The sequence below is a fragment of the uncultured Alcanivorax sp. genome, from assembly GCF_947258575.1.
Classification (GTDB): domain Bacteria; phylum Pseudomonadota; class Gammaproteobacteria; order Pseudomonadales; family Alcanivoracaceae; genus Alcanivorax.
This window is the reverse complement of sequence record NZ_CAMYIV010000009.1, coordinates 57,672-114,036: the sequence shown is the minus strand read 5'-3', so window position 1 is coordinate 114,036 and position 56,365 is coordinate 57,672. Positions and strand designations below refer to the sequence as shown.

At 59.0% G+C, this 56,365-nt stretch carries 54 protein-coding genes and 1 other RNA gene (2 of these 55 only partly in view); 37 read left to right on the top strand and 18 right to left on the bottom strand.

The genetic code is table 11. The features are described 5' to 3' along the window. Positions 1-750 carry the 5' portion of a trypsin-like peptidase domain-containing protein gene (locus tag Q0Y02_RS09350; RefSeq protein WP_297767190.1) on the bottom strand. 348 nt of this gene lie to the left of the window's left edge, so 750 of the gene's 1,098 nt are visible here — the first part of the coding sequence; its start codon is at positions 748-750; its stop codon lies off the left edge, out of view. 138 nt (positions 751-888) lie between these two features. Between Q0Y02_RS09350 and Q0Y02_RS09345 the strand changes: the two genes are divergently transcribed. Together Q0Y02_RS09345 and Q0Y02_RS09340 are read left to right on the top strand one after the other, a co-directional pair. After that, a complete protein-coding gene (locus tag Q0Y02_RS09345; RefSeq protein ID WP_297767189.1) occupies positions 889-1,644 on the top strand; it encodes a Nif3-like dinuclear metal center hexameric protein in 756 nt (251 codons plus the stop codon). Between the two features lie 28 nt (positions 1,645-1,672). Beyond that, positions 1,673-2,545 (top strand): diacylglycerol kinase family protein, encoded by an 873-nt coding sequence (locus Q0Y02_RS09340; RefSeq protein ID WP_297767187.1) that lies wholly within the window; start codon positions 1,673-1,675, stop codon positions 2,543-2,545. A 172-nt stretch (positions 2,546-2,717) separates the two neighbouring features. Here the strand turns inward: Q0Y02_RS09340 and Q0Y02_RS09335 are convergent, their stop codons facing one another. Continuing rightward, positions 2,718-3,248 carry a YhcB family protein gene (locus tag Q0Y02_RS09335; protein ID WP_297767185.1) on the bottom strand — a complete coding sequence of 177 codons (531 nt, stop codon included), beginning with the start codon at positions 3,246-3,248 and terminating at the stop codon, positions 2,718-2,720. 170 nt (positions 3,249-3,418) lie between these two features. On the opposite strand from Q0Y02_RS09335, the gene Q0Y02_RS09330 reads away from it, so the two are divergent. The 4 genes from Q0Y02_RS09330 to Q0Y02_RS09315 all read left to right on the top strand — a co-directional run bounded on the left by Q0Y02_RS09330 (position 3,419) and on the right by Q0Y02_RS09315 (position 7,936). Continuing rightward, a complete protein-coding gene (locus Q0Y02_RS09330) occupies positions 3,419-4,054 on the top strand; it encodes an alpha/beta hydrolase (protein ID WP_297767183.1) in 636 nt (211 codons plus the stop codon). A gap of 64 nt (positions 4,055-4,118) precedes the next feature. Further along, positions 4,119-5,201 carry a cell division protein ZapE gene (zapE, locus tag Q0Y02_RS09325; RefSeq protein ID WP_297767181.1) on the top strand — a complete coding sequence of 361 codons (1,083 nt, stop codon included), beginning with the start codon at positions 4,119-4,121 and terminating at the stop codon, positions 5,199-5,201. 158 nt (positions 5,202-5,359) lie between these two features. After that, positions 5,360-6,505: an acyl-CoA dehydrogenase family protein gene (locus Q0Y02_RS09320; RefSeq protein WP_297767179.1), complete on the top strand. Its 1,146-nt coding sequence runs from the start codon at positions 5,360-5,362 to the stop codon at positions 6,503-6,505. Between the two features lie 186 nt (positions 6,506-6,691). Further along, entirely contained in the window at positions 6,692-7,936 is a 1,245-nt protein-coding gene (locus Q0Y02_RS09315; protein ID WP_297767178.1) for an outer membrane protein transport protein, read from the top strand. Positions 7,937-8,132: 196 nt separating this feature from the next. Here Q0Y02_RS09315 and Q0Y02_RS09310 read toward each other — a convergent pair whose 3' ends face one another. From Q0Y02_RS09310 to Q0Y02_RS09295, 4 genes are all read right to left on the bottom strand, one after another. Then, positions 8,133-8,855, bottom strand: coding sequence for an SGNH/GDSL hydrolase family protein (locus tag Q0Y02_RS09310; protein ID WP_297767176.1), 723 nt, complete (start codon positions 8,853-8,855; stop codon positions 8,133-8,135). 3 nt (positions 8,856-8,858) lie between these two features. Further along, complete coding sequence (locus Q0Y02_RS09305) at positions 8,859-10,484, bottom strand: NAD(P)/FAD-dependent oxidoreductase (protein ID WP_297767174.1); 1,626 nt, start codon at positions 10,482-10,484, stop codon at positions 8,859-8,861. Beyond that, complete coding sequence (locus Q0Y02_RS09300) at positions 10,481-11,092, bottom strand: TetR/AcrR family transcriptional regulator (protein WP_297767172.1); 612 nt, start codon at positions 11,090-11,092, stop codon at positions 10,481-10,483. The genes Q0Y02_RS09305 and Q0Y02_RS09300 overlap by 4 nt, the downstream gene beginning before the upstream one ends. Positions 11,093-11,479: 387 nt before the next feature. Further along, the gene (locus Q0Y02_RS09295) at positions 11,480-12,517 is read right to left on the bottom strand and encodes an aldo/keto reductase (protein WP_297767169.1); all 1,038 of its coding nucleotides are present in this window, start codon (positions 12,515-12,517) and stop codon (positions 11,480-11,482) included. A gap of 246 nt (positions 12,518-12,763) precedes the next feature. On the opposite strand from Q0Y02_RS09295, the gene rplM reads away from it, so the two are divergent. The 7 genes from rplM to Q0Y02_RS09260 all read left to right on the top strand — a co-directional run bounded on the left by rplM (position 12,764) and on the right by Q0Y02_RS09260 (position 17,467). Continuing rightward, a complete protein-coding gene (rplM, locus tag Q0Y02_RS09290; protein ID WP_297767167.1) occupies positions 12,764-13,192 on the top strand; it encodes a 50S ribosomal protein L13 in 429 nt (142 codons plus the stop codon). Between the two features lie 11 nt (positions 13,193-13,203). After that, positions 13,204-13,599, top strand: a complete 396-nt coding sequence (gene rpsI, locus Q0Y02_RS09285; RefSeq protein ID WP_062816707.1) for a 30S ribosomal protein S9 — start codon at positions 13,204-13,206, stop codon at positions 13,597-13,599. Positions 13,600-13,811: 212 nt separating this feature from the next. Then, positions 13,812-14,399: a ubiquinol-cytochrome c reductase iron-sulfur subunit gene (petA, locus tag Q0Y02_RS09280; RefSeq protein WP_035248047.1), complete on the top strand. Its 588-nt coding sequence runs from the start codon at positions 13,812-13,814 to the stop codon at positions 14,397-14,399. A gap of 5 nt (positions 14,400-14,404) precedes the next feature. Further along, positions 14,405-15,679 carry a cytochrome bc complex cytochrome b subunit gene (locus Q0Y02_RS09275; RefSeq protein WP_297767336.1) on the top strand — a complete coding sequence of 425 codons (1,275 nt, stop codon included), beginning with the start codon at positions 14,405-14,407 and terminating at the stop codon, positions 15,677-15,679. After that, positions 15,679-16,335 carry a cytochrome c1 gene (locus tag Q0Y02_RS09270; protein WP_297767163.1) on the top strand — a complete coding sequence of 219 codons (657 nt, stop codon included), beginning with the start codon at positions 15,679-15,681 and terminating at the stop codon, positions 16,333-16,335. The genes Q0Y02_RS09275 and Q0Y02_RS09270 overlap by 1 nt, the downstream gene beginning before the upstream one ends. Before the next feature lie 92 nt (positions 16,336-16,427). Then, positions 16,428-17,066, top strand: a complete 639-nt coding sequence (gene sspA / locus Q0Y02_RS09265; protein WP_035248043.1) for a stringent starvation protein SspA — start codon at positions 16,428-16,430, stop codon at positions 17,064-17,066. Positions 17,067-17,068: 2 nt separating this feature from the next. Further along, entirely contained in the window at positions 17,069-17,467 is a 399-nt protein-coding gene (locus Q0Y02_RS09260; RefSeq protein WP_297767160.1) for a ClpXP protease specificity-enhancing factor, read from the top strand. 168 nt (positions 17,468-17,635) lie between these two features. Here the strand turns inward: Q0Y02_RS09260 and Q0Y02_RS09255 are convergent, their stop codons facing one another. The 4 genes from Q0Y02_RS09255 to Q0Y02_RS09240 are packed head-to-tail and all read right to left on the bottom strand — an operon-like array spanning position 17,636 to position 21,077. Further along, entirely contained in the window at positions 17,636-18,223 is a 588-nt protein-coding gene (locus Q0Y02_RS09255) for a BON domain-containing protein (RefSeq protein WP_297767158.1), read from the bottom strand. Continuing rightward, positions 18,224-18,811 (bottom strand): phosphoheptose isomerase, encoded by a 588-nt coding sequence (locus Q0Y02_RS09250; RefSeq protein ID WP_007150375.1) that lies wholly within the window; start codon positions 18,809-18,811, stop codon positions 18,224-18,226. Between the two features lie 36 nt (positions 18,812-18,847). Continuing rightward, complete coding sequence (locus Q0Y02_RS09245) at positions 18,848-19,225, bottom strand: YraN family protein (protein ID WP_297767156.1); 378 nt, start codon at positions 19,223-19,225, stop codon at positions 18,848-18,850. Further along, the gene (locus tag Q0Y02_RS09240) at positions 19,206-21,077 is read right to left on the bottom strand and encodes a penicillin-binding protein activator (RefSeq protein WP_297767154.1); all 1,872 of its coding nucleotides are present in this window, start codon (positions 21,075-21,077) and stop codon (positions 19,206-19,208) included. The genes Q0Y02_RS09245 and Q0Y02_RS09240 overlap by 20 nt, the downstream gene beginning before the upstream one ends. Positions 21,078-21,158: 81 nt before the next feature. On the opposite strand from Q0Y02_RS09240, the gene rsmI reads away from it, so the two are divergent. The 19 genes from rsmI (at position 21,159) to lpxC (ending at position 41,315) form a co-directional block, all read left to right on the top strand. After that, positions 21,159-21,983 carry a 16S rRNA (cytidine(1402)-2'-O)-methyltransferase gene (rsmI, locus tag Q0Y02_RS09235; protein WP_297767152.1) on the top strand — a complete coding sequence of 275 codons (825 nt, stop codon included), beginning with the start codon at positions 21,159-21,161 and terminating at the stop codon, positions 21,981-21,983. Between the two features lie 154 nt (positions 21,984-22,137). Beyond that, positions 22,138-22,503: RNase P RNA component class A (rnpB, locus tag Q0Y02_RS09230), an RNA gene on the top strand. Positions 22,504-22,668: 165 nt separating this feature from the next. Beyond that, positions 22,669-23,481 carry an MBL fold metallo-hydrolase gene (locus tag Q0Y02_RS09225; protein WP_297767150.1) on the top strand — a complete coding sequence of 271 codons (813 nt, stop codon included), beginning with the start codon at positions 22,669-22,671 and terminating at the stop codon, positions 23,479-23,481. Positions 23,482-23,801: 320 nt separating this feature from the next. After that, positions 23,802-24,242: a division/cell wall cluster transcriptional repressor MraZ gene (gene mraZ / locus Q0Y02_RS09220; protein WP_035248027.1), complete on the top strand. Its 441-nt coding sequence runs from the start codon at positions 23,802-23,804 to the stop codon at positions 24,240-24,242. Then, a complete protein-coding gene (rsmH, locus tag Q0Y02_RS09215) occupies positions 24,242-25,180 on the top strand; it encodes a 16S rRNA (cytosine(1402)-N(4))-methyltransferase RsmH (protein WP_297767147.1) in 939 nt (312 codons plus the stop codon). Before mraZ ends, rsmH begins: the two co-directional genes overlap by 1 nt. Further along, the gene (gene ftsL, locus Q0Y02_RS09210) at positions 25,180-25,446 is read left to right on the top strand and encodes a cell division protein FtsL (protein WP_297767145.1); all 267 of its coding nucleotides are present in this window, start codon (positions 25,180-25,182) and stop codon (positions 25,444-25,446) included. The genes rsmH and ftsL overlap by 1 nt, the downstream gene beginning before the upstream one ends. Then, a complete protein-coding gene (locus tag Q0Y02_RS09205) occupies positions 25,443-27,164 on the top strand; it encodes a penicillin-binding transpeptidase domain-containing protein (RefSeq protein WP_297767143.1) in 1,722 nt (573 codons plus the stop codon). Before ftsL ends, Q0Y02_RS09205 begins: the two co-directional genes overlap by 4 nt. After that, positions 27,161-28,633 carry a UDP-N-acetylmuramoyl-L-alanyl-D-glutamate--2,6-diaminopimelate ligase gene (locus Q0Y02_RS09200; protein ID WP_297767141.1) on the top strand — a complete coding sequence of 491 codons (1,473 nt, stop codon included), beginning with the start codon at positions 27,161-27,163 and terminating at the stop codon, positions 28,631-28,633. Before Q0Y02_RS09205 ends, Q0Y02_RS09200 begins: the two co-directional genes overlap by 4 nt. Then, positions 28,630-29,988 carry a UDP-N-acetylmuramoyl-tripeptide--D-alanyl-D-alanine ligase gene (gene murF, locus Q0Y02_RS09195; RefSeq protein WP_297767139.1) on the top strand — a complete coding sequence of 453 codons (1,359 nt, stop codon included), beginning with the start codon at positions 28,630-28,632 and terminating at the stop codon, positions 29,986-29,988. The genes Q0Y02_RS09200 and murF overlap by 4 nt, the downstream gene beginning before the upstream one ends. Next, positions 29,988-31,070 (top strand): phospho-N-acetylmuramoyl-pentapeptide-transferase, encoded by a 1,083-nt coding sequence (mraY, locus tag Q0Y02_RS09190; protein WP_035248018.1) that lies wholly within the window; start codon positions 29,988-29,990, stop codon positions 31,068-31,070. The genes murF and mraY overlap by 1 nt, the downstream gene beginning before the upstream one ends. 17 nt (positions 31,071-31,087) lie before the next feature. Beyond that, positions 31,088-32,413 (top strand): UDP-N-acetylmuramoyl-L-alanine--D-glutamate ligase, encoded by a 1,326-nt coding sequence (gene murD / locus Q0Y02_RS09185; RefSeq protein WP_297767137.1) that lies wholly within the window; start codon positions 31,088-31,090, stop codon positions 32,411-32,413. Next, on the top strand, positions 32,406-33,563 hold the full coding sequence (gene ftsW, locus Q0Y02_RS09180; protein WP_297767135.1) for a putative lipid II flippase FtsW: 1,158 nt from the start codon (positions 32,406-32,408) through the stop codon (positions 33,561-33,563). The genes murD and ftsW overlap by 8 nt, the downstream gene beginning before the upstream one ends. Beyond that, positions 33,560-34,633, top strand: coding sequence for an undecaprenyldiphospho-muramoylpentapeptide beta-N-acetylglucosaminyltransferase (gene murG, locus Q0Y02_RS09175; RefSeq protein WP_297767133.1), 1,074 nt, complete (start codon positions 33,560-33,562; stop codon positions 34,631-34,633). The genes ftsW and murG overlap by 4 nt, the downstream gene beginning before the upstream one ends. Continuing rightward, a complete protein-coding gene (gene murC, locus Q0Y02_RS09170; RefSeq protein ID WP_297767131.1) occupies positions 34,623-36,053 on the top strand; it encodes a UDP-N-acetylmuramate--L-alanine ligase in 1,431 nt (476 codons plus the stop codon). Before murG ends, murC begins: the two co-directional genes overlap by 11 nt. Further along, positions 36,046-36,972, top strand: coding sequence for a D-alanine--D-alanine ligase (locus tag Q0Y02_RS09165; RefSeq protein ID WP_297767129.1), 927 nt, complete (start codon positions 36,046-36,048; stop codon positions 36,970-36,972). Before murC ends, Q0Y02_RS09165 begins: the two co-directional genes overlap by 8 nt. After that, complete coding sequence (locus Q0Y02_RS09160) at positions 36,965-37,738, top strand: cell division protein FtsQ/DivIB (protein WP_297767127.1); 774 nt, start codon at positions 36,965-36,967, stop codon at positions 37,736-37,738. Before Q0Y02_RS09165 ends, Q0Y02_RS09160 begins: the two co-directional genes overlap by 8 nt. Before the next feature lie 19 nt (positions 37,739-37,757). Further along, positions 37,758-38,993, top strand: coding sequence for a cell division protein FtsA (ftsA, locus tag Q0Y02_RS09155; protein WP_035248224.1), 1,236 nt, complete (start codon positions 37,758-37,760; stop codon positions 38,991-38,993). Positions 38,994-39,117: 124 nt separating this feature from the next. After that, a complete protein-coding gene (gene ftsZ / locus Q0Y02_RS09150; RefSeq protein WP_297767124.1) occupies positions 39,118-40,287 on the top strand; it encodes a cell division protein FtsZ in 1,170 nt (389 codons plus the stop codon). A 110-nt stretch (positions 40,288-40,397) separates the two neighbouring features. After that, entirely contained in the window at positions 40,398-41,315 is a 918-nt protein-coding gene (gene lpxC, locus Q0Y02_RS09145) for a UDP-3-O-acyl-N-acetylglucosamine deacetylase (protein WP_035248002.1), read from the top strand. 231 nt (positions 41,316-41,546) lie between these two features. Here the strand turns inward: lpxC and Q0Y02_RS09140 are convergent, their stop codons facing one another. Then, entirely contained in the window at positions 41,547-42,005 is a 459-nt protein-coding gene (locus Q0Y02_RS09140) for a hypothetical protein (RefSeq protein WP_297767121.1), read from the bottom strand. Between the two features lie 101 nt (positions 42,006-42,106). Between Q0Y02_RS09140 and Q0Y02_RS09135 the strand changes: the two genes are divergently transcribed. The 4 genes from Q0Y02_RS09135 (at position 42,107) to Q0Y02_RS09120 (ending at position 48,323) form a co-directional block, all read left to right on the top strand. Continuing rightward, entirely contained in the window at positions 42,107-43,039 is a 933-nt protein-coding gene (locus tag Q0Y02_RS09135) for a M23 family metallopeptidase (protein WP_297767119.1), read from the top strand. A 173-nt stretch (positions 43,040-43,212) separates the two neighbouring features. Further along, positions 43,213-45,927: a preprotein translocase subunit SecA gene (gene secA, locus Q0Y02_RS09130; protein ID WP_297767117.1), complete on the top strand. Its 2,715-nt coding sequence runs from the start codon at positions 43,213-43,215 to the stop codon at positions 45,925-45,927. A gap of 112 nt (positions 45,928-46,039) precedes the next feature. Continuing rightward, complete coding sequence (gene argJ, locus Q0Y02_RS09125; protein WP_297767115.1) at positions 46,040-47,242, top strand: bifunctional glutamate N-acetyltransferase/amino-acid acetyltransferase ArgJ; 1,203 nt, start codon at positions 46,040-46,042, stop codon at positions 47,240-47,242. A gap of 124 nt (positions 47,243-47,366) precedes the next feature. Further along, positions 47,367-48,323: a Nudix family hydrolase gene (locus Q0Y02_RS09120; protein WP_297767113.1), complete on the top strand. Its 957-nt coding sequence runs from the start codon at positions 47,367-47,369 to the stop codon at positions 48,321-48,323. 129 nt (positions 48,324-48,452) lie between these two features. On the opposite strand, the gene Q0Y02_RS09115 is transcribed toward Q0Y02_RS09120, so the two are convergent. From Q0Y02_RS09115 to pilB, 5 genes are all read right to left on the bottom strand, one after another. Beyond that, on the bottom strand, positions 48,453-48,644 hold the full coding sequence (locus Q0Y02_RS09115) for a DNA gyrase inhibitor YacG (protein WP_035249304.1): 192 nt from the start codon (positions 48,642-48,644) through the stop codon (positions 48,453-48,455). A 2-nt stretch (positions 48,645-48,646) separates the two neighbouring features. Further along, positions 48,647-49,246 (bottom strand): dephospho-CoA kinase, encoded by a 600-nt coding sequence (gene coaE / locus Q0Y02_RS09110; RefSeq protein WP_297767110.1) that lies wholly within the window; start codon positions 49,244-49,246, stop codon positions 48,647-48,649. Positions 49,247-49,364: 118 nt separating this feature from the next. Next, the gene (locus Q0Y02_RS09105) at positions 49,365-50,243 is read right to left on the bottom strand and encodes an A24 family peptidase (protein ID WP_297767108.1); all 879 of its coding nucleotides are present in this window, start codon (positions 50,241-50,243) and stop codon (positions 49,365-49,367) included. Positions 50,244-50,246: 3 nt separating this feature from the next. After that, the gene (locus tag Q0Y02_RS09100; RefSeq protein ID WP_297767106.1) at positions 50,247-51,473 is read right to left on the bottom strand and encodes a type II secretion system F family protein; all 1,227 of its coding nucleotides are present in this window, start codon (positions 51,471-51,473) and stop codon (positions 50,247-50,249) included. Between the two features lie 2 nt (positions 51,474-51,475). Continuing rightward, positions 51,476-53,185: a type IV-A pilus assembly ATPase PilB gene (gene pilB / locus Q0Y02_RS09095; RefSeq protein WP_297767104.1), complete on the bottom strand. Its 1,710-nt coding sequence runs from the start codon at positions 53,183-53,185 to the stop codon at positions 51,476-51,478. Between the two features lie 453 nt (positions 53,186-53,638). Between pilB and Q0Y02_RS09090 the strand changes: the two genes are divergently transcribed. Next, positions 53,639-54,115 (top strand): pilin, encoded by a 477-nt coding sequence (locus Q0Y02_RS09090; RefSeq protein ID WP_297767103.1) that lies wholly within the window; start codon positions 53,639-53,641, stop codon positions 54,113-54,115. 268 nt (positions 54,116-54,383) lie between these two features. On the opposite strand, the gene nadC is transcribed toward Q0Y02_RS09090, so the two are convergent. Beyond that, a complete protein-coding gene (nadC, locus tag Q0Y02_RS09085) occupies positions 54,384-55,226 on the bottom strand; it encodes a carboxylating nicotinate-nucleotide diphosphorylase (protein ID WP_297767101.1) in 843 nt (280 codons plus the stop codon). A 70-nt stretch (positions 55,227-55,296) separates the two neighbouring features. Then, positions 55,297-56,365: the 3' portion of a sodium:alanine symporter family protein gene (locus Q0Y02_RS09080; RefSeq protein WP_297767100.1), read on the bottom strand. Its footprint extends 269 nt past the window's final position; only the last 1,069 of its 1,338 coding nucleotides appear in the window; its start codon lies beyond the right edge, outside the window; it ends in the stop codon at positions 55,297-55,299.

Here is a 56,365-nt window from a genome sequence, read left to right as displayed (position 1 = left end):
CCGGGCAATGGAGGCCGGGGTGGCGAAGCCGATGCCCTGCCAGCTGCCATCCGCAGAGAGAATGGCGGTATTGATGCCGATCAGGTGGCCGCGGGTGTCGATCAGGGCGCCGCCGGAGTTGCCCCGGTTGATGGCCGCGTCGGTCTGGATGAAGTTCTCGAAGGTGGCAATGCCCAGATGGCTGCGCCCGGTGGCGCTGACAATGCCCATGGAGACGGTCTGGCCCACGCCCAAGGGGTTGCCGATGGCCAGTACCACATCGCCCACCTGTACCGGGCCGTTACCATTGAGTTCCACTTCCGGCAGGTCTTCCAGCGCCACATGGAGCAGCGCCAGATCGGTTTCCGGGTCAGTGCCGACCACCCGTGCCGGGGCGTCGCGGCCATCGCGCAGGGCCACCAGGATTTCGTCCGCATCGCGGATCACGTGATAACTGGTGAGGATATAACCCTCGTCGTCCACAATCACCCCGGAGCCCAGGCTGTTCAGCGCCCGTTCGCGGCGGGGTTCTTCCATGAAGCGGTTGAACAGCGGATCTTCAGGCACATCCTCACTGGCGAGAATCTGGGTGGTGTAGATATTGACCACCGCCGGGGCGGAGTGATTGACCGCGCCGGCATAGCTGGCGGTACCGCTGTCATAACGGCCGGGGCGGGAATTGGGGCCCCACTCGTACCACCACAGCACGGCCAGGCCCACGGCCAGGCCCGCCAGGATCGGTCCGGCAAAAAAACGAAAGGCTCTGATCACCGACAATGCCCCCATGCGCTTGCTTTGGCCCGTGCTATTGCCTGGTGCAGCCGACGAGACGGGGTGCGAACGAGACAAGCGCGGGTCTGGATAGGTAAACTGCGCGCAATATTATCAGATCATTGCCCGGTAGGTGTCATGCTCAAGCGCGATTACATGCTGACCTTGCTCGACCAGGAGCTGGCTGCGGATCACTTTCAGGATTACTGTCCCAATGGATTGCAGGTGGAAGGCCGCGAGCAGATCCGGCGGGTGGTCAGCGGGGTTACCGCCTGCCAGGCCTTGATTGATGCCGCAATCGTGGAAGAGGCGGACGCCATTCTGGTCCACCATGGCTACTTCTGGAAGGGCGAGAATCAGCGGGTGCGAGGCATGAAAAAACAACGCCTGCAGACGCTGTTGCGTCACGATATCAACCTGTTTGCCTATCATCTTCCCCTGGATGCGCACCCGACCCTGGGCAATAACGCCCAGCTCGCCCGGCGTCTGGGTTTCAGTGTGGAAGGGGGGCTGGACGATTCCCCGCGCCCCATCGGCAATGTGGGGCGGCTGGACAGCCCCATGTCAGCGGCGGAATTTGCCGCCCACGCGGAAGCGGTGCTCGGTCGCACCCCGCTGCACGTGGGGGACCCGGGCGATGAAATAGAAACCATCGGCTGGTGTACCGGCGGTGCCCAGGGCTTTATCGACAAGGCCCAGACCCGTGGTGTGGACGCCTACCTGAGTGGCGAGATTTCCGAACCCACCACACACTTTGCCCGGGAAACCGGCATGCATTATTTCGCCTGTGGTCATCATGCCACCGAACGCTACGGGGTCCAGGCCCTGGGGCAATGGCTCAATGAGCAGTTTGGTGTGGAACATATCTTTATCGATATCGATAATCCGGCCTGAAACAGGTTCTGAGGAACACCCTGATCCCATGAAGATTACTGTTGTATATAACCCGGCCGCCGGTGGTGGTCGGGAGAAACTGCTTTGCCGTTTTGTGGCCGAACTGGAAAAACAGGGTGCCCGCGTGCGTCTTTACCACACCCGTGGGCCTGGCGATGCCATTGAGTACCTGCAGGGCCTGGACGAGCAGGGCGACTGTGTGGTGGCGGTGGGCGGCGACGGCACCACCAACGAGGTGCTCAATGGTCTGGCTCCCGGTGTGGCCCTGGGCGTCTTTGCCACTGGCACTGCCAATGTGCTGGCAAAAGAGCTGCAGCTGCCCAGAACGCCGGAGCTGGCGGCTCAGATCGTCGTCAATGGCAAGAATGTGCCGGTGACGCCGGCCCGGCTCAACGGCCGGCGCTTCATCATGATGTGCGGCATCGGCTATGACGCCTGGGTGGTGAACGGGGTGAATCTGGCAGTGAAAGAGCGCTTCGGCAAGCTGGCCTATGTGCAGTCCATGCTCGCGCAGATCCGCCGTTACGGTCAGCGTCATTACCGGGTCATGGTGGATGGTCGTCCGCTGGACTGTTTTTCTGCCATTGTCACCAATGGTCGCCATTACGGCGGCAGCTTTGTGCTCAGCCGGGAAGCCAACATCCTGCGCCCTCAGGTACAGGTGTTGTTGTTTCAGAAGCCGGGCGTCAGCTTTCTGCTGCGTTGCCTGGCCGCGCTGTTGCTGGGGCGTATGGAGCGGGTGGATGGCGTTGCCAGTTTGCGGGCCCAGCGGGTGGAGATTCGCTGCGAGGGCGCGGACGAACCGATCCAGGCCGATGGTGACCCGGCTGGCCAACTGCCGGCGGAGATAGTGATGGAAGATGAGCCGGTACCCATGCGGGTGGCGGACACGTTTCAGTAGTTCATTGTGAGGAGCCGCTGGGTAACCTGCCCGGTGAAACCCCGGCCAAGGTAATCAAAAAAGCCCGCGCAAGCGGGCTTTTTGATTCAGCGACAAGCGAAAACCGTAACCGAGTGATGCGGTAAGGTGCGTTCGGCGTGCCGCAGGAAGTCTGTTGTCTGTCAGTTTCCTCTCATTTCTTTTCTTCTGGCGGGCAACCCTGTTCGTCGCAGCCTTCCGCATAGTCACGAGGCGGCTCCACGATGTTGTCAGGTGCAGGGCTGTCTGCCACATCGACCGGTGTGAAAGGCCCGGTGGCTTTCTGTTGCAGGCCGAAATCCTCGGCGAGGGTGCCGCCTTTGGCGCTGGGGGCATAGTCCAGCGGCGGAGCCACCGCTTCATCGCTGCCTTTTTGCGGTGCGGAATCCAGTGATTTCGCCACCGCCCGTTTGCGACCGACTTCGGAGCACAGTGCCTGAGCGCCTTTGGAAAGGTGTTCGTGGACGGAGCGATAGGCCTGCGTCATATCGTTGACCAGCTCTGCGGTGTGCAGGAAATGGTCATCCACCTGATCACGATAATGATTGAGGGCCTGGCGGGCCTCGTCGCGATCACGAATCAACTGGCCGGCCTGACGCCGTGCCGGTAACAACCAGAACAGTAATCCTGCGCCCACTACCACGCCGGCGGCGAAGCACAGCACCCCAGTTGTCAGCATATCCATGGCATACTCCTTCTGAATTCCAGCTATTCCAGCACAGTGCCGGGCAGTCGCCAAGGGTATAAGGTGTAAGAGACTGTTGATACTCTTGAAGTCCTTGATGCGGCGTAAGGTTTTGCGTCCGGGTGCAGCAGCTGGTCGGCAGGGCAAGAAAAGCGAGAGAGAGGTGAAATATGGCAGCACAACAGCGGCAAAGTCTCTCCGGGCCGGCGGGCAATCTTGAGGCCGTGGTGGAACAGGGTAGTGACACGCCTTCTTTTGTCGCCATTGTCTGCCATCCGCATCCCCTGTTTGGTGGCACCATGGATAACAAGGTGGTGACCAGCCTGAGTCGTTTGGCCCGGGACCAGGGCGCAGTGGTGGTGCGTTTCAACTTCCGCGGCGTTGGTGAGAGCCAGGGTGCTTATAGTGACGGTATCGGTGAAACCGAGGACTTGCTGGCGATACACAGCTGGCTGACGCATGCTTGGCCGGATCTGCCTCTGTGGCTTGCCGGTTTTTCCTTTGGCAGTTTTGTGGCCGCCCGTGGGGCGGAAATACTCAAGGCCAATGGCATGCCTGCCCGGGAGCTCTTGCTGGTGGCGCCGCCAGTGCACCACTACCCCTTTGATGCTATCGAGCAGAGTGGCTGCCCGGTGACTGTGGTCCAGGGGGACGATGATGAAGTGGTTCCGGCGGAGCAGGTGTTTCGCTGGGCGGAAACGACGCCCTTGGCGCCGGATTTGATTCGGTTCCCGGATTGCGGACACTTCTTTCATGGCAAGCTGGTGGAGCTGAAAGAGGCCGCCGCCAGCCATTTGCCTGGCTGACAACCTTGTCAGTCCCCTTTGGCGACGCTACATTGCCCCGTCCGAGCAGCAGGCCCCGAGACCCATGACGCCTCTTGAGCAGTATAAAGCCGACCTTCAGCGCGAAGATTTCTTCCAGGACCCCGCCCAGGAAAGGGCGGTGGCAGAGCTGGATGAACTCTATCACCGGTTGCTGGCAGAGCCCGTCGGTGGTGGTTTTCTTTCCCGTTTCCGCAAGCCCCGTACCCTCACGGGGCTGTACATGTGGGGTGGCGTCGGCCGCGGCAAGACCTACCTGATGGATGTGTTCTTCCAGGCGTTGCCGTTCAAGGAAAAGCGCCGCATGCACTTTCACCGTTTCATGCAGAAGGTGCACCGGGAAATGCGTGAGCGCCAGGGGGAGAAGAACCCGCTGGTGAGCATTGCCCGTAAATTTGCCAGTCAGGCCCGGGTGCTGTGCTTTGATGAGTTCTTCGTCACTGACATTACTGATGCCATGATCCTGGCCGGGCTGATGGGCGAGTTGTTTGCCAATGGCGTCACTCTGGTGGCGACGTCCAACATCGAGCCCGATGGCCTCTACAAGGATGGCCTGCAACGGGCGCGCTTCCTGCCGGCCATTGATCTGCTCAAGGAATACACCAAGGTGCTCAACGTGGACGGCGGCAATGACTACCGTCTGCGGCTACTGGAGCAGGCTGAGTTGTATCATTGTCCGCTGGGCAAGGCCGCTGATGCCTTTCTCCGCGAACGGTTTCATACCCTGGAACCGGATCATTCCCGTCACCGTGATCACGGCAATGTGCTGATCGAGGGCCGCAAGATCCCCTCGGTAATGTGCGCTGATGATGTGGTGTGGTTTGAATTCAAGGCTCTGTGTGATGGGCCGCGCAGCCAGACTGATTACATTGAAGTCGCACGGGAGTTTCATACCGTGCTGGTGTCCAATGTGGAGCAGATGGGCGCCGGCAAGGATGACATGGCCCGGCGTTTCATCAATCTGGTGGATGAGTTCTACGATCGGGCTGTGAAGCTGGTGATTACCGCGGAAGTGCCCATCGAAGATATCTATGCCGGCGGCCGCCTGGACTTCGAGTTCGAGCGAACCCGTTCCCGCCTTCAGGAAATGCAGTCCTCCGAGTATCTCGGTCGCGAGCACCGGGCCTGAGACCGCTATCGTCATTGGCCGGAATTGTCATCGCTGTCCGGCGGTGAACATTTCGGTCATTGCCCGATAGCAGGGAAAGTGAACAGAATGGGGCATTCTTTGCCCCGGCCGAGCCCGGTATCGGGGCCACCCCTGATAACCTGATACCGGAGAGCTTGATGATTCCCCGTACGCTGTTCAGTTCTGACCATGAAACCTTCCGCGATACCGTTCGCAAATTTCTCGAAAACGAGGCGGTGCCTCACCATGAGGAATGGGAACACACCGGTGTTGTGCCGAAAGACGTCTGGCTGAAGGCGGGTGAGCAGGGTTTCCTGTGCCCCATGGTCGAAGAAGAGTACGGCGGCATCGGTGCCGACTTTCTCTACAGTGTGGTGATTGGTGAGGAAGTGTCCCGCCTGGGCCTGACCGGTATCGGTTGGGGCCTGCATACGGAAATCGTGGCCCCCTACATCGAGCACAACGGCTCCGAAGCCCTGAAGCAGAAATACTTGCCGAAAATGGTGACGGGTGAGGTGATTGGTGCCATCGCCATGACCGAACCGGGTGCCGGCTCTGATCTGCAGGGCGTGAAGACGTCCGCCGTGAAAGAGGGCGATCACTACATCCTCAACGGTTCCAAAACCTTTATTACCAACGGCCAGAACGCGGATATCGTCATCGTTGTGGCGAAGACCGATCCGTCCAAAGGTGCCAAGGGTATCAGCCTGTTCGTGGTGGAAACCGACTCTGAAGGCTTTGAGAAGGGCACTAACCTGAAGAAAGTGGGCATGAAGGCCCAGGACACCTCCGAGCTGTTCTTCCAGGACGTGAAAGTACCGGCGGAGAATCTTCTGGGTGAGGAAGGCATGGGCTTTGTCTACCTGATGCAGGAGCTGCCGCAGGAGCGTCTGGGGATTGCCATCGGTGGTCTGGCCATGGCGGAATCCGCGCTGGCTCACACCATTGATTATGTGAAAGAGCGCAAGGCGTTTGGCAAGCCGGTCGCCGCGTTCCAGAACACCCAGTTCAAGATTGCCGAGATGCACACTAAGCTGGAAGTGGCCCGCGCCTACGTGGATCGCTGTCTGGAGCTGCACCTGAAAAAGGAACTGGACATTCCCACCGCTGCGGCGGCCAAGTATTACATCACTGATTTGCAGTGCGAAGTAATCGACGAGTGCGTGCAGTTGCATGGTGGTTATGGCTACATGTGGGAATACCCGGTAGCGCGCATGTTTGCAGATTCACGCGTACAGCGGATCTATGGCGGCACCAATGAGATCATGAAAACGATTATTGCCAAGGCAGTTCTGGCTGACTGAAGCCGGTGGCATGATCGCTAATAAAAAAGGCAGCATTCGCTGCCTTTTTTTTATTTTCTCTTTCTAATACGAAAGGCTGAGTGAACGGGATTCCTTGCGTGTATCGCGGCCTATTGTGTATAAGTGGATTGCTGTTCTTTTAATCATTTCGACAGCACTACTTTGCGAGGAAGAGGGAGAGAAATCATGAAAAAAACAGGTGCCGTTCTTGTCGGTTCCGCATTGAGCCTGGTTGCCGGGCACGCGGCGGCAAGTGGCTTTTCCGTGTCTTATCAATCCGTGTCCGCTCTGGGTACCGCCTATGCCGGTGCCGGTGTGCTGAGCGAGAACGCCTCTAACCAATGGTACAACCCGGCTACCCTGGCAGGGCTGAAACAGGCAGAGCTTTCTGCTGCGGTTCATCAGGTGTGGGTCGATACCACTTTCAAAGGTGATGCCTCCACAACGCCTTTCGGTAATGCACCGGGAGATTTTGATGATGTGGAACCGTTTGTGGGCAGCGCATTCCTCGCTGTACCAGTGAGCGACATGATGACATTTGGTCTGGCGGTGAATGCCCCCTTTGGTACCAAGATCGAGTACGAAGATAACTGGGGTAATGCCATCAGTCCCCTGGGTACTGGCAGTGGTGATTTTTACGCAACCGAGTCGGATCTGAAGACCTACAACGTGAACCCGTCACTGGGTTTTCAGTTGACCGATAATCTGAATGTGGGTGTAGGTGTTAGCTATCAGCGTCTGGATGCGGACATTCGCAATGCTGGCACGCGTCTGGAAGGTGACGATGATGGTTATGGCTGGAACTTGGGGCTGACTTACAGTCCGGATGACAATAACCATTTTGGCGTGGCTTATCGCTCCAAGATCGAGTACGACGTGGAAGGCGATATTACCTTCAACCCGGTAGTTGCTGGCCCGCTTGCAGGAACCTATGAAGGTGAAACTTCCGTAGACCTGCCAGCTTCCCTGCAGCTTTCCTATGCAGGTGATCTGTCTGATCGCACCCAAATCCTGATGGGTGTTGAATGGATGGAATGGAGCAGCCTGGACAAGCTGGAAATTGACCACGCCGGGCCTGCACCTCTACCGAATCCGGCAGTAGAAAGCTTCGATTGGGAAAATACCGTGCGTTACTCCCTTGGTGTTCGTCACGCCATGAATGAGACCACGGTGTTGCGTGCCGGTGTTGCACAAGAAGAGGCTACGCAGAGTACCGATAACCGTTCGGCGATCTCTCCGGATTCAGACCGCGTTTGGGTGACTCTTGGTGCTGGCTTCACTCCGGTGGAGAATATGACCATCGACGTGGGTTATGCGCATATCTTTGTGGAAGATGCGGATATCAACCGTGTGGACAAAGGTGTACCGCTGAAAGGTACCTACGAACTGGATGCGGATGTAATTGGCGCGCAGCTCAGCTACCGCTTCTGATCCCTTGCCGCGTTCCAACAAAAAAGGCCCTGCTAGCAGGGCCTTTTTTTATGTTCGCTATGCGCCCGCAAGCGCCAGCCAAACCTTTCCGGCAATGTAGGGTGGATTAGCCTAAGCGTAATCCACCATGTTTGAATTCCGTGCCGTCGCTGCCGAAAGGTGGATTACGCCTTAGGCTAATTCACCCTACGCCACCCTACGTTTCTTTCCATGTCAGCAGTTTTGCGGCAATGGCCGGTGCCAGCGCGGTAGCCATGGCCTGATACCCCTTGATGCCGGGGTGGTAGCCGTCTTCGGCCAGCAGGGCCGGGTCGTTCATTGGCGGATAGCTCAGATAGATAAAGTCATCGGGACGATCCCGGGCCAGTTGCTGCTGGATGGCATCCAGTTGTCTGGCCCGCCAGCCCAGCAGCTGGCGCAGGGGGGAGGGCAGGGCGGTAAAGCGGTGCATGGGGGGCACGCTGAGCAGGTAGAGCGGCTTTGGCAGTCCACCAGCGAGTATCAGCAGTTGCTCGCGGTAACGTCGTCTGGATGTCAGGCCGGTGGTGTCATTGACGCCCATGCTGAGCAGAGCGGCATCCACCGCCGGCAGCTCGGCGGTTTTCAGGTGATCAAGCAGACCGCTCAAACGGATGCCGTTAATGCCATGGCTGTGCCAGCCAATGGTGTGCCGGCTTTGCTGCTGTAACTGCCGGGCCAGTTGGCTGGCCAGGCCATCTTGATGATGCGCCACGCCTACCCCGGCCGCGGTGGATTCGCCAATCACCAGCAACCGTAGTGCCGGCTCGCCGTCACCGTACTGGCCGTGCGGCTCACCGCCGGCCTCTGGCAGGCGCGGGGTGGTGCGGCGGGTCTGTTTTCCCTGCCACACCAGTAGCGGTGCGAGCAGGGTGACACTGAGCCAGAAGGGCAGGTGCATGCATTACCCCACAAACATTTTCTTGGCCAGCGGCAGGCCTTTCAGGCCGCTCACGGCAACGGTGGTGAGCAGGCCGCCGATCATGGCGCCGACCACGCCGCAGGTCATGATGTCCTGGCCGGTCAGGTACAGGCCGGGCAGGCGGGTCTTCGGTTTCAGCCAGTCCTGCTCGAACCGTTGTGGCGTGTGATCCAGCCCGTAGATCTCGCCGCTGCTGTAGCGGCAGAAATAGTCCGTGGATAACGGCGTGGACAGTTCGTAGTAATCCACCTTGCCGCGCAGATGGGGCATTTTTTCATAGAGCTTTTCCAGCAGACGCTGGGCATAGGCTTCCTTCTTTACCTCGTACTCCTCCCCGCGTTTGCCCCAAGGCTTGTCTGCCCAGTCCTGATACCACTCGAACGGCCCCGGTGCCACGATCTCGATGGTGGCCCGGCCCGGGTAGCGCGCCGCGAAGCTGGGGTCCTTGGCGGAGGGAAAGGAAATATAGGTGAGCGGAATATCGTGGCTGTCCGGGGCGGCGAGAAAATTCTCAACCTGACCGCGGTAATCCGCGCCCGGGTAAATCCAGAAGTTGGTTTTCGGTAGCGCCAGGTTCTCCGCCGTGTCCTGCAGGCCGATATACAGACAGACGCTGGCCATGGAGCGTTGCACCTGGCCCAGTTTGTTCTGGTAGAACGCCTTGTGGGGCGCGTGATCCGGCAGTAGTGGGCCGAAGGTATTGAAGACCCCGGCGTTGCTGATTACGTCGGGGGCGTGGATGGCGTGGCCGTCGGCCATGCGCACGCCCACTGCCTTGCCGTTTTCGACCAGGATCTCTTTCACGTCCGCATAGGTGAAGACTTCGCCACCGCCTTGCTGGATCACCGGAATAATGGTCTTGGCCATTTCCGAGGCGCCGCCCACCGGGTAATAGCCGCCGTAGAGGTAGTGCCGGGCAATCAGGGCGTGGATGATAAAGCTGGAATCATCGGGCACCAGGCCGTTGTCGCCCCACTGGCCGGTGAGGGCGGCGATCAGTTCCTGGTTGCCGGTCAGGGTTTCCAGGACGTCCCGGGTGGTGCGGTTGAGAAAGTCGGGGGCCTTGCGGCGGGCCAGATACCGGAACGGGCCGGCCAGCAGGTTTGGCAGTACCTTGGCCAGGGTGACCCCGGGCATGGCCTTGGCCACCTGGGAGAGATAATCCAGATAGCTGTCGATGGCCTGCTCTTCGCCGGGAAACTGGCTTTTCAGTTCCTTGGCAAAGGCCTCGGGCCCGGCGACCAGATCGATCTGGCGATCGCCGATGAACAGGCGGTCGTAGTGATCGTCCATGGCCGCCCATTGCAGTTTGCTGTCGGTGACGTAATCGAACAGGCGGCGGGCCAGGGTGTGTTTGGCGCCCATGTCGCCGATGTAATGCACGCCCACATCCCATTCGTAGCCGTTGCGGTCATAGCTGTGGGTAAAGCCGCCGGCGGTATAGTGCTGTTCCAGCACGACAACTTTCTTGCCCAGTTTGCTCAGGCAGGCGGCGGTGGTCAGGCCGCCGATACCGGAGCCGATGACGATGGCGTCATAGGGGCCGTCCAGCCGGTTGGCCCGGTAACGTCGGCCAACGCGGATTGTGCTCGGTGTGGGGTTGCTCATGGGGTGGGCTCCTTGCTGGAACGTTCAATGCTGCCATCCAGCAGCAGGGCGGTGATGCCTGCTGCCAATTGCGGTTCGGTGTCAGGGCCGGGCAGGTGGCCGTCGATGGTCAGTTGCGACAGCCCGTGCACCAGGGACCAGGCGGCGGCGGTAAGCAGGGCCAGGGGGGCGGCTTTCAGGTAACCGCGTTGCTGACCGTTTGCCACGGTGTCTTCCAGTACCTGGAATGCCGCTAGCCCGGCCTGATCCAGTCGCGGGTGAGCGCCGCGCGGCAACACTCGCCCGCCGAACATGAGTCGGTAGAGGTTAGGTTCCTCCCGGGCGAAGGCCACGTAGGCCAGGCCGATGCCGATCAGGGCGCTGCGGCTGTCTTGCTGGTCCACGGCCAGCAAATGCTGACGCAGGGTCTGGAAACCGCTGATCGCCAGTTCGGCCAGCAGGCTTTCCCGGTCGGCATAGTGGCGATACAGCGCCGGCGTGCTGACGCCGATCTGCCTGGCCAGGGCGCGCAGGCTGATAGCGCTGTCGCCCTGCTCACGAACAATGGCCAGGGCTTGCTCGTGGGCTTGCTGGTAAAGGTCGCCGTGGTGGTAAGCCGTGCGTGCCATGGTTTCTCATTTGCCAAAGTTAACGCCGTTAACATTGCATGAGACAGACTGTATCGTCAACGGTTCTATGCGGGTCGCTTGGTAGCTCCGGAGCTGCTGTAGGAACGGAGCGTAGCGGAGTAACGCACGTATTTCCGTGCGGCCCGAAGGGTGAGCGAAGCGAATAACACTTTTTGAGGCGCGAACCACGCGCTAGCGTGGAAATCGCCCGCAGGACGATCAGGGATGTCAGCGCTCGACAGGTTTCAGGAAGAACAGGGTTTTTGAAAGCGCTGTCGCCTCGCTGCGCTTGGTTCGTCCCCAGGATGGGAACTCCTACAGTCGAGGGTAAGGCCTTCAGGTGTGACGCACCGCGCCCGGGCATTGGGCGCGGCGGCTTGCCTGATATCAGGGGGCCGGGTAGGGGAAGCGGGCGTGGATAGCCTCCAGGGCTTTTTCCAGGTCCCGGTCCCAGGGCAGGTCCACGCTCTTCAGGTTTTCCTCCAGCTGAGACAGGCTGGTGGCGCCGATGATATTGCTGGCAACGAAGGGGCGGGTTGTTACGAACTGCAATGCCAGCTGGGTCGGGCTCAGGCCGCGTTCCTCTGCCAGCTGACAATAGGCCTCGGTGGCAGCGCTGGCCTGGTCGTTGGTGTAGCGGCTGAATTGTTTGACCTCTGTCAGCCGGGCACCTTTGGGCCATTGGTTGTTGCGGTATTTGCCGGTCAGCATGCCGAAGGCCAGGGGCGAGTAGGCGAGCAGGCTGACGGCTTCTCGATGCGCGATTTCTGCCAGACCCACTTCGAAACTGCGGTTGAGCAGGGAGTAGGGGTTCTGGATGCTGGCCGGCGGGGCCAGGCCAATCTTTTCGGCTTCACGCAGAAAGGTCATGGTGCCCCAGGGGGTTTCGTTGGAAAGACCCCAGTGGCGGATCTTGCCCGCCTCTACCAGTTCCTTGAGGGCGGCCACCGTTTCGCTGATGGCGATGCCGTCCTCGCCGTCACGATGCTTGTAGCCCAGCCGACCAAAGTAGTTGGTAGTGCGTTCCGGCCAGTGCAGCTGATAAAGGTCGATCACATCGGTCTGCAGGCGCTTGAGGCTGCCTTCTACGGCACTTTGCAGGCTGGGGCGGTCGAAACGCGGGCCGCCGCGTATATGCTTTACATAGTCGCCGGGGCCGGCGGCCTTGGTGGCCAGGACCACCTTGTTGCGGTTGCCGGTGCGGGCGAACCACTCGCCAATGATGGTTTCTGTGCGGAATGAGGTGTCCGGGCTGGCCGGCACCGCGTACATCTCCGCGGTATCAAAAAAATTGATGCCGTGATCCAGCGCCATGTCCATCTGGGCATGGCCTTCATCTGCAGTGTTCTGGCTTCCCCAGGTCATGGTACCCAGGCACAGGCTGCTGATGTTGAGGTCAGTGCGTCCAAGACGGCGGTATTCCATGGTGTACTCCTTGCAAAGGGGCCGGTAGGCACGGGTAGAATAGGCGCCAATCTCATCATGCTGCCCGTTGCGGCACAATGGTGGGAACTGACCTGCAGTCAGGCAGTAAACGACATGACAACAAAAGCCCCTGAACCGCTTGTGTTCTGTGGGGGGCTTGGGTAGAATTCGCGCTCTCTTGCCCGGCGGAACTGTCGCCGGCGGGTGTTTGCTACCCGTAACATATTGAATTTAGGGCAGAATTCCATGAAGACCTACAGCGCAAAACCGGAAAGCGTAAAGCGCGACTGGTATGTGGTAGACGCCTCCGGCAAAACGCTGGGTCGGTTGGCGACCGAAGTCGCCAGCCGTCTGCGCGGTAAACACAAGCCGGAGTTTACTCCACACGTCGATACCGGTGATTACATCGTCGTAGTCAATGCCGATAAAGTGGCCGTTACCGGTAACAAGGCAAATGACAAGATGTACTACCGTCACACCGGTTACCCGGGTGGCCTGAAACAAGCCAACTTCTCCACTCTGCAGGCTGAAAAGCCTGAAATGATCATTGAGAAGGCGGTGAAGGGCATGTTGCCGCGTAACCCTCTGGGTCGCGCCATGTTCCGCAAACTGAAAGTTTACGCCGGTACTGAGCATCCTCACACCGCTCAGCAGCCGCAGCAGCTGGAAATTTAAGGGGTTTATTGATGGCAACTGTAGAAACCAACTACGGAACCGGTCGCCGCAAGACCTCTTCCGCTCGCGTTTTTCTGCGTCCGGGTAGTGGCAAGATTTCTGTTAATGGCCGCCCGCTGGATGTTTACTTTGGTCGTAAAACCAACCAGATGGTCGTTCGTCAGCCGCTGGAACTGATCGAAGTGAGCGACAAGTTTGACGTGCTGGTTACCGTAAGCGGTGGCGGCAACAACGGTCAGGCTGGCGCCATCCGTCACGGTATCACCCGTGCGCTGATGGAATACGACGGTGAGCTGCGTGGTCAGCTGCGTCGTGCCGGTTACGTAACCCGTGATGCGCGTGAAGTTGAGCGTAAAAAAGTGGGTCTGCGCAAGGCGCGTCGTCGTCCGCAGTTCTCCAAGCGTTAAGCTTTACAACAGCTGTTCACAAAAAAGCCCAGCAATGCTGGGCTTTTTTGTGTTCAAATCAGGCGTTTAGCGACTCTGGCCGGGGAATAACCGGTTGTCAGGTGTGGGCTTTTTCTTTACCATTTGCGCCGCCTTACTCCGCCCGGAGCGCGAGGTAGTACCTCGAGTCTCGGACTATTCCCGAGCGTGGGATCTAAGGGGAGAATAACTGAATGAGCAACGACGGCGTTAATACCAGCCGCCGCACCTTCTTGATCGGCTTGACCTCGGCTATTGGTGCCGCAGGTGCAGTTGGCGCGGCTGTTCCTTTTGTGAAATCCTGGCAACCCAGTGCCAAAGCCAAGAATGCCGGTGCGCCGGTAACGGTGGATATTGGCAAACTGGAGCCCGGTCAGCGTGTGGTTGAGGAATGGCGAGGCCAGCCCGTGTGGGTGGTGCGTCGTACCGACGATATGCTGCAAACCTTGCCTCAGCTGGAAAACAAGCTTAGTGACCCTGCGTCTGAAGCTGACCAGCAGCCTGCCTATGCGCAGAACGAGTGGCGCTCTATCAAGAAAGAGCTGCTGGTGCTGATTGGCACCTGTACCCATCTGGGGTGTTCGCCGTTGTATGAGGACGAGCCTACGGTGGAACTTGAGCACGGTGGTTTTTTCTGCCCCTGTCACGGTTCCAAGTTTGATCTGGCCGGTCGCGTCTACAAGGGCGTGCCCGCACCCACCAACCTGGTGGTGCCGCCGCACTCCTATCTGAGTGAAGGCGTCATCATTGTGGGTTCTGAAGAAGGGGAGACCGAGGCATGATGGGAATGGTGAATCGTGTTGTCGACTGGGTAGATGCCCGTCTGCCCGTGGTGGACGCTTACAAGCGCCACATGTCCGAATACTACGCCCCGAAGAACTTCAACTTCTGGTACTACTTCGGTGTGCTGTCCCTGGTGGTGCTGATCAACCAGCTGCTCACCGGTATCTGGCTGACCATGTTCTACTCCCCCAGCGAAGGTTTTGCGTCGGTGGAATACATCATGCGTGATGTGGAGTGGGGCTGGTTGATCCGTTACATGCACGCGGTAGGGGCGTCCGCCTTCTTCGCCGTGGTCTATATCCACATGTTCCGTGGTTTGATGTACGGCTCCTACAAGCCGCCGCGGGAACTGGTGTGGATCTTCGGTATGCTGATCTACCTGGCGCTGATGGCGGAAGGTTTCCTCGGCTATGTGCTGCCCTGGGGCAACATGTCCTACTGGGGCGCTCAGGTGATTATTTCTCTGGCTGGCGCCATTCCCTTTGATCTGCTGCCGTTTATCGATGCCGCAGAAGCGAAGGAAATCGGCGAGGGCCTGACTACCTGGGTGCGCGGTGACTATCTGCTGTCCACGGCGACGGTGAACAAGTTCTTCGCTCTGCACGTGGTGGCTATCCCCATCGTGTTGCTGGCTCTGGTGGTACTGCACATCCTGGCGCTCCACGAAGTGGGCTCCAACAACCCGGATGGCGTGGACATCAAGCAGAACAAGGACGAAAACGGTATCCCGGTAGATGGCATCCCGTTCCACCCCTACTACACCGTGAAGGACCTGCCCGGCGTGATCGTGTTCCTGATGATCTTTGCCGTGGTGATCTTCTTCTTCCCGGATGGCGGTGGCTACCTGCTGGAGAAGCCGAATTTTGAGCCGGCTAACCCGCTGAAAACGCCGGATCATATTGCTCCGGTATGGTATTACGGTCCTTACTACGCGATGTTGCGTGCCGCGACCCTGGATATCATCATGCCTGCCAAGGCCTGGGGCCTGGTGGCCATGGGTGGCGCTATCGTGATCCTGTTCGTGATCCCCTGGCTGGATCGCCACCCGGTTCGCTCCATCCGCTATCGTGGCTGGTTGAGTAAGCTGTTCATGACGATCTTCGTGTTGGACTTCCTGATGCTGGGTTATTTTGGTACTCAGCCGGCGACTCCTGCTAAGACCATGATGGCTCAGTTCGGTACGATCTATTACTTCAGCTACTTCCTGTTGATCATGCCGTTTGTCCACAAATTCGAAAAATCCAAGCCGGTTCCGGAACGGGTAACGGGGGGTCACTGATGAAGAAATTAGCGGTCGTTCTTTTCAGCTGCCTGCCGTTGGTCGCCTTCGCGGCCGGTGGTGGCAAGAGTGAGTATGAAGTGCCGGCACCGGTCAACCTGCAGGACAAGGTGAGCCTGCAGAATGGTGCCAAGCTGTTTGTAAACTACTGCATGGGCTGTCATGGTCTGCAGTATCAGCGCTACAGCCGACTGGCTGAAGATCTGGAGATTCCGGAAGAGCTGGTGCAGGAAAAGCTGAATTTCACCACCGACAAGGTGGGTGATCAGATGCGTACTGCCATGGCTTCGGAAGATGCCAAGGCCTGGTTCGGCAATGCACCGCCGGATCTCACCATGGTGACCCGTTATCGTTCAGAGGATTGGGTGTATTCCTACCTGATCAACTTCTACGAAGACGAATCTCGTCCCTTCGGTTACAACAACCGGGTGTTCGAGAACGTGGGCATGCCTCATGTGATGGCAAGCCTGGAAGAAGAGCTGAGCGAAGACGAGTTCAAGCAGGAAATGGGTGATCTGACCAATTTCCTGGCTTACACCGCGGAGCCGGTTCGTCCCTTGCGTGAGCGTCTGGGCGTGTATGTTCTGGTGTTCCTGGGCATTCTTCTTGTCCCGGCATACCTGCTCAAGAAGGAATACTGGAAAGACGTGCACTAACGATTAGTGCCCCTTTTCAGCGTTGAACAGGGTATCCGTGTAAGCGGTTACCCTGTTTCTGTTATAGCTATTTGTGCGGAGATGATTCGACCATGGGTGTGGTGACCAAGCGTTCTTCAATGACTTTCTTTTCTTCCCCGGAAGATCATTACAGCCATCGCGTGCGTATCGTGCTGGCGGAAAAAGGGGTCACAGTCGATATCGTTGATGTGGACAATAACAGCAAGCCGGAAGATCTGGCATCGCTGAACCCTTACAACGAAGTGCCTACCCTGGTAGACCGTGAACTGACCCTGTATCAGTCTACGGTCATCATGGAATATCTGGATGAGCGTTTCCCGCATCCGCCGTTGCTGCCCGTTTATCCGGTAGCTCGTGCCCACAGCCGTTTGCTGATCCATCGGGTTGAGCGTGACTGGTGTGGCCATGTTGATGCGATTCTGGCCGGTGAAGAAAAAGAAGCCAGCTTGAACAAGCGTCGCAAGGAGCTGCGTGAAGCGATTATTGCCACCGCGCCGATCTTCAGCGAGCTGCCGTACTTCATGAGCGAAGAGTTCACCCTGGTGGACTGTGTGGTGGGCCCGATTTTGTGGCGGTTGCCTGCCCTGGGTATCGAGCTGCCGGCGAAGCAGGTCAAGCCGCTGCTGGATTATGCCGAGCGTCTGTTCGACCGTGATGCCTTCCAGGCCAGCCTGACCGATGCCGAGCGCGAACTGCGCAACCCGCTGTAATCATGTCTGATATGTCCCCCAATCGCCCGTATCTGATACGGGCGATCCACGAGTGGATCTGTGATAACGGCCTGACCACCCACCTGGCGGTGAATACCTCCTATCCCGGTGTGGAAGTGCCCCAGGACTTTGTTCAGGACGGTCAGATCGTCCTCAATATTGCGCCGCGGGCAGTGACGCAGTTTATTGCCGGGAATGACGAGATTACCTTCTCTGCTCGTTTCGGCGGCATGCCCATGACCATCCGGGTGCCGGTGAACGCGGTGGTAGCGGTTTTTGCCCGTGAAAACGGCCAGGGTATGGCCTTCGATCCGGCAGAGACGCCTCCCGAGCCGACGCCCCCGGAACCGGAAAAGGACGACAGCAAGGGAAAGGTCAGCCACTTGAAGGTGGTTAAATAAAAAAACCGGCGAAAGCCGGTTTTTTTTAGCTACGCGCTAGAAGCTAGAAGCTAGAAAAACCGCACCCTTTGGGCGCGGTTTTTTGTTTTGGGCGGGGTAGCGCGGGCTCGGCGTTCCGATTGGGGAGGGCCTTTCTTCGAGTTGCAGCTTGTCGCTTGCAGCTGCTCTTTAGTCGATATACTCAATAATCTTTACGATCTTCTGCACGCCGTAGACTTTCTGCACCTGTTCGACGACCGCATCGGCCTCTGCGCGAGTCAGCAGGCCCATCAGGTAGACCACACCGTTTTCTGTCACCACCTTGGTGCGCCAGCCGGGGGCTTCGCCGTTGATCAGCAGGCGGCTTTTCACCTTGCTGGTCAACCAGGTGTCATTGGTGCGTGCCAGAAAGGAATTGGACCCCACTACCTGCAGTTCGTTGTGCACATGGCGAACATGGCGGACCTTCTCGGCAATATTTCCGGCCTGGGTCTTCAGGTCTTCGTTGGCTACCTGGCCGGCAAGCAGGACGTTGCCGTTGTAGCTCACCGCCACAATGCGTGACTCGTCCAGCTCGGCACTGGCCCGGGCCAGATTCACGGCGACCTTGCGTTCAATATTGCCGTCCTCGACAAAGGCGCCGAAGGTGCGTTTGCCGTGATTCTGGTCGACGGGATCATCGGACATGCCCTTGGACAGGGAGACACAACCGGTGCTGGTAACCAGCATCAAAAACAGAGTCAGAATGCTGCTCAAGCGGGTGAAGCGTGCGGCCATTTACTGGCCTCCAAACAGTTGCTGATCGATGTAATCGCACAGGGAGTGAATCACCAGCAGGTGAACTTCCTGAATACGAGCAGTGGAGGTAGCTGGCACCCGGATCTCGATGTCGTTGGGGCCATACAGGTTGACCATCTCGCCGCCTTCCTTGCCGGTCATGGCGACAACACGCATTTCCCGGTCGTGAGCGGCCTGTATAGCCTGTATCACGTTGGCAGAGTTGCCGCTGGTGGAGATGGCCAGCAGGATATCGCCGCTGCCGCCCAGGGCGCGGACCTGCTTGGAAAAGATTTCGTTATAGCTGTAATCGTTGGCGATGGAGGTGAGTGTAGAGGAATCCGTGGTCAGCGCGATCGCGGGCAATGCCGGACGCTCCATCTCGAAGCGATTGAGCAACTCGGAAGAAAAGTGCTGGGCATCGCCGGCGGAGCCGCCGTTACCACAGGTGAGAATCTTGCCGCCGTTGAGCAGGCATTCCACCATGGCCTGACCGGCCGCTTCGATGACGGTGGGCAGGACTTCGCCGGCCTTGGCTTTGGTTTCGATGCTTTCGGCAAATAATTGCCGGATACGGTCCACGCTCATAATTACCTCATTGTTCTGCGCGTTCGATTATTTGGGCTATTCGCTGTAGAACGCGTTTTGTATCCACTGATAACGGACAGTGTCGTTGTTGTCCGGTTCCATTCCCAGTACATCAAAGCGGCAGGGGCGATCATGGTATTGCGGGTGGCGGGCCAGGTAATGCTGGGCCGCCAGGATCAGCCGGCGTTGCTTGTGGTGATCCACGGAAGCCAGTGCGCCACCATGACTGCGGTAGCTGCGCCAGCGCACTTCCGTAAACACCAGGGTGTCACCGTCCTGCATAATCAGGTCGATTTCACCTTGCCGGCAGCGGAAATTGCGGGCCACAACGTCTAGCCCCTGCTGCGTGAGCCAGTGTGCAGCCTGTTTTTCCGCTTCGCCACCGGAATTTTTGTTACTGCGCGGTAATTTCACTGGTTCGGTTGTTGTTTCCGGGTTCGGCTACCTTGGGCAGGGGGCGTGCCTCACCATTGATAAAGACGCCCCAGTTCAGTTCGCGAACGATGCGCTGCTGTTTCATGCTCAGGCGTCCGGTGACGCCAGGCAGTTCACTGGAGGGCAGGGTGCTTAGCAGGAAAACACGGCTTTGCAGACGATAGGCATCAATGCCCATGGCAAACAGCCGCTCATAGCGGCCATGGCCTTCGGGCCATTGCTCATTGCTCATTCGGCGCAGCTCGGAGTCTTCGTTGCTGAGCATCCATGGCATGTCCACAAAGCGCACCCCGTTCAGGTCCTGGTCGCGGCGCGGGTTGGATTCGCCGCTGTGAATCAGGGCGGTGGAGTAGACCGGCAGATCCTTGGCGTAGTGGAAATTCAGCGCCGGTTTGACCTGGCGTCCCTGGTCGGGATTGGCGAGCAGAAACAGGAAGCCCATGTCCTGGCGACGACGTGGCTGGATATCCATGTCCAGGCTGGTGAAGCGGCTCACTGCCTGGCCGCGGCTCTGGCTCTGCGCCACCAGCAGCAGTTCCTTGACGGTGTCACCCAGGGTGGGGCCTTCCTGGTAAGTCCGGGTGATGGTCACGGTGCCACCGAGGGATTGCCATTCTTGCGCAAATGCCTGGGCAACCCGTTCACCCCATTCCCCTTCCGGGTAGAGGATGCCGGCCTGGCTGGCGCCTTCGCGCGCACCCTGCAGAGCAATCTGGCGAGCTTCGTCTTCCGGGGCGAGGCCGAACTGGAAGAAGTTCTCAGGCAGCTCGCCCTGATCAATATAGTTCAATGCCAGGGTGGTAACAGGCAGGGTGCCCTGGCTGGCAATGGTGGCTGCCTTGTCCTTGGCCAGAGGCCCGAGGATGAAGTCGGCGCCGTCCTGAACGGCCTGCTGGTAGAGCGCGAGGATGTCGTCACCGCCGGAATCGTAGAAGCGCAATACCGGTGGGTTGCCATCCTGCTTATGCCGATAGTAGGCCGTCATGATGCCTTCCTGGAGTGCCTTGCCGGCATTTTTCAGTGGGCCGGTGGCAGGCAGCAGAATGGCAACCTTGCTGGGCCGCTCGCTGACAGCTTTTTCCAGGGCGTCGAGCATATCGGGGACGTCATCGATGGCCGGGTGGGTGCGCCACTGGGCGCTCCACTGATTCAGCCGGCTGACCTGGGCGTCGAGATCGGCGATCGGATCCCGGTAAAGCCGAGCCAGGGTGAGCCAGCCGCGCAAGTCACCACTGCTGTCTTCAATGGCATCAGCCAGTTCGGCATTGGACAGCTGCATCAGAAGCTGCCAGATCATGCCGTGGTTGTAGTCCTGATCTTTATCTTCCAGCAGGGGGTGGGTGGCAACCCGTTGTTGCAGGCTGCCGGTCAGATCACCCTTCATGGCCAGGGCATCGGCTTTAAGCAGATCCAGCCGTGCCTGTTGCTCGGCGGGATACTGAAGAATGTCATCCTCGTGGCGTTGCAGCAGGGCAAGCGCGTCGTCGGGTTGTTGGTCACCAAGCTGGGCGCGACCGCTGAGCAGCATCCAGGCAAACCGCTGTTCGTTGTCCAAGGCCTGAGGATTCAGATCGGCCAGTAACTGGCCGGCATCACCGGGGCGTTGCTGATCCAGATAATGTTCCGCCCACTGCAGTGCGGCACCGATGCGTGCATCGGTTTTCATGGTGGCAAGTTGACTGCGGGCCGCAGACAGTGCCGTGGGGGCGGCGCCAACCTTGGTAGCCGACGGCTGTTCATAAACCGTGGTGCGCGTAGGAGTTGTGGTAGAACAGCCGGCGATGACTGCGGCAGCAAGCAGGGCTGCCAAACGGGCCTTTCTGAATTCCATGGCGAGAGGTTCGTATTACCAGAATGAAGCCGCTATTGTAGGCGCTTCATTGGAGCCTCACCAGTTGAGTCGTGCACAGATATGAGTGGAACTTTGTATATTGTTAGTACACCGATCGGAAATCTGGATGACATCAGTCGTCGGGCGATAGCGGTACTGGGTGAGGTGGACTGGGTGGCGGCGGAGGATACCCGACACAGTCAGCGCATGCTGGAACAGCTGGGAATCCGCAGTCGGTTAATCAGTTGTCATGACCACAACGAAAGTGCGCGCAGCGAAGAGTTGGTGGCCCGTTTGCAGTCAGGTGAGCAGGGTGCCCTGATCAGTGATGCGGGAACCCCGCTGGTCAGTGATCCCGGTTATCGTCTGGTGCGCGCCTGCCACCAGGCCGGTGTACGGGTGGTGCCGATTCCCGGTGCGTCGGCACTGCTGGCAGCGTTGGCAGCGGCGGGCCAGCCGTCTGATCGTTTTCTTTTTGAGGGCTTCGTACCGGCCAAGGGAGCGCCTCGCCAACAGGCCATTGAGCGCCTGGCCAAGCTGTCAGTCACAAGTATTATCTACGAAGCCCCTCACCGGGTGCTTTCTTTCCTGGAAGCGCTGAAAGCGTCAGTTGAAAAAGATCGTGAAATCTCGTTGTGTCGTGAGCTGACCAAGCAATTTGAGACGATTCGCTTGGGCACCGTGGCTGATATTTGTGACTGGGTGGCATCGGATCGCAATCAGCAACGCGGTGAGCTGGTGCTGGTATTGTCACCCGCGGCACAAACCGCAGACTGGAGCGAGCAGGACCAGGCCCTGGCAAAATCCCTGCTGGCGGAACTGCCGGTATCCCGGGTGGCGAAGATCATGGCGGCCCACACCGGGCTGAAGCGGCAGGCGGTGTATGCGCTCCTTGAAGGCAGTTAACAGTTAACAGCTCGCGAGAGGACAGGAGAGAAGCGTCTGCAATGAAGGCCGCGCCCGGGGTTTGGGCGCGGCCTTCTGCGTTTAGGAGCAGAAAAACACGGCCCGCGAACTATTAACTGTTCACTGTTCACTGTTAACTGACTAGAATCGCCCCCGGACCGGTCAGACAGTCGCTGGCGGCGTAGCCGCTAGAGGAAAGTCCGGGCTCCACAGGGCAGGGTGCCAGGTAACGCCTGGGGGCCACACTGGGAACGGTGTGGCTACGGCTAGTGCCACAGAGAAGATACCGCCTGTTCCTTCCTCGTGTCGGAACCGGTAAGGGTGAAAAGGTGCGGTAAGAGCGCACCGCGCCGCTGGCAACAGTGGTGGCAGGGTAAACCCCACCCGGAGCAAGACCAAATAGGGATCCGTTGGCGTGGCCCGCGCTGGATCCGGGTAGGTTGCTAGAGGTTTGTGGCGACGCAAACCCGAGATGAATGACTGTCCACGACAGAACCCGGCTTATCGACCGGTCCACCTTTTCAGTACGAGATGCGAGTTGCGAGAAGTGAATCCCTGAACCGGGGTTTGCCTTTCGTGACTCGTCACTCTCACCTCGAAACGCTTCCTCTTTTTGATCTGAGTCATTATCCAGTGATGCGATGTTGTCAGAATTGCCGGGCTTACAACCTGGCAGGAATCCGACATGGCGCAGATCGATACCCTCTTTCTCGACAATAATCACGAAGTGCTGCGCTTTTCCGATCTGGTTGTCGGGGAAGGCGTGCAGGCCAACCAATTCTGCATTCGCCACGGGGACCGCGCTGCGCTGATCGATCCGGGTGGGGATCTGACTTACACCCCGCTGACCATTGCTCTGAGTCGCCGAATCAGTCTGGATGGTCTGGACTACATTCTGGCATCCCATCAGGACCCGGATATTATCGCGTCCCTGCCGCGCTGGCTGATGCACACTCGCAGCCAGGTGGTGGTCAGCCGGTTATGGTCCCGGTTTCTGCCTCATCTGGCTTCCTCCTTTGTGACTGGCAAAATGGGGGAGCAACTACAATCGCGTATCCAGGGAGTGGCCGACGAGGGCAAGGTGCTGGCGTTTGCAGATACCGAGATCTGGGTCTTGCCTGCGCATTTCCTGCACTCGGTGGGGAATTTCAGCTTCTACGATCCGCTCAGCGGCATCCTGTTTTCCGGCGATATTGGTGCGTCTCTGGGCGGCGAAGAAGGGCAGGTGGATAACTTTGCCGATCACCTGCAGAGCATGACAGGGTTTCATCGCCGTTATATGGCCAGCAACCGGGCCTGTCGGCTGTGGGTAGCCATGGTGCGCAAGCTGGGGCCACGCATGATCGTTCCCCAGCATGGTGGCTACTTTGCAGGGGAGCAGGTAGGGCACTTTCTTGACTGGTTGGCGGCGCTGGAGTGCGGCGTCGACCTGCTGGATAGTCAATCCTATCGCTTGCCCGTGTCCGAACAGGATTTAACCTTTAATAAGTGCATATAAAAAAAGTTAGTAATAACTAATCCGTCTAACACTTAAAGTGCTTTCTCACCTGCACGTTCCAGCGCTCTGATTCGTCTCGAAACTCCCTCCGTTCGTCTCTTCCTTCATTCCGTGTGACACAGCTAACAGGCTGATTTGTCTGGAAATTCTTTTACGTTTGCCTGGGTGCCGACGCTTGACTTGGTGTTCCCGGTGGCCATAGAGTGTCTCAATGTGGTGAAAAGTGGGAAAAAGTGGGAATTTCTTGGCGGCCGGTGTCGCGAAGTGGGGTAAACAGAACCCCCGGGAAGGAACCGAATAATCGAGCATGAGGACGGCCAGTGTTTACTGGAAGCACATCACTCAATCTGGATGCCAAGGGGCGGCTTACCATGCCGACCCGCTATCGCGCTTCGTTGAACGAAGCCTGCGGCGGCCAGCTTGTGCTTACCCGTCACCCTTATGACGAATGCCTCGCGCTTTACCCACGTGATGAATTCATGGAAACCGCCGGCAAGTTGTCCGCCCAGCGAGACTCCAGTCCCCAGGTGCGTCAGCTGAAGCGTCGCTTTCTCGGTCAGGCGGTGGAAATCGACATGGATAGCAATGGCAGGCTGCTGGTACCGCCGGAATTACGGGCAGCCATCGGCCTGGAAAAGCAGGCCATGTTGATCGGTCAGATGCACCGTTTTGAAATCTGGAAAGCAGAAAGCTGGTTGGAAGAGGACGGCACCCTGGACCCGGATGCATTGCCGGAAAGTGTGCAGGAGCTGTCTTTCTGATGACCGACAAGGGCGCGCAGTACGAACACCAGCCGGTGATGCTGGAAGAGGTACTGGATATGTGGTTCAGCCGTAGTGATGGCTTTTATGTGGATGGCACCTTCGGGCGAGGTGGCCACAGCCGTGCACTGCTGGAAAAACTGGACGCACAGGGTCGCCTTGCCGGTATCGATCGTGACCCCCAGGCCGTTGCCGCGGGTGAGCAGCTGGCGTCGGAAGATGGCCGTTTCCAGATCGTGGCAAGCCGCTTTGACTGCCTGCCTGATGTGGTCGACCAGGTGGGTCGCCCCATTGATGGCTTGTTGCTGGATCTGGGCGTGTCGTCGCCGCAGCTGGACGACGCGGGTCGTGGCTTCAGCTTTCTGCGTGATGGGCCGCTGGATATGCGCATGGACCCCACTCAGGGTGAAAGCGTTGCGCAGTGGCTGGCTCGGGCCGACGAGCAGGATATTGCCAATGTGCTGTATCGCTATGGCGATGAGCGCAAGTCGCGGCGGATTGCCCGGCGTATCTGTGAGGAGCGCAAGGAGCAGCCGATTACCCGCACCTTGCAGCTTGCCGATCTGATCGAGTCGGCCATCGGCCGCGGCGAGCCGGGCAAGCACCCGGCCACACGCAGTTTTCAGGCATTGCGAATACATATAAACGGGGAGCTGGATGCGCTGACCCAAGTGCTCGAACAGTCCCTGGAGACGCTCGCCATCGGCGGGCGTCTCGCCATTATCAGCTTCCATTCTCTGGAAGACCGGATCGTGAAGCTGTTTATTCGCGATCATTCCGGCCGGGCTCCCAAGGGGCGCGGTGGTTTGCCGTTGGGCGATGAAATGCCCCAGCGGCTGGAGCCGATTGGCAAGGCTATTCGTGCCGGCAAGGCCGAGCTGAAAGTGAATGTTCGCTCGCGCAGTGCGGTGTTGCGGGTAGCGGAGAAGGTGGCCTGATGAGCGCCCCCTGGCTGATCCGCACCCTGGTGATGCTGGTAGTGATCTCCGCTCTGGCGGTGAGTTACAGCGTTCATGAGGCCCGTCGACTCACCGACGAGAGCCAGAAATTACAGCAGCAGCAAACTCGACTGGAGAGCCAGTGGAGTCAGCTGCTGTTGGAGCACAGTACCTGGGGCAGTTATGCCCGGGTAGAGCGCCTGGCTCGCGAGAAGCTGGGCATGAAATTACCGAAAACCGATGAGAGAGTGCTGATCCGGCCATGAAACGCCAGGCTCGCAAGACACGGCAACCCAATCACCAGATGCGCTGGCGCTTTGTGCTGGGCTTCTGGCTGGTGTGTGCCTGTGTCCTGGTGGTGCGGGCGGTAGACCTGCAGGTGATCCAGCACGACTTTCTTGCTCATCAGGGCGATATCCGCAATCTGCGTGTGGAGCCCCTGGCTGCTCATCGGGGCGTGATTCGGGATCGTGATGGCCGTCCCCTGGCGGTCAGTACGCCGGTGGTTACCCTCTGGGCCAATCCCCGCGAAGCCCTGGAAAACCAGGAGCAATGGTCGCGCCTGGCCGGTAATTCTGTGATCAGCCAGCAGGATTTCGCCAGCAAGGTACGTCGTCACGAATCCCGTGAGTTTATCTATCTGGGGCGCGGTCTGGCGCCGGAAGCCGCCAAGGCGGTGCTGGATCTGAATGTTCCCGGCATTCATTCGCTGACCGAATACCGTCGTTACTATCCCGCCGGTGAAGTGACCAGCCATGTGGTGGGCTTTACCAATATTGACGATCAAGGCCAGGAAGGCGTTGAGCTGGACATGGAGTCACATCTGTCTGGCAAATCCGGTCGCAAGAAGGTGGTTCGTGATCTGCTGGGTCGGGTAATTCAGGATATTGAAGTGCTGGAGCCGGCCCAGCCCGGTGAAGACGTAACCCTGAGTATTGACCTGCGTCTGCAGTACCTGGCTTACCGGGAGCTGCTTGGCGCCGTGCAGCAATTCAAGGCCAAGGGCGGCAGTGCGGTGGTGCTGGATGTACGCACCGGCGAAGTGCTGGCCATGGTGAACCAGCCCGCCTACAACCCCAACAACCGTGGCAATCTGGATACCGGTGCCCTGCGCAACCGCGCGGTGACTGATCTGTTCGAGCCCGGTTCCACCATGAAGCCCTTTACCGTGGCGGCGGCCATGGAAATGGGCATGGTGACGCCGTCTACCACCATCAATACTCACCCCGGCACCTTGCGGGTGGGTAGCAAAACCATTCGTGACCATCGCGACTACGGAGTGATTGATATCACCACCGTGCTCACCAAGAGCTCCAACGTGGGCACCAGCAAGCTGGCGTTGGCCATGGAGCCGCTGGCGCTGCCGTCCTACCTGGAACGTTTCGGTTTTGGTCAGGCTACCGCCATTGATTTTCCCGGTGAAAGCAACGGTATGCTGCCATTGCGCAGCCACTGGCGTGAAGTGGAGCGGGCTGCGCTTTCCTATGGCTACGGTTTGAGTGTTTCCGCGGTGCAGCTGGCTCAGGCCTATGCGGTGATCGCCAATGACGGCGTCAAGGTGCCGCTGACCCTGAAAAAGGTGAAAGAAAAGCCCGCCGGTGAGCAGGTGCTCGGCAAGCCGGTTGCCCGGCAACTGGTACAGATGCTGGAAACCGTGGTTAGCCAGGTGGGCACGGCCAGCCGTGCCCAGGTGCCCGGTTACCAGGTGGCTGGCAAGACCGGCACGGTACACAAGGTGGTCTCCGGCGGTTATGCGGATGACAGCTATATCGGTCTGTTTGCCGGCCTGGCCCCGGCCACGGACCCGCGCATCGTCACGGTAGTGGTTATTGATGATCCACGCAGTGATGCCTACTACGGCGGTCTGGTAGCCGCGCCGGCCTTTTCCCGAATCATGGGCGGGGTGTTGCGGACCTTACATGTGCCACCGGACAGGCCCGAAGGGCTGCTGGCCGGCGGCCCGGATACGGAGGACCGCTCATGATGCGCCTCCAGCAACTGCTCCCCGAGCACAGCCTGCCTGCCCAAGTGGCAGGCCTTGCCATTTCTGGCTTGCAGCTCGACAGCCGCCGCCTGCAGCCGGGTGAAGTGTTTGTGGCGGTACCTGGCGTGGCCAGTGACGGCCGTCATTTCATCAGTCAGGCCATCAGTGCCGGTGCCGCCGTGGTGCTGGCGGATGCGGAGACCTTCTCCGTGGATCTGCAGCAGCCGGTGCCCTGCGTGAATCTGCCGGGGCTGGCGGGGCAGGTGGGTGATCTGGCCGCGCGCTGGTTCGGTGAGCCGGCCAATCGCCTGCGCATCACCGGTGTGACGGGCACCAACGGCAAGACCAGCATCACCTGGTTCCTGCGCGATGCATTGAATGCGTTGGGGCATCGCTGTGCCCTGGTGGGTACCCTGGGGCTGGGGCTGAAAGGCCAGGAGCAGACCACCGGTCATACCACCCCGGACCCGATTACCCTGCAGGCCGGATTGGCGACAGTGCGCGATGCCTGTGCCGATACCGTAGCCATGGAGATTTCCTCCCATGCCCTGGACCAGAATCGTCTGGGCGGCACCCTGGTCACCACCGCGGTATTCAGCAATCTGAGCCGGGATCATCTGGATTATCACGGCGACATGGAATCCTACCTGGCTGCCAAGGCCATGCTGTTTACTCGCGAAGGGGTTCAGCTGGCGGTGATCAACTGTGATGACCCGGCAGCCTCAACCCTGATTGCCTGTCTGCCCGACGGGGTTCGCTGTGTCACCTTCGGCAGCCAGCAGGGCGCCACCGTGCGCTGCCTGTCCCTGCAGTGCACCGCAGAGGGAATCCAGGCGGAGCTGTTCGTGGGCGGCACCGTGCTGCCGTTGAGCTTGCCTCTGTTTGGTCGCTTCAATCTCAGCAATGTGATGGCCGTGGCGGCCATCCTGCATGGTCAGGGCGTGGCCGCTGAGGCGCTGGGCGGGGCACTGGCCGCCATTACTCCCGTACCGGGGCGTATGGAACCGGTGCAGGCTGATGGCTGTCCGACGGTGATCGTGGATTATGCCCACACCCCGGATGGCCTGGAAAAAGCGCTGCAGGCGTGCCGGGATCATTTCGCCGGCCGTCTGTTCTGCGTGGTCGGCTGCGGCGGCGACCGGGATGAGGGCAAGCGCCCGCAGATGGCGGCGGTGGCGGAAAAGCTCGCCGATACCGTGGTGCTGACCAGCGATAACCCGCGCAGCGAAGACCCGCAAACCATTATTGATCAGATGCGCGCCGGTCTTGTCGGGGCGCAGGCGGTCCGCGAAAACGTGGATCGTGCCGAGGCCATTCAGGAAACCGTAAACAGTGCCCAGGCCGGCGACGTGATTCTGCTGGCCGGCAAGGGCCATGAGGACTACCAGGAAATCGACGGCGTGCGTTACCCCAGTGATGACAGAGAACTTGCCCGCCAGGCTCTGGCCGCCCGGGGAGGTGCCTCATGATGTGGTTGTCGCAGATCGCCCAGTGGACCGGTGGCACTCTGATCGGGGAAGACCACAAGGTCAGCGCCGTAGTGACCGATACCCGTGACATGGCGCCGGGCTGCCTGTTTGTGGCGCTCAAGGGCGAGCGTTTTGATGCCCATGATTTTCTTGCCCAGGCCGCTGAAGGTGGCGCCATCGCCGCCCTGGTGGATCGTGAGCAAAGTGACTTTGCCAGCGCGGTGCAGGTAGCTGATACCCGTCTGGGTCTGGGCCGTCTGGCCAGCGGTTATGCGGACCAGTTTACCGGCGAGCGCCTGGCGGTAACCGGCAATGCCGGCAAGACCACCGTCAAGGAAATGGCCGCCGCCATGCTGGGCGAGGGCACCCTGGCTACCCGTGGCAACTTCAACAATGACATCGGTGTGCCGCTGACGTTGCTGCGTCTGGCCGGCGAACACCGTTATGCGGTCATCGAACTGGGCGCCAATGCCCCCGGTGAAATCGCCTGGACCAGCTCCCTGGCCAAACCGAAGGTGGTGCTGGTGACCAATGTGACCGGTGCCCATCTGGAAGGGTTTGGTTCCATGCAGGGCATTGCCAACGCCAAGGCGGAAATCTTCGGCGGTTGTCAGCCCGGCGGGCAGGCGATCATCAACAACGATGACAGCTTTGCCGATTTCTTTGCCGCTGAGGCAGAAAAGGCCGGCCTTACCGTGATTCGTGTGGGCAGCCAGGCGCCGGCGGACTTGTATGCCGACAATATTCAGCTGCATCAGGAGCGGGTGGAATTTGTCCTTCAGCCGTTGGGCGAGACAGTGATCGTGCCACTGCCCGGCGCTCATCAGGTCAGCAATGCCTTGCTGGCCTGTGCCGCCGTGCGAGCTCTGGGTGTGAACCTGGGCCAGGTGCTGCCCCGTCTGGCGCAGCTCAAGCCGGTGCCCGGCCGCATGAATCTGCATGCGGTGGGGGATGGCGTGTTGGTGGATGACACCTACAACGCCAACCCGGGTTCAGTGCGTGTTGCCATCGACTGGCTGGCCGTTCAGCCGGCACCGCAGATGCTGGTGCTGGGAGCCATGGGCGAGCTGGGTCCGCAGGCAGAACAACTGGTTGAAGAGCTGGGTGGCTATGCCCGCCAGGCAGGCATCAGTGACCTGGTGGTGATGACCGGCGCCAGTGCTGCAGCCATAGGTTTTGGTGAAGGCGCCAAGACGGCCCAGAACGATCAGCAGGCGGCAACCTGGAGTGCCCCGGTTCTTCAAAAGGGTGGAACCGTGTTGGTGAAAGGTTCGCGTAGTGCCGGTATGGAAGCGGTGGTGCAGCGACTGACCATGGGCGCAGGCCCTCACAAATCGAAACAGGGGGCACTCTGATGTTGCTATGGCTGGCTGAGCTTCTGGCAGAATTTCACAGCGGTTTCCTGGTGGTGCAGTACATCACCCTGCGCGGCATTCTCAGCGTGTTGACGGCCCTGTTTATCGCCTTCTGGGTGGGCCCGATCATGATCCGCAAGCTGCAGGAAAAGCAGGTGGGTCAGGCCATTCGTGACGATGGCCCCAAGAGCCACCTGAGCAAGGCCGGCACCCCCACCATGGGCGGGGCGCTGATCCTGATTGCCATCGTTATTTCCACCCTGCTGTGGGCAGACCTGAGTAACCGCTTTATCTGGATCACCCTGGGTGTGCTGTTTGTGTTCGGTGCCGTGGGTTGGGTAGATGACTGGCGCAAGGTAGTGGAAAAGAATCCTCGCGGCCTGCCGGCCCGCTGGAAATACCTGTGGTTGTCCATCGGCGCTCTCGGTGCGGCCTTTGCCCTGTTCTTTACCGCTCAGAGCCCGGTGGAAACCCAGCTGATCGTGCCCTTCTTCAAGAATGTGGTCATCAACATGGGTTGGTTCTACATCGTGCTGACCTATTTCGTGATCAACGGCACCAGCAATGCGGTGAACCTGACCGATGGCCTGGATGGCCTGGCGATCATGCCGGCGGTATTGGTGGGCGGCGCCCTGGGTATCTTTGCCTATGCCGGTGGCCATGCGGAGTTTGCCCCTTACCTGCAGATTCCCTATGTGGCCGGTGCCGGCGAGCTGGTGATTATTTCTGCCGCCCTGTGTGGTGCCGGCCTCGGCTTCCTGTGGTTCAACGCTTACCCGGCACAGGTGTTCATGGGCGATGTGGGCGCGTTGGGCCTGGGCGCGGTGCTGGGTGTGATGGCGGTGATCGTCCGCCAGGAAATCGTACTGTTCATCATGGGCGGCGTGTTCGTGATGGAAACCGTTTCGGTGATGCTGCAGGTGGGCTCGTTCAAGCTCACCGGCCGCCGGGTCTTCCGCATGGCGCCGATTCATCACCACTTTGAACTGAAAGGATGGCCGGAGCCGAAGATCATTGTGCGCTTCTGGATCATCACCGTAATTCTGGTCCTGGTGGGTCTGGCGACCCTGAAAATCCGATAGGGGATTGAGTTAACTTTATGGCGAAAGACGGGTTTGATCTGGTAATTGGCCTGGGAGTATCCGGGCGTTCCGTGATCCGTTATCTGACGGACCAGGGGATGCCTGTGCGTGCCCTGGACACCCGTGCCGAGCCCGCCGGCCTGGAGGCGCTGCGCGCCGAATTCCCCAACGTGAAAATTCATACCGGCGGTTTCAAGGCCGGCTGGATGAACAACGCCCGTCGCCTGATCGTCAGCCCCGGCGTGGCCGTGGCAACACCGGCCATTGCCGAGCAAGTGGTTGCCGGCAAGGAAGTGATCGGCGATGTGGAGTTGTTTGCCCGTGCTGCCAGCGAGCCACTGGTGGCGATTACCGGTTCCAACGCCAAGAGCACGGTGACGACCCTGCTGGGGCAGGTGGCTGACGCCTGCGGCATGAACCCGGGCATTGGCGGCAATCTGGGCGTGCCGGCCCTGGAGCTGCTCGACGACCAGGCCCGGCTGTACGCCCTGGAGTTGTCCAGTTTCCAGCTGGAAACCACCTACAGCCTGAGCGCGGAAGTGGCGACCATTCTCAATGTGTCCCAGGATCATCTTGATCGCTACGCCAGCTTTGCCGACTACGTGGCCGCCAAGCAGCGCATCTATGATGGCTGTCAGGTAGCGGTATGGAACCGGGATGACCTGGCTACCCGCCCCCCTGCCGGGGTGCCGCGCCAGATCAGTTTCGGTGCGCATCCGGAAGCGGATTACCGCCTGGACACGGAGAACGGCCGGCTACTATGCCGTGGCGAGCAACTGCTGGCCCTGTCCGAACTGGCGCTCACCGGCCATCACAACGCCATGAACATCCTTTCCGTGCTGGCCATCAGTGATGCCTTGTCCCTGAACCGGGACAAGGCGCTGGCCACGGTGAAAGCCTTTACCGGCCTGCCGCACCGCTGCCAACAGGTGGCTGAAGCGGGTGGCGTGCGCTGGTTCAACGATTCCAAGGCCACCAATGTGGGCGCCACCCTGGCGGCCCTCACCGGTATCGGTGAAAGCATCGACGGCAAGGTGATCCTGATTGCCGGCGGCCAGGGCAAGGGCCAGGACTTCTCGCCGCTGGCCGAGCCGGCGCGTCAGTATCTGCGTGCGGGCCTGCTGATGGGCGAAGACCGCAGCACCCTGGCTCAGGGTATGTCCGCTGCCCCGTGCGAGCTGGTGGCTGACATGGAAGCGGCTGTGGCCCGGGCCCATGCACTGGCACAGCCCGGTGATGCGGTCTTGCTGTCGCCAGCCTGCGCCTCCTTCGACATGTATTCCGGCTTTGTTGCCCGCGGCGATGATTTCTCTGCCCGGGCCAGGAAGGTGTGCCATGACTGAGCGCATGATCCTCAAGCTGGATAACCGGGGTCTGGACAAGACCTTGATGTGGACAGCGATTCTGCTGGCCCTGGCCGGCCTGGTGATGGTCTCGTCTGCTAGCCTGCAGATTGCTGAAACCCGGCTGGGCGACCCGTTCTACTATGCGTTGCGCCACGGTATCTATCTGTCGTTGGGGCTGGCTGCCGGCGCCTTTGTTTATTTTGCTGTGCCTTTGGCGTTGCTGGAACGGTTGCGCTTCTTGATGTTGCCGGTGGCGCTGGTGGTGCTGGTGATGGTGTTTATCCCGGGTCTGGGGCGCACGGTTAACGGCTCCACTCGCTGGATTGCATTGCCGGGCCTGACCATTCAGGCCTCGGAAATCGTCAAACTCTGTTTCGTCCTTTACCTGGCAGGGTATATCGCCCAGCGCAAGGCGGCCCTGGAAACCGAGTGGAAGGCCTTTTTGCTGCCGCTGGCGCTGCTGGGCGTGTTGACCATCCTGCTGCTGCTGGAACCGGATTTCGGCGCCGTGGTGGTGCTGGGTATCACCGCCATGGGCATGTTGTTCCTGTCCGGGGTGCCGACCCTGCGCTTCTTGCTGATTGGTCTGGCGGCGGTGGCATTGGGCGCCCTGGTGGCCTTTGCTGAACCCTATCGGGTGGCGCGGCTGATGACCTTTACCGACCCCTGGGCCGATCAGTATGGCTCCGGCTACCAGTTGACCCAGAGCCTGATCGCTTTTGGCCGTGGCCACTGGGATGGCGTCGGCCTTGGCAACAGCGTGCAGAAACTGTTTTACCTGCCGGAAGCCCATACCGATTTTGTTTACGCGGTGATGGCCGAAGAGCTGGGGCTGCTGGGAAATCTGGCGTTGATCAGCGGCTTTGTGCTGCTGGGCTGGCGCATCTTCCGCCTGGGTCACAGCCTGGAAACCCGCGGTCTGTTGTACCACGCCTATCTGGTTTATGGCTGCGCCTTCGTTTTGTGCTCTCAGGTCTTTATCAACCTGGGTGTAAACATGGGTCTGTTGCCCACCAAGGGCCTGACCTTGCCGTTTATCAGCTATGGCGGCTCTTCACTGCTGATTTTCTCCGCCATGGTGGGGCTGATCCTGCGCGCCGGCGCCGAAGCCGAGCAGCTGAAAGCGAGAGGGAGGGCGGCACGATGAGCGGCACCATCCTGATCATGGCAGGCGGTACCGGCGGGCATGTGTTCCCGGCACTGGCAGTGGCGGATCAATTGTGTGAGCGCGGTTTCCGGATCCTCTGGCTGGGCGCGGAAAACGGTATGGAAGGCAAGCTGGTGCGCCAGTACGGCTATGAGATCGCCGAACTGGGCGTATCCCGGCTGCGTGGTGGCGGACTCAAGCGCAAGCTCACCGCCCCGTTCAACCTGCTGCGTGCGGTATTGCAGGCGCGCAGCCTGATTAGTCAGCGCCAACCGCTGCTGGCGGTGGGCTTTGGCGGTTTTGCCAGCGGTCCCGGTGGCCTGGCCGCGCGCCTGTGCAAGGTGCCAGTGGTGGTCCACGAACAGAATGCGGTGCCGGGGCTAACCAACCGGTTGCTGTCGAAAATGGCCACCGTGACCCTGGAAGGTTTCCAGGGTGCCTTCGGCACCCAGAGTGCCTGCTGGGTGGGCAATCCGGTACGCGCCGAGATCGCCAGCCTGGAAGAGCCGTCCCGTCGGTATGCTCAGCACCAGGGCGGCCTGCGGGTGCTGGTCCTGGGTGGCAGCCAGGGGGCCCTGGTACTGAATCAGGACTTGCCGGAATTGCTGCTGGCGGTACTGGGTCGGGATATCCAGGTGCGTCACCAGTGTGGTGCCGGCCGTACCGGTGAAGCGGCGCCGATTTACCAGGCGCTGGGGCTGGACGCCCAGGTCAGTGAATTTATCGACGACATGGCGCAAGCCTATGGCTGGGCGGATCTGGTGATCTGTCGGGCCGGGGCCCTGACTGTGGCGGAAGTGGCCGCCGCTGGCGTGGCGGCCCTGTTCGTACCGCTGCCAAGTGCGGTGGATGATCACCAGACATTGAATGCCCGCTGGCTGTCAGACCGGGGCGCGGCCCTGTTGCTGCCCCAGCGGGAGATGAGTGCCGCCAGCCTGGCGGGCACATTGAAACCGGTTGCAGAACGCGGGCTGCTGGCGCAAATGGCGCAGCGTGCCCGTGAGCAGGCCGTGGCCGACAGCGCCGAGCGCGCGGCCACGCTGTGTGAGGAGGTGGCCAATGGCCGATAACGACAACATCCATATCGTGCCAGAGATGCGGCGCATCAGCGGTATCCACTTTGTGGGTATCGGCGGTGTGGGCATGTGTGGCATCGCCGAAGTGCTGGCCAACCAGGGCTACGCCATCAGCGGTAGTGACATCAAGGAATCGGCGGTCGTAGAGCGTCTGCGTGGCCTGGGTGTGCGGGTGGAAATCGGTCACCGGGCATCAAACATTGATGGTGCTGACGTGGTGGTGACGTCCACGGCGGTGACTACGGAAAACGAGGAAGTGGCGGAAGCGCATGCCCGCCGGATTCCGGTGGTGCCGCGGGCCCAGATGCTGGCGGAGCTGATGCGCTTCCGTCACGGCATCGCGGTGGCCGGCACTCATGGCAAGACCACCACCACCTCCATGACCGCGGCCATCATGGCGGAAGCGGGCCTGGACCCCACCTTCGTGATTGGCGGGCGGCTGAACAGTGCCGGCACCAATGCGCGCCTGGGGCAGAGCCGTTATCTGGTAGCGGAAGCGGATGAGTCCGATGCCAGCTTCCTGCACCTGCAGCCCATGAGTGCCATCGTCACCAATATCGAAGCGGATCACATGCACACCTATGGCGGGGATTTTGCCCAGCTGGAGAACACCTTTATCGAGTTCCTGCACAACCTGCCGTTTTACGGTGTGGCAGTGATGTGCGTGGACGACCCGGTGGTGCGCAAGTTGCTGCCACGGGTCAATCGTCAGGTGATCCGCTACGGCTTCAGCGACGATGCGGACCTGCGTGCAGAGAACGTGCAGCAGCAGGGCATGACCACGTCTTTCCGGGTGATCCGCAAAGAAGGTGAGCCGCTGGATGTGGTTCTGCACATGCCCGGCAAGCACAACGTACTCAATGCCCTGGCGGCCATTGCCGTGGCCGCCGATGAAGGCGCCAGCGATGAGGCCATTATTCGCGGGCTGAACAACTTTACCGGAGTGGGCCGGCGCTTTGATGTACAGGGCGAGTATCACTTCGAAGGCGGTAGCGCGACCCTGGTGGACGATTACGGCCACCATCCCAGCGAAGTGGCTGTCACCATCGATGCCATCCGCGCCGGTTGGCCGGGTCGTCGCCTGGCCATGCTGTTCCAGCCGCACCGTTATACCCGTACCCAGGACCTTTACGAGGACTTTGTGGACGTGCTGTCCGGGGTGGATGTGCTGTTGATGCTGGAGGTCTACGGCGCCGGTGAAGACCCGATTCCCGGTGCGGATGCCCGCGCCCTGTGCCGCAGCATTCGCAAGCGTGGCCGGGTGGAGCCGGTGTTTGTGGATGATCCTGCCAAGCTGGCAGAAATTCTGGCCACCCAGCTTCAGGGCGGCGATCTGCTGGTGACCCAGGGTGCCGGCAATGTGGGCGCCATCGCCAAAGAACTGGCTGAACAGGGAGGCGCCAAGCGTGGATAAGGCGCTGCTGAAGAAGCAACTGGCCAGCGTGGGCCGGGTAGCGGTACTGGCCGGCGGCAAATCCGCCGAGCGACCCGTGTCACTGAAAAGTGGTGCGGCGGTCCATCAGGCCCTGCGTAATTTGGGGCTGATCGCCGAGCTGGTGGATCCGGCTTACAAGAGCGTGGATACCCTGAAGGGGTTTGATGTGGCCTTTATCGCCCTGCATGGCCGGGGCGGCGAAGACGGTGTCATCCAGGGCGTCCTGGAGCACCTGGGCATTCCCTATACCGGCTCCGGGGTGATGGCCTCTGCCATCGGCATGGACAAGGTGCGCACCAAACAACTGTGGAAAGGCGCCGGTTTGCCGACGCCGCCGTTCTATGTGGCTGGCCGTAATGACACAGAAGACCTGGGCTTCCCGCTGATGATCAAGCCGGCCCATGAAGGCTCTTCCATCGGCATGGCCAAGGCGGATAACGCCGAGCAGCTGGCCCAGGCGCTGAAAGAAGCGGAAAAATTTGATTCCGATGTGCTGGTGGAAGCCTGGGTTAACGGCCCGGAATACACCGTAGCCATCCTTGGCGAGGAGCCGTTGCCGGCGATCCGCCTGAAGACGCCCAATGCGTTTTATGACTTTGAAGCCAAGTACCAGTCCAACAGCACCGAATATCTGTGCCCGGCCGGACTGGACGACTCTGATGAGCAGGCCCTGCGCCAACTGGCCCTGACCGCCTTCCGGGTAGCAGGCTGCCACGGCTGGGGCCGGGTGGACGTGATGCGCGACGAGCAGGGCAACTGGCAGTTACTGGAAGTGAACACGGTACCGGGAATGACGGATCACTCCCTGGTGCCCATGGCGGCCAGGGCCGCCGGGCGGGATTTCGACACCCTGGTGGGGGAAATCCTGCTCGATGCGCTGGAACGAGGTGATGGCTAAGCAGGCCGCGACCCCGCGCGGGGCCCGCCGCAAGCCGGTGAAGAAAGCCGGCGTACCGCTCAATGAGCGGTTGTCAGCAGCGGTGCCCTGGATGCTGGTGGGAACGGTGGCGGCGGTGTTGCTGGTCGGCGTGATCTATCTGCCGGCGGCACTGGATGGTTATCCGGTGCGCAAGGTGGGTGTAGACGGTGTTACCGATGTGCGCCGTCAACAGCAGATCCAGACCGCCCTGGCGGCGCTGGTTCGCGACGAAAACTATTTTTCCGTGCCGCTGGAGGAAATCTATCAGCAGGCACAGGGCCTGAGCTGGGTGGAACGGGTTTCCGTTCGCCGGCAGTGGCCCGACACCGTGGTGTTGACCGTGGAAGAGCGGCGCCCGGTGGCGGTGTGGAATGACACCGTGCTGATTTCAGACAGCGGCGAGCCCTTCAAGGCGCTCAAGCAGTATGACCTGAGCGGCCTGCCGCGGCTGAGCGGACCGCAACAGCGGCTGGAAGAGGTGATGGGGTTCTATCACAGCATGGGCAAGATGCTGGCAGATGTGGACCTGGGTATTCGCAGCATGGAGGTCAACGCACGACTGACCGCGCGACTGACCCTGAACAACGATATGCAGCTGGTGGTAGACCGTGAAGCATACACCAGCAAACTGCGCCGCTTTGTGCGGCTCTATCGCGGTGTGCTGAGCACGGACAGCCGCCGGGTAACCCGGGTCGACCTGCGTTATGCCGATGGCATGGCGGTGACCTGGGGCGAGCAAAGCTAGTTTTAGGAGAATGGATGACATGGCAAACGCATCAGAAAACATGATTGTCGGACTCGACATTGGCACCTCCAAGGTGGTGGCCATCGTCGGTCAGTCATCCGCCGATGGCACCATGGAAATTGTCGGCATTGGCTCCCAGCCGTCCCGGGGGATGAAGAAGGGCGTAGTGGTGGATATCGAAGCCACCGTGCGCTCCATCCAGCGGGCAGTGGAAGAGGCCGAGCTTATGGCCGGTTGCCACATTCATACCGTGTATGCGGGCATCGCCGGCTCTCATGTTCGTAGCCTCAATTCCCACGGCATTGTCGCCATTCGCGACCGGGAAGTGGCCCAGGCGGATATCGACCGGGTGATCGACGCGGCCCAGGCCGTGGCGATTCCGGCAGACCAGAAAACCCTGCATGTGCTGCCCCAGGAATATGTGGTGGACAACCAGGAGGGGGTGCGTGAGCCCATCGGCATGAGCGGTGTGCGTCTGGAGGCCAAGGTGCACCTGGTGACCTGTGCCGTGAATGCCGCCCAGAACATCGAGAAATGTGTTCGCCGCTGCAACCTGGAGGTCGATGACATCATCCTTGAGCAGTTAGCGAGTGCTCACGCCGTGTTGACCGAAGACGAGCGCGAACTGGGTGTCTGCATCGTCGATATCGGTGGCGGCACCACGGATATTGCCATTTTCACCGAAGGTGCCATTCGTCACACCGCCAACATCCCCATTGCCGGGGATCAGGTGACCAACGATATCGCCATGGCCCTGCGGACCCCCAAGCAGCACGCCGACGAGATCAAGATCAAGTACGCCTGCGCGCTGACCCAGCTGGCCGGCGCGGACGAAACCATCAAGGTGCCCAGCGTGGGCGACCGGCCGCCCCGTACCCTCAGCCGCCAGAATCTGGCCGAGGTGGTGGAGCCGCGCTATGACGAGCTGTTCACCCTGATCCAGGCCGAGCTTCGTCGCTCCGGCTTCGAGGACCTGATCCCCGGTGGCATCGTGCTCACCGGTGGCTCCTCAAAGATCGAGGGTGCGGTGGACCTGGCCGAAGAAATCTTTCACATGCCGGTGCGTCTGGGGTCCCCGCAGGGTATCTCCGGGCTCATTGACGTGGTCAAGAACCCGATCTATTCCACCGCAGTGGGCCTGCTGTTGTACGGCCAGCGCATGGAAAAGGACGGCACCAGTGCCCGCGCCCTTGCCGGTGGCGGGGAAGTGAACTGGGTAGAGCGTTTCAAAAACTGGTTCAAGGGCAACTTCTAGTTCCTGAGCCGGGTAACAGTTTTTGCGGAAGCGGCAGTTCCGGGCCGCAGCAACATCACCGGGACCATTCGACGTTAAATGACGTTCAAAGTAGTAACAGGGAAGCAATAACGGGAGATCAACCATGCAATTCAAACTGGAAGACAGCGTACCGCATGGCGCGGTCATTAAAGTGGTAGGTGTCGGTGGTGGCGGCGGTAACGCCGTGGATCACATGGTGCGTTCCGGTGTGGAAGGGGTGGATTTTATCTGCGCCAACACCGACGCCCAGGCACTGCGAAATGCCTCCTCCAAAACCGTGATTCAGCTGGGCAGCCAGGTGACCAAGGGGTTGGGTGCAGGCGCAAACCCGGAAATCGGTCGTCAGTCCGCCCAGGAAGACCGTGACCGCATCGCCGAGCTGCTGGATGGCGCTGACATGGTGTTCGTTACCGCCGGTATGGGTGGTGGCACCGGCACCGGTGCCGCCCCTGTGGTGGCTGAGATCGCCAAGGAGCTGGGTATCCTGACCGTGGCGGTGGTGACCAAGCCGTTCCCCTTCGAGGGCAAGAAGCGCATGCGCTCCGCCCAGGAAGGTATCGAGGAGTTGAAAGAGCACGTTCACTCCCTGATCACTATCCCCAACGAGAAGCTGCAAGCGGTTCTCGGCGGCTCCACCAGCCTGCTGGACGCCTTCAAGGCGGCCAACGAAGTGCTGCAGGGTGCAGTGAAAGGGATTGCCGATCTGATCGTTCGCCCGGGCATGATCAACGTGGATTTCGCTGACGTGCGCACGGTGATGAGTGAAATGGGTACGGCCATGATGGGTACCGGTACTGCCAGCGGCGAAGGCCGGGCGGCAGAAGCGGCCCAGGCAGCCATTTCCAGCCCGTTGCTGGAAGATGTAGACCTGCGTGGCGCCCGCGGTATCCTGATCAACATCACCGCCAACGAGTCCATCGCCCTGGACGAGTTCTCCGAGGTGGGTGACATCGTCAGCGAACTGGCCAGCGATGACGCCAACGTGATCATCGGCACCGCCATCGACCCGGATATGGGCGACAGCATCAGTGTCACCGTTGTGGCTACCGGCCTGGGTGCCGCCGCCCAGCAGGAACTAAAAGTGGTGCGTGGTCGTCAGACCCCCGTCACCGCGGATGGCCGAGTGGACTACAGCGACCTGGATCGCCCGGCAGTGGAGCGCAAACGCGCTGCCCAGCAGGCGGCCAGCGGCCGTGGTCAGCAGGCGGTGAGCACCGCGGAAGATCTGGATTTCATTGATATCCCGACCTTCCTCCGTCGCCAGGCCGACTAACGGTCTGGCGGCAAGGGTGCAAAATCAGGGCATTGCAGTATAATTACGCCCTAATTTTGTGTTGAGGAAAGCGGTATCCTGCAGGATACCCGCAGCTGTGTGACAGACTGATGATCAGACAACGAACGCTGAAAAACGTGATCCGCGCCACCGGCGTGGGACTTCACACCGGCGAAAAGGTCTACATGACCGTACGCCCGGCACCGGTGGATACCGGTATCGTGTTCCGGCGTGTCGACCTGGACCCGGTGGTGGAGATCAAGGCGTCTGCCGATGCCGTCCGCGAAACCACTTTGTCGTCGACCCTGGTTCAGGATGGCGTGAAGGTGGGCACGGTAGAGCATTTCCTGTCTGCCATGGCAGGACTGGGCATCGATAACGCCTTCGTGGAGTTGTCCGCGCCGGAAATGCCGATCATGGACGGCAGTGCCGGTCCTTTCGTGTTCCTGCTGCAGTCTGCCGGCATCAAGGAGCAGGAAGCGGCCAAGAAGTTCATCCGCATCAAGAAAGAAGTGACGGTGCGTGAGGGCGACAAGTCAGCGACTTTCGTTCCCTTTGATGGCTTCAAGGTGACCTTCTCCATCGAATTCGATCACCCGGTGTTTGAAGAGCGAAACCAGGTGTCCAGCATCGACTTCTCCACGACCTCGTTCGTGAAAGAAGTGGCGCGGGCGCGGACGTTCGGCTTCATGCGCGATATCGAGTTCCTGCGCAGCCAGAATCTGGCGCTGGGCGGCAGTGTCGATAACGCCATCGTGGTGGATGAGTACCGCATCCTCAACGAGGACGGGCTGCGTTACGAGGACGAATTCGTCAAGCACAAGATGCTGGATGCCATCGGCGACCTGTATCTGCTGGGCCACAGCCTGATCGGCGAGTTCATCGGTCACAAATCCGGCCATGCCCTCAACAATGCCCTGCTGCGCGAGATTCTCCGTCAGGAGGATTCCTACGAGGTGGTGACCTTCGAAGATGCCACCGATGCGCCGGTGTCCTACATGCGACCGGTGCTGGCGGCGGCGGAGTAGCCGTACTCAGCAGCAAGTTGGAAACGTCGAAACCCTGTTGCCACCCGGCGGTTCTCCCGCCGCCGGGTGGTTTTTCGTTTCAGGGAAGGCGTGTTAGCCAGAGTTCCGGGCTTCAACACCGATCCGGTAATGCCCGGCGTTAGCCCCCTTTCACTTGCCTGTTACACACTCTCTGTTCAGGTATTCAGACATTGAAGGTGCTGTTCACCGTTGAACTTTTAAACGGTTGGCTCACTCTGATTCACCGCGGCTGGCCAGCCGCTGCAAGGATGCCTTGAGGCCTTTGTCCTCAATGGTGTCAGCCAGATCGGCGATTTGTCTGGCACTTTCCCTGGCCAATTTGGGCTTGTCCTGTTGGTTGGCACGGACGTTGCTACTCTGCATCTGGCGTTTTCCGCCCACCACGATTTTGATCTGCTGGCCGGGCAGGGCCTGCTGCAGTTTGGGCAGGTGAAAACGCAATAGCTGAGCTGTCGCGCTGGTTTCGGCAATGGCCAACCAGCGCATGCTGTCTTCGACCAGAGTGACTCGCTCGCGCAGTGCCGGTGGCAGGCAGTCAAGCGGATCGGTGGCTGCTGCGGTATCCGGCTCCTGACGAGCGGTCTTTTTGGCCTCCCTGGTCAGGCCGGAGAGAGTAGGGTGACCACTCAGCAGGGCGAGCAGGGCTTTGGGCGAAGTTGTCTTGCTCATAGGTTTTACTTAGACTAGCCTGCAAATTGTAAAAAATAATCAAGAAAACCAGTGCAACTATTTGAAATTCTTAATTTTTAGTCGGTGCGTTACACGAATCTATGAATATTTTAGTCATTAACAGCAAGCGTGGCCATTCGCGCACACTTCCGGTTCCGCGACACTGGCCCTGGTTACTGGCTGCCGTGCTGGTGGTAGTGCCGGTGCTGATGGGCGTTGGCGGCTACCTACTGGTGTCGCAACTTAACGACCAGCCCGAGTATACGCCGGTAATGACCGAACGTTTTTCCACCCATCTGGAAGAGCAGAAAAAGGCCCTGGAATCGCTGGATCGCCTCAGCCAGGAGCAGTTTCGGGCACTGACCCTGAAGCTGGCCCAGGCCCAGGCTCGACTGGTTCGACTGGATGCGCTGGGTGAGCGGCTGGTGGAAGTGGCAGATATTGATGGCGAGGAGTTTGATTTCAGTACCGTGCCAGGACTCGGCGGGCCGGAAGGTTCGGAAGAGGGCGCCAGCTACGAGCTGCCTTCCTTTATGGAAGCGGTGAACCAGATGGCGGACACCCTTGAACGCCGCGAGCGTCAGCTGGAAATTCTGGAAAACCTGCTGGCCGGCAAGCAGATCGAAGACCAGACCTACCTGTCCGGCCGGCCTCTTGCCAAGGGCTGGATGTCCAGCCGCTTCGGGCGTCGTTCTGATCCCTTCACCGGCCGTGTGGCCTGGCACAAAGGGGTGGATTTTGCCGGCAAGGAAGGCACGCCGATCATTGCCACCGGCGCCGGTGTCGTGACTTATTCCGGTGATCGCTCCGGCTATGGCCTGATGGTGGAAATCAACCACGGTAATGGTATTGCCACCCGCTATGGTCACGCCCTGGAATTACTGGTGGAGCCGGGTGAGATTGTTCGCACCGGGGACGTTATCGGCAAAGTGGGCAATTCCGGCCGCTCTACCGGGCCGCACATTCATTATGAAGTGCTTAAAAATGGCGCTCAGGTGAACCCTCAGCCCTATATTTACCGCGCTCGACGTTAAAGAACAGACGAAAAACGGCCCCTTGTAGGGGCCGTTTTTCGTTGAGCACCCTTGATAACCGGGAATACCACCTTATCTCTTCATCTTATTGTGTTTAGAATGGCTCACCTTGCGGCCAGCACTTTGCCGCCAACGGGCTGTTTGTCCTGACTTTTTACCGAACCGGAAGTTGTATGCTGGGTACCATCGTAAAAAAAATCATCGGCACCAAGAATGATCGTGAGCTGAAACGCATGGGCAAGTTGGTCGAAACGATCAACAGCCACGGGGAAGCGCTGACACAGCTCAGCGAAGCAGACTTGCAGCTCAAGACCCGCGAATTCCGTCAGGCGTTCCAGGACGGCAAGACCCTGGATGAATTGTTGCCGGAAGCCTTTGCGGTGGTGCGGGAAGCCTCCACCCGGGTGATGGGCATGCGCCATTTCGACGTGCAGATGATGGGCGGTATCGCTCTGCATGAGGGGCGAATTTCCGAAATGCGCACCGGTGAGGGTAAGACTCTGACCGCGACTCTGGCGGCGTACCTCAATGCGCTGTCCGGCGAAGGCGTGCACGTGGTCACCGTGAATGACTACCTTGCCGAGCGTGACGCCAACTGGATGCGGCCCCTTTACGAATTTCTGGGCCTCAGTGTCGGTGTGATTCTTTCCCAGCAGCCCACCGATGAGAAGCGGGCGGCCTACGCGTCTGATATCACCTATGGTACCAATAACGAGTACGGTTTCGACTACCTGCGCGACAACATGGCCTTTCGCCTGGAAGATCGGGTTCAGCGTGGTCTCAACTATGCGATTGTGGATGAGGTTGATTCCATTCTCATCGATGAATCCCGCACCCCGCTGATCATTTCCGGGCCGGCAGCCGATTCCTCCGAGCTGTATACGGCCGTCAATAAGCTGATGCCAAATCTCACCGCCGAGATGGAAGAGCAGGAAGGCGATTACTTCGTTGATGAAAAGCAGCGTCAGGTCGAGTTGACGGAAACCGGGCACCAGAAAATTGAGGCGCTGCTGGTCAGTAATGCTCTCCTGGAGCAGGGCGAAAGCCTCTACGCAGCTCATAACCTGGCGCTGCTTCACCATGTCCATGCGGCATTGAAGGCCCACGCTCTATTCCATGTGGACCGGGACTACATTGTCCAGAATAACCAGATCGTTATCGTTGACGAGCACACCGGCCGTACCATGCCCGGACGTCGCTGGTCCGAGGGCATTCACCAGGCGATCGAAGCCAAGGAAGGGGTGAATATCCAGCAGGAAAACCAGACCCTGGCATCTACCACCTTCCAGAACTATTTCCGCCTCTACAACAAGCTGGCGGGTATGACCGGTACGGCTGATACCGAAGCCCTGGAATTCCGTCAGATTTATGGCATGGATGTGGTGGTGGTGCCGACCAATCGGCCCATGGTTCGTGTGGATGCCAATGATCTGGTGTATCTGACACTGGAAGAAAAATTCGATGCCATCGTCAAGGAAATCAGCGAAGCGGTGGCCAAGGGTGCCCCGGTGCTGGTGGGTACCGCGACCATTGAATCGTCCGAGTATCTGTCCAAGCGCCTGAAAAAAGACAAGATTGCCCACGAAGTACTGAACGCCAAGTTTCACCAGCGTGAAGCACAGATTATTGCCCAGGCGGGGCGGCCTGGTGCGGTAACGATCGCCACCAATATGGCGGGCCGGGGTACCGATATCGTGCTGGGTGGCAACCCGGAAGAGCAGATCAAGCACATGGATACCCCCTCGGACAAGGAAGCGGAAAAAATTCGCGCCGAGTGGCAGGGCAACCATGACACCGTGATGGAAGCTGGCGGCCTGCATATCATCGGCACAGAGCGTCACGAGTCTCGCCGTATCGATAACCAGCTCCGCGGTCGTGCCGGTCGTCAGGGTGATCCGGGCTACACCCGCTTCTTCCTGTCAATGGAAGATGACCTGATGCGGATTTTCGCCTCGGACCGCATTCGCAACATGATGCGCTCCCTGGGGCTGGAGAACGGCGAGGCCATTGAGCACCGCTGGGTGACCCGTGCCATCGAGAATGCCCAGCGCAAGGTGGAAGGGCGTAACTTCGATATCCGCAAGAACCTGCTGGAATACGATGACGTGGCCAATGACCAGCGTCGTGTGATCTACACCCAGCGTGACCAGATTCTGGAAACCGACGATCTGCGCACCTCTGTGCAGGGCATTCGTTATGATGTGGTGACCGAGCTGGTGCACAGTTATCTGCCGCCGGGTTCCGTGGAAGATCAGTGGGATGTGCCGGGTCTGGAGAAAACCCTGGAGGCGGAATTCCAGTGTAATGCGCCGGTGGGTCAGTGGCTCAACGAAAACAACCAGATGCATATCGACGGTGTCATCGAGAAGCTGGTGGAAACCCTGGAGCAGGACTATCTGCGCAAGGAAGGGGAAATCGGCGTCGAGGACCTGCGCAAGATCGAAAAACACCTGATGCTGCAGATCCTGGACCGTCACTGGAAAGAGCATCTGGCCAGCATGGACCACCTGCGTCAGGGCATTCATCTGCGCGGCTATGCGCAGAAAAACCCCAAGCAGGAATACAAGAAAGAGTCTTTCGAGTTGTTCCAGGGGTTGCTCAACCAGATCCAGCATGAGCTGATTCGCGTGCTGCACAGCTTCCAGGTGCGACGTGATGACGAAGTGGAGCGTCTTGAGCAGCAGCGCCAGGAAGAGGCCCGCCGCCAGGCAGAAAAAATGAAGATGCAGGCGGCCCCGGAACCGGGCACTGATGGCACGGCCGGCGAGAATAATCAGGCCGACGGTACCAAGACCGTGGTTCGCGAAGGTCGAAAGGTGGGGCGTAATGAACCTTGCCCCTGTGGCTCGGGCAAGAAATACAAGCAGTGCCACGGCAAGATTGAATAACAGCAGCCTCAAGCCACAAGCTGCAAGGAAATCCAGAGCACCGGCAACGCCGGTGCTTTCTTTGTTTGGGCTTGTGGCTTGAAGCTTGTCGCTGAACGCTAAAGGATTGGTTATGACACAGACAGAATGGTTGCCTGTCCCCGGTATCCGTCTTGCCGCTGTTGAAGCTGGCATCAAGAAGGCCAACCGCAAGGACCTGGTGGTGCTGGAGCTGAGTGAAGCTTCCCGTGTCAGCGGAGTTTTCACCTTGAACCGTTTTTGCGCCGCGCCGGTGCAGGTGGCAAAAAGCCGTCTTGCCGCAGGGGCACCCAAATACCTGATGATCAATACCGGCTATGCCAACGCGGGCACCGGCAAGAAGGGCATGGAAAACTGTCTGGCCAGCTGTCGCCTGTTGGCCGATGCGGCTGGTTGCGCTGAGGATCAGATCCTGCCGTATTCCACCGGGGTAATCGGTGAGCAGTTTCCGTTGCCGGCGTTTGCAACTGGCTTGCCCAAGGCATTGGCAGGACTGGATGAGCATCACTGGGGCCGTGCGTCAGAAGGCATCATGACCACCGATACTTACCCCAAGCTTACCAGCCGGCGGGTGGAGATCGACGGCGTGCCGATTACTGTCACCGGCATGGCCAAGGGTTCGGGCATGATCAAGCCGAACATGGCCACCATGCTGGGCTTTATCGCCACCGATGCGCCTATCGCCAAGCCACTTCTGGATCAGTGGGTGAAGGCGCTGGCGGACAAGTCGTTCAACCGGGTCACGGTGGACGGTGACACCTCCACCAACGATGCCTGTATGCTGATCAGCACCGCTGCGGCCCAGATGCCGGAGATTCAGGCGCTGGATGAGCATAGCCAGGTGCTGTATCAGGCTCTGGAAAGTGTCTTCGTGGAGCTGGCTCAGGCACTGGTGCGCGATGGCGAAGGGGCCACCAAGTTTGTGTCGATTACCGTGGCTGGAGCGGCCAGTGAATCCGACGCCCGCATCGTGGCGGAAACCATCGCCCATTCCCCGCTGGTGAAAACAGCGCTGTTTGCTTCAGACCCAAACTGGGGCCGCATCCTGGCTGCCATCGGCAGAGCCCCCATTGCGTCCCTGGACGTGGACAAGGTCAATGTCTGGCTGGACGACCTGTTGCTGGTGGAGCAGGGCGGTGTGGCGGACAGCTATGAAGAGGCAAAAGGCGCAGCGGTGATGGCCCAGCCGGAAATCAGCATCCGTGCGGATCTGGCCAGCGGCGATGCCGAGTGCACCGTGTGGACCTGTGATTTCAGCTACGACTACGTAAAGATCAACGCGGAATATCGCACATAATCTGAACGCCGGACGTAAAAACTGCTGTAGGAGCTATGCTTGCATGGCGAACGTGCTCGCGACGTTCATCTGCTGTTGCGCCTGCGGGCATGGCTCTCCCGACGCTCCTTAAGAAACGTTTTTTATGACTACAACCACCCCCGCCATTACTGTCGTTGCCGCCATCATCCGCGGCAACGACGGCCGCATCTGCCTGAGTCGGCGTCCGGACCACAAGCATCAAGGGGGGCGCTGGGAGTTTCCCGGCGGCAAGGTGGAGCCGGGCGAGCCCCTATCGACGGCCCTGGCCAGGGAGCTGGAGGAGGAGCTTGGCATGCAGGCGGCCATCTCGTCCCCGTTTATGACTATCGCCCACCAGTACCAGGATCTGCATGTCACCCTGCATTTTCGCGATGTCACCGCCTGGCAGGGCGACCCTTCGGGCTGTGAAGGGCAGCAAGTGAGCTGGTTTGAGATTCCGGAACTGCCGGCGCTGGAGTTTCCGGCGGCGAACCGGCCGGTGGTCACCGCGATCACGCTTCCCGATTATCTCGCCATCGCGCCGGATAATATGGATCTGGAAGCTCTCAAAGCAGGTATCGGCCGTCTTGATGCTGCCCGTATGGGGCTGTATCTGCGCCAGTGGAGCGAGCATGCGGCACTGCCTGAGATTCTGGCACTGTGCCGGGAAACAGGCATAAAGGTATGGTTGCGGGCCTCATCGGCAGCGTGGGCGCAGCAAGTGTCCTTGCAGGGCGTCTTTGGGCTGCATCTGCCGGGCTCGGCATTGATGGATTGTCAGGGGCGACCAGATTTTGCGGGGGTGGTTTCAGCGGCCTGTCACAGCCGTGACGCCCTGGAAAAGGCGGCAGACCTGGGGCTGGATATGGCGCTGGTCTCCCCGGTAGAGGCCACGGTCAGTCATCCGGATCGTCCCCCTCTGGGGTGGCAACAGGCGGGGGAATGGATCTCTGGGTTGCCTATTGCATGCTATGGGCTGGGAGGTGTCTCGCCAACAGATCTGGAGACCGCCCGTCAGCACGGCGCCATTGGCGTGGCAGGTATCCGGGCCTTCTGGCCGGATGCCTCAACCTCTCTGTAGCGTGCAGCTGGCTTAGGCTCAGCGCACCCTACAGTAGGTGCCCCATACAACCAGTCCAGCAATTCCCCTATTGGAATCCAACCAGCGTACCGCGTTAACGGCCCACGCTTGAGCGGATTGGTCAGACGATCAAAACTCCTCAAAATCCCCGGGGGCATTGTCATCACCGGGAATCGCATGCCGTTCCGCCGCCCAATCGCCCAGATCGATCAACTTACAGCGCTCAGAGCAGAAGGGCCGCCAGGGGTTGTTGGTCCAGCGGGTGAGGGATTTGCACTGGGGGCAGGGATAGGTTTGGGTGGTGTTATTGGTATCAGACATGTTCAGAGTGCGTTAGCCAGTTCCAGGTAGCGTTGATGCAGGCTAGTCAGTTGCTCGTGAAGTGCCTGCAGCGAACCGTGATTCTCAACCACATCGTCGGCCTGGTCCAGGCGTTTGGTTCTCTCCATCTGGGCCTTGATGATGGCGGCAATCTGCTCTTCGGGAACATGATCCCGTTCCATGGCCCGTTTGACCTGCAATTCTGCCGGCGCATCAATGACCAGAATGCGGTCTACCAGCGCTTTCTGGCTGGTTTCCAGCAACAAAGGCGATACCAGCACGGTATAGATGGACTGACTGACAGCAATTTGCCGTTTCAGCTCCTCGCCGATGGCGGGGTGAGTAATGCCTTCAAGTACCTTCAGGGCGTCCGCATCCGCAAACACGATCTCGCGCAAAGCGCGACGGTCCAGGGCGCCATCCGCAGTGAGTACATGCTCACCAAAATGATTGGCGATACTCTTGAGTGCAGGCTGGCCCGGTTCCACGACTACCCGGGACGCCAGATCCGCGTCCACAATGGTGATGCCCTGCTGGGCGAGGAAATCCGTGGCAGCGGTTTTGCCGCTACCAATACCGCCAGTCAGGCCGACTACGAACATGCATACTCCAGAACAAGACTTCACTGGCGCTGGAGCTTGACCCCTTCGCTTTGCAAAGCAAGGCTCCAACGAAAATTATCCAGGGGTTTTTCAGCTATTAACTATTCACTGTTAACTATTAACTGATTCTGAACATCCCCAGATACGAGCTGACGATGGTATCGCCCCACAGCAATGCAATCCAGCCAGCGGCCGCCAGATAGGGGCCAAAAGGGATCTGGGTGCGCTTTTCGCCACCGAAGAGAGTGGCGATGAGGGTGAACACCAGGCCCACCACGGAAGACAGCAAAATAATCAGCGGCAGATACTGCCAACCCGTCCAGGCGCCCAGGGCAGCAAGAAGCTTGAAGTCACCATAGCCCATGCCTTCCTTGCCAGTAAGCAGCTTGAACAGCCAGTACACGCTCCACAAGGACAGATAACCTGCCATGGCACCCACCACGGCATCCGGCAGGGAAACCGGTGAAACGCCAAGCAGTGCCGCCAACAGGCCGGCCCATAGCAGAGGGTAATTCATGCTGTCCGGTAGCAGGGTGGTATCCGCATCAATCATTGCGGCCGCCAGCAGCGTCCAGGTGGCAAACAGGGTAAAGGCCAGCCAGGGACCATAACCGAAGTGCCAAGCGCACAGGCCGGCCAGCACGCCACTGGCAACTTCAATGATCGGATAACGCTTGCTGATCGGTGTTGCGCAGCCTTTGCATTTGCCTTTCAGCGCCAACCAGCTCACCACCGGAATATTTTCATACCAGGTGATGGCTTGGTCACATTTTGGACAGCGCGAACGCGGCGTCACCAGGTTGAAGATCTTGCCATCATCCTCCGCGGGTAGCTCGAGAATTTCGCGGGCTTCCTGCTTCCAGCCACGCTCCATCATCACCGGTACGCGGTAGATGACGACATTGAGGAAGCTGCCAATTAACAGGCCCAGAAAAACACAGAGCCCAACCAGCAGGGTTGGGCTCGCGGAGAGAACAGCAAAGAAATTTTCAGTCATCAATCAGCCTACAACTGCGCCCATTTGGAAGATAGGAAGATACATGGCGATGATCAAGCCACCAATAACAACCCCCAAGACACTCATGATTAGTGGTTCCATCATGCTGGTTAAGCCGTCCACAGCATTATCAACTTCATCTTCGTAGTAAATGGCCACCTTCTCAAGCATCGCATCAAGCGCGCCAGATTCTTCGCCAATCGCTGTCATTTGCAAAGCCATGGCAGGAAAAACGCCGGTGCTGCGCATTGCAAATTGGAGCTGTTGACCCGTAGAGACATCATCTTTCACCTGTATAACCGCATTGCGGTATACCACATTGCCTGTTGCGCCAGCACAAGCGTCGAGAGCGTCAATCAAGGGTACGCCGGCTGCAAAGGTGGTGGAGAGGGTGCGAGCATACCTGGCAATGGTGGATTTGAATGCCAGGTCTCCAACGATGGGGAGTTTTAATACCAGCCTGTCCAGGCTATTTCTAAATGCTTCAGAGCGCTTTTTTAACTGAACAAAAATAGCGGAAAAGGCTATGAGGAAAATCACGATAAAAAAGAAGTTTTCCTGAAGTGATTCGGATAACGATATAACAAATTGAGTGAATGCGGGCAGCTCTGCACCAAAACCATGGAAGAGTTCTTCAAAAACCGGAACGACTTTAAGCAGCAGAATTGCAGTCACAATTACAGCGGCAACTACAACGGTTGCTGGATATTTCATTGCTTTCTTGATTTTTTGTTTTAGGGCTTCGCTCTTTTCCTTATAGAGAGCAACTCTGTCCAGCATGGTTTCCAGTGCGCCTGATTGTTCACCTGCATCAATCAGGCTGCAATAGAGGTCGTCAAAGTAGTCTGGATGCTTTGATAGAGCGCCAGCAAAATTGTTGCCACCTTCTACATCTACTTTTAATTTGAGGACCAGGTCCTTCATGCTGGGGTTGTCGAGCCCATCGGCAACGATCTCAAAAGCCTGGACCAAAGGGACGCCGGCTTTCATCATGGTGGCCATTTGACGAGTAAAAAGTGCTATGTCGAGAGGCTTGATTTTCTTTTTTCCGCCGAAACGAAGTTCTCGTTTTTTTACTACTTTCTTGGCATTGATGCCTTGCTTGCGCAGCTCCGCACGAACCATGGCGGGGGTTTTTCCAGCCGCCTCCCCTTTGACTTTGATGCCTTTGCGATCAACCCCTTCATAAGTAAAAGTGACACTTTGTTGTGCTGCTGTTTTAGTCGCCATAATTAATGTCCGCTTGTTACACGGTTAACTTCTTCCAGGCTGGTTACGCCTTGCATGGCTTTCACCAGCCCGGAGCGGTGTAGATCATTGAATCCTTCCTTGCGGCATTGGTCACCAATCTGAATGGAGTTGCCCTCTTCCATAATAATTCGAGCAATACCATCAGTGATCTTGACCACTTCGTAGATCCCTACGCGCCCTTTGTAACCGTTGTTGCATTTGTCGCATCCCTCAGGGCCGTACACAGTAAACTCGGAAGCCGCATCTTCTTCCGTGAATCCCATCTCAAGCAGCGATTGTTTTGGGATTTCCACCTTGGTTTTGCAGTGTTCGCAAAGCCTGCGAGCCAAACGCTGGGCGATAATCAATACCACGGAGGTGGCGATATTAAAGGACGGGACACCCATGTTACGAAGACGGGTCAGCGTTTCCGGTGCGCTGTTGGTGTGGAGGGTCGACAGTACCAAGTGACCGGTTTGTGCTGCCTTGATTGCAATATTGGCGGTTTCCAGATCGCGGATCTCACCAACCAGAATGACGTCAGGGTCCTGACGGAGGAAAGCGCGCAAGGCGGCAGCGAAGTCCATGCCCTGTTTGGGGTTGACGTTCACCTGGTTGATGCCCTCCAGGTTGATCTCTACTGGGTCTTCGGCAGTGGAAATGTTCCGCTCGGGCGTGTTGAGAATGTTTACCCCGGTATAAAGGGAGACGGTTTTCCCGGAGCCGGTGGGGCCTGTAACCAGAATCATGCCCTGGGGTTTTTGCAAGGCATCCATATAGAGCTGTTTCTGATTTTCTTCGTAGCCGAGGGCGTCGATGCCCATCTTGGCCGATTCAGGGTCGAGGATCCGCAGGACGATCTTTTCCCCAAACAGAGTAGGGCAGGTGTTCACTCGAAAATCGATTGCTCGGGTCTTGGAGATTTTAAGTTTGATGCGTCCATCCTGGGGGACCCTCCGTTCCGAGATGTCCAGCCGCGACATGACTTTAAGGCGAGCTGAAAGCTTACTGGCAATATTGACCGGCGGTTTGGAGACTGTTTTGAGAATCCCGTCTTGGCGGAATCGTACTCGATAAGTTTTCTCATATGGCTCGAAATGAAGATCCGAAGCTCCGCCTTTGATGGCATCCAGCAGGAGCTTGTTGACGAAGCGAACAATGGGGGCATCATCTGAGCCGGATTTCGTCTCGTCGGTAGTTTTTTCCTCTGCCGCACCTATATCAAGGTCATCCAGCCCATCATCCAGGTCATCAAAAGCGCTGTCTTCTGAATCGGACTCAAGGTTATCGATCCAGTGGGTCAGCTTGTCTTGCTCAACAATAATGGTTTCAACGTTGAGGCCTGTATTGAAGCGGATTTCTTCCAGAGCGGGCAAGTTGGTAGGGTCGGCAACGGCCACAAATAAACGGCTGCCCCGGCGAAACAATGGCAGCACATGGTGCTTGGTAATCAGTTTGGGGTCGACAAGATCTTTGACCAGGCTGTCCCGCTGGAAGGTGCTGAGATCCAGGATCGGGTCTCCGAACTCTTCGGCAACGGCTCCGGCCACAACGTTGGCCGACAGCTTGCCCGAAGTGACGAGCTGGTAAACCAGGCTCATCCGTTCTTCACGGGCCTGTTTTTGCGCCTGCTGTATTTCCTCGGCGGTTAGTAGCTCCTGCCGAATCAGGCGCTGCGGTAAGCCGCTGAATGAAAGGGTCTGGCTAGTCATGGCAACCTGCTTGTTTATGCTTAGTATTGTCGGTATGCCCAACACTTTCTTCGTAACATACCGGTTGTGGTTGTCACAGGGAAGACCGGATGTCGCAAAATCAGTGCCTTGCCGCAGTTTTCTAAGGTATTTCCCCAGACTATTTCCGTCATGCCCAGAGAGGAATTTCCAGAGAGCCTCTTGTCAGGGTGTGGATGGTGTGACCCAGTGTGGCACCAGTGCGAGGAAGGGGTGACGTATATCGTCAGCTGCTGACATTAAAGGTAACCCAAATAGTGGGCCGACTATGATGCTTTCTGCAACAGCCGGGGCTCGACGCCAGAGAATGTGCCTTCTCCTAATGATTTCGTCGCACTACCGAAAAGTTGGCCCACTCTGTGCATTATGACAACGCAGAGGCTCGCCAGGGGTGGGCTCACAACAAGATTTGCCAATTTAGTTGGAGAGAACGACATGAAAAAGCAAATGCAACAGGGTTTCACCCTTATTGAACTGATGATCGTGGTAGCCATCATCGGTATTCTGGCTGCTGTGGCTATTCCTCAGTACCAAAACTACATCGCTCGCTCTCAGGTAACCCGCGTCATGCAGGAAGCTGGTGCGATGAAAACGGCTGTTGAGGCTTGTATCAATGATGGCCGTTTGGCTTTGGGTGCTGCCGCTGGCGAATGTGATCCGGGTGCTACCGGCTCTAACCTGCTGACTGGTGCCGCACAGGTTGGTCCAGCACTTCCGGCTGGCACTGGTGTTCCTCAGGCTACTAATCCGCTGACAGCTGCTTCCACGATTATTGCAACTTTTGGCAACAATGCTGCTGCAGTACTGCAAGATGCTGGCGCCACATTGACCTGGACTCGTGACGCTACTGGTTCTTGGGTGTGTACCACTACTGCCCCTGCAAACCTGAAGCCGACTGGTTGTACGAACTAAGCAGTTTGTATTGCATAAGGCTTGACCTCGATCAGCCTGGAAACCCGGTGCGAAAGCACCGGGTTTTTTTATGGCGGTGGTTTTTTCGGGGCGGGAGTTAGATGGTAGCTAGAAGTCAACGCGGATAACGGAGCCTAGCGTTTTCGACTATTACGTCTTGTCATATTCCTACCCCTTTCTGTGCAGCCTATTGGCATTCTGGATATGGCGCCTGGCTGCGTGATTAGCCTCTTATCTAAGTGAAACTGAACGTCGATTGATGTGGAGATCAAGATTGCAGTCGGAGAGATAAGTCAGTGGCTATTACATGCTTGGTTAAGGCTCCGGACGACAAAAACCAGCTACGGTTGTCGGGTAAGCAATTGGCATTTTCCAATGTAAGGTTGCCAGAAACCTCAAGAGCAGCTACGTCAGTAGTGTTCCCAGCGTTGTGCAGCATTTCGGCACTAAAGTTATCCAGCATAATCTGATCTGGTTTCAGCCGTGCGGCTTCCTCCAGTTCCTCCAGTGTTTCCACTTCTACAATGATCTTCTTTTCCGGCGCCAATGCCCGCGCCCGCTCGATGGCTGCGGTAATTCCACCACAAGCAGCCACATGGTTCTCCTTGATCAAAAACGCATCGTACAAGCCGATGCGGTGATTCTGGCAGCCCCCACAAAGCACGGCGTATTTCTGGCCAGCCCTAAGGCCGGGGAGCGTTTTACGCGTATCCAGAATGGTGACGTTCGTGCCTTCTACGGCATCCGCGTAGCGGCGCGCAGTAGTAGCGGTACCCATCAGGGTCTGCAGGAAGTTCAGCGCGGTGCGTTCGCCTGTGAGAATCTGGCGGGTGTTGCCTCGCAGGGTGCAGAGTGTGGTATCTGCGGTCAGCCGATTACCATCCTGCACATGCCACTCAATCTGCACATCGCCCAGTTGCCGGAAGACCTCATCAGCCCAGGGAATGCCGCACATGACCGCGTCTTCGCGGGTAATGATGGTGGCGGTCGTTTCGCTGTCGGCATCGATAAGCTGAGCGGTGATGTCGCCGCTGCGGATGTCTTCTTCAAGAGCAAAGCTTACGTTGCGCTGAATATCGTCACGCACATAGTCGGGCAGGGTGATGGTCATGCTGTTCTCGGTGCTGAACTCAATGAAAACCCGCAGGCAGGCCTGCGGGTCGTGTTATTGGGTGGTGTTTTCAATCGGGCCGGGTGGAAAAGAATTCCCGGCTGAGCCTGACCACCACGGGTGACAATAATAGCAGAGCAATCAGGTTAGGTATCGCCATCAAGATATTCATGATGTCGGCTAGTGCCCAGACCAGGTTCAGGCTGACGACGGCACCAAAAGGCACTGCCAGTACCCAGATCACCCGGAAGGGCAGGACGGCCCGGTCGCCAAACAGGAACTGGGTGCAGCGTTCGCTGTACAGGCTCCAGCCCAGCAGGGTGGTGAAGGCAAAGATCGCCAGGCCGCCGGCCACAATCACATTGCCGAAGTCCCCGAAGGTAGAGGAAAAGGCCAGGGCGGACAGCGGCGCGCCTTCTGCACCGCTGGTCCAGGCGCCGGAGGAAACGATGGCCAGGCCGGTGATGGAGCAGACGATGATGGTGTCGATAAACGTACCCAACATGGCGATGGAGCCCTGTCTGGCCGGGTGATCGGTATTGGCGGAGGCATGGGCGATGGGCGCGCTGCCCAGGCCGGCCTCGTTGGAGAAGATGCCACGGGCAATCCCGAAACGGATCGCTTCCTTGACCAGAGCGCCCGCGAAACCGCCGGCAGCCGCAGTGCCGGTGAAGGCACTTTCGAAGCATAGGGCCAGGGCGGCGGGCAGGGCGTCAGCATGGTCTACCAGCACCACCAAACCGGCCAGCAGGTAGGCCAGCGCCATAAAGGGGACGATATAAGTCGCCACGGTGGCAATCCGCTTCATGCCGCCTAGTACCACCAGGCCCACGAGGACGGCCAGGGTGACCCCTGTTACCCATGCTGGAAGCCCGAAGCTGTCCTGCAGGCCGTGAGCGACAGAGTTGGCCTGGACGCTATTGCCAATGCCGAAGCCGGCCAACATGCCGAAGATGGCAAAAGCGATGGCCAGCCAGCGCCAATTTGGGCCGAGACCGTTCTGGATGTAGTACATGGGGCCGCCCACATACTGGCCGGCGCTGTCCTTTTCCCGATATTGCACGGCCAGTACGGCTTCCGCGTACTTGGTGGCCATGCCCACCAGGGCAATCAGCCACATCCACACGAGTGCTCCCGGC

Coding starts and splice junctions, on each gene's coding strand:
- Q0Y02_RS09105 (WP_297767108.1), bottom strand. CDS start 50,243: ATGACTGAAAATTTCTTTGCTGTTCTCTCCGCGAGCCCAACCCTGCTG.
- Q0Y02_RS09090 (WP_297767103.1), top strand. CDS start 53,639: ATGAAAAAGCAAATGCAACAGGGTTTCACCCTTATTGAACTGATGATC.
- pilB (WP_297767104.1), bottom strand. CDS start 53,185: ATGACTAGCCAGACCCTTTCATTCAGCGGCTTACCGCAGCGCCTGATT.
- murC (WP_297767131.1), top strand. CDS start 34,623: ATGGCCGATAACGACAACATCCATATCGTGCCAGAGATGCGGCGCATC.
- Q0Y02_RS09275 (WP_297767336.1), top strand. CDS start 14,405: ATGGTGAATCGTGTTGTCGACTGGGTAGATGCCCGTCTGCCCGTGGTG.
- Q0Y02_RS09310 (WP_297767176.1), bottom strand. CDS start 8,855: ATGCACCTGCCCTTCTGGCTCAGTGTCACCCTGCTCGCACCGCTACTG.
- Q0Y02_RS09240 (WP_297767154.1), bottom strand. CDS start 21,077: ATGGAATTCAGAAAGGCCCGTTTGGCAGCCCTGCTTGCTGCCGCAGTC.
- Q0Y02_RS09340 (WP_297767187.1), top strand. CDS start 1,673: ATGAAGATTACTGTTGTATATAACCCGGCCGCCGGTGGTGGTCGGGAG.
- Q0Y02_RS09205 (WP_297767143.1), top strand. CDS start 25,443: ATGAAACGCCAGGCTCGCAAGACACGGCAACCCAATCACCAGATGCGC.
- murF (WP_297767139.1), top strand. CDS start 28,630: ATGATGTGGTTGTCGCAGATCGCCCAGTGGACCGGTGGCACTCTGATC.
- lpxC (WP_035248002.1), top strand. CDS start 40,398: ATGATCAGACAACGAACGCTGAAAAACGTGATCCGCGCCACCGGCGTG.
- Q0Y02_RS09200 (WP_297767141.1), top strand. CDS start 27,161: ATGATGCGCCTCCAGCAACTGCTCCCCGAGCACAGCCTGCCTGCCCAA.
- secA (WP_297767117.1), top strand. CDS start 43,213: ATGCTGGGTACCATCGTAAAAAAAATCATCGGCACCAAGAATGATCGT.
- Q0Y02_RS09320 (WP_297767179.1), top strand. CDS start 5,360: ATGATTCCCCGTACGCTGTTCAGTTCTGACCATGAAACCTTCCGCGAT.
- Q0Y02_RS09115 (WP_035249304.1), bottom strand. CDS start 48,644: ATGTCTGATACCAATAACACCACCCAAACCTATCCCTGCCCCCAGTGC.
- Q0Y02_RS09100 (WP_297767106.1), bottom strand. CDS start 51,473: ATGGCGACTAAAACAGCAGCACAACAAAGTGTCACTTTTACTTATGAA.
- nadC (WP_297767101.1), bottom strand. CDS start 55,226: ATGACCATCACCCTGCCCGACTATGTGCGTGACGATATTCAGCGCAAC.
- Q0Y02_RS09140 (WP_297767121.1), bottom strand. CDS start 42,005: ATGAGCAAGACAACTTCGCCCAAAGCCCTGCTCGCCCTGCTGAGTGGT.
- Q0Y02_RS09225 (WP_297767150.1), top strand. CDS start 22,669: ATGGCGCAGATCGATACCCTCTTTCTCGACAATAATCACGAAGTGCTG.
- Q0Y02_RS09330 (WP_297767183.1), top strand. CDS start 3,419: ATGGCAGCACAACAGCGGCAAAGTCTCTCCGGGCCGGCGGGCAATCTT.
- coaE (WP_297767110.1), bottom strand. CDS start 49,246: ATGTTCGTAGTCGGCCTGACTGGCGGTATTGGTAGCGGCAAAACCGCT.
- rpsI (WP_062816707.1), top strand. CDS start 13,204: ATGGCAACTGTAGAAACCAACTACGGAACCGGTCGCCGCAAGACCTCT.
- murG (WP_297767133.1), top strand. CDS start 33,560: ATGAGCGGCACCATCCTGATCATGGCAGGCGGTACCGGCGGGCATGTG.
- mraY (WP_035248018.1), top strand. CDS start 29,988: ATGTTGCTATGGCTGGCTGAGCTTCTGGCAGAATTTCACAGCGGTTTC.
- murD (WP_297767137.1), top strand. CDS start 31,088: ATGGCGAAAGACGGGTTTGATCTGGTAATTGGCCTGGGAGTATCCGGG.
- ftsA (WP_035248224.1), top strand. CDS start 37,758: ATGGCAAACGCATCAGAAAACATGATTGTCGGACTCGACATTGGCACC.
- ftsL (WP_297767145.1), top strand. CDS start 25,180: ATGAGCGCCCCCTGGCTGATCCGCACCCTGGTGATGCTGGTAGTGATC.
- Q0Y02_RS09120 (WP_297767113.1), top strand. CDS start 47,367: ATGACTACAACCACCCCCGCCATTACTGTCGTTGCCGCCATCATCCGC.
- Q0Y02_RS09135 (WP_297767119.1), top strand. CDS start 42,107: ATGAATATTTTAGTCATTAACAGCAAGCGTGGCCATTCGCGCACACTT.
- Q0Y02_RS09300 (WP_297767172.1), bottom strand. CDS start 11,092: ATGGCACGCACGGCTTACCACCACGGCGACCTTTACCAGCAAGCCCAC.
- petA (WP_035248047.1), top strand. CDS start 13,812: ATGAGCAACGACGGCGTTAATACCAGCCGCCGCACCTTCTTGATCGGC.
- sspA (WP_035248043.1), top strand. CDS start 16,428: ATGGGTGTGGTGACCAAGCGTTCTTCAATGACTTTCTTTTCTTCCCCG.
- zapE (WP_297767181.1), top strand. CDS start 4,119: ATGACGCCTCTTGAGCAGTATAAAGCCGACCTTCAGCGCGAAGATTTC.
- argJ (WP_297767115.1), top strand. CDS start 46,040: ATGACACAGACAGAATGGTTGCCTGTCCCCGGTATCCGTCTTGCCGCT.
- rsmH (WP_297767147.1), top strand. CDS start 24,242: ATGACCGACAAGGGCGCGCAGTACGAACACCAGCCGGTGATGCTGGAA.
- Q0Y02_RS09250 (WP_007150375.1), bottom strand. CDS start 18,811: ATGAGCGTGGACCGTATCCGGCAATTATTTGCCGAAAGCATCGAAACC.
- rsmI (WP_297767152.1), top strand. CDS start 21,159: ATGAGTGGAACTTTGTATATTGTTAGTACACCGATCGGAAATCTGGAT.
- ftsZ (WP_297767124.1), top strand. CDS start 39,118: ATGCAATTCAAACTGGAAGACAGCGTACCGCATGGCGCGGTCATTAAA.
- ftsW (WP_297767135.1), top strand. CDS start 32,406: ATGACTGAGCGCATGATCCTCAAGCTGGATAACCGGGGTCTGGACAAG.
- Q0Y02_RS09305 (WP_297767174.1), bottom strand. CDS start 10,484: ATGAGCAACCCCACACCGAGCACAATCCGCGTTGGCCGACGTTACCGG.
- Q0Y02_RS09335 (WP_297767185.1), bottom strand. CDS start 3,248: ATGGATATGCTGACAACTGGGGTGCTGTGCTTCGCCGCCGGCGTGGTA.
- rplM (WP_297767167.1), top strand. CDS start 12,764: ATGAAGACCTACAGCGCAAAACCGGAAAGCGTAAAGCGCGACTGGTAT.
- Q0Y02_RS09345 (WP_297767189.1), top strand. CDS start 889: ATGCTCAAGCGCGATTACATGCTGACCTTGCTCGACCAGGAGCTGGCT.
- Q0Y02_RS09160 (WP_297767127.1), top strand. CDS start 36,965: ATGGCTAAGCAGGCCGCGACCCCGCGCGGGGCCCGCCGCAAGCCGGTG.
- Q0Y02_RS09270 (WP_297767163.1), top strand. CDS start 15,679: ATGAAGAAATTAGCGGTCGTTCTTTTCAGCTGCCTGCCGTTGGTCGCC.
- Q0Y02_RS09260 (WP_297767160.1), top strand. CDS start 17,069: ATGTCTGATATGTCCCCCAATCGCCCGTATCTGATACGGGCGATCCAC.
- Q0Y02_RS09295 (WP_297767169.1), bottom strand. CDS start 12,517: ATGGAATACCGCCGTCTTGGACGCACTGACCTCAACATCAGCAGCCTG.
- Q0Y02_RS09315 (WP_297767178.1), top strand. CDS start 6,692: ATGAAAAAAACAGGTGCCGTTCTTGTCGGTTCCGCATTGAGCCTGGTT.
- Q0Y02_RS09255 (WP_297767158.1), bottom strand. CDS start 18,223: ATGGCCGCACGCTTCACCCGCTTGAGCAGCATTCTGACTCTGTTTTTG.